General features: G+C 43.5%; 38 protein-coding genes (2 of these 38 running past the window's edge). 17 read left to right on the forward strand and 21 right to left on the reverse strand.

Translation table 11 applies throughout. The annotated features are described in order from the left end of the window. A protein-coding gene (locus GGD38_RS33630; protein WP_375302494.1) for a hypothetical protein crosses the window boundary here: on the forward strand, nt 1-645 show its 3' portion. Its footprint begins 231 nt before the window's first position; only the last 645 of its 876 coding nucleotides appear in the window; its start codon lies off the left edge, out of view; its stop codon occupies nt 643-645. Nucleotides 646-724: 79 nt separating this feature from the next. Here GGD38_RS33630 and GGD38_RS33635 read toward each other — a convergent pair whose 3' ends face one another. The 10 genes from GGD38_RS33635 to GGD38_RS33680 all read right to left on the reverse strand — a co-directional run bounded on the left by GGD38_RS33635 (nt 725) and on the right by GGD38_RS33680 (nt 16,666). Further along, nucleotides 725-3,124, reverse strand: coding sequence for an ABC transporter permease (locus tag GGD38_RS33635; RefSeq protein ID WP_375302495.1), 2,400 nt, complete (start codon nt 3,122-3,124; stop codon nt 725-727). A gap of 138 nt (nt 3,125-3,262) precedes the next feature. Continuing rightward, nucleotides 3,263-4,783, reverse strand: coding sequence for a M56 family metallopeptidase (locus GGD38_RS33640; RefSeq protein ID WP_375302496.1), 1,521 nt, complete (start codon nt 4,781-4,783; stop codon nt 3,263-3,265). A 5-nt stretch (nt 4,784-4,788) separates the two neighbouring features. Next, nucleotides 4,789-5,160 (reverse strand): BlaI/MecI/CopY family transcriptional regulator, encoded by a 372-nt coding sequence (locus tag GGD38_RS33645; RefSeq protein WP_375302497.1) that lies wholly within the window; start codon nt 5,158-5,160, stop codon nt 4,789-4,791. A 136-nt stretch (nt 5,161-5,296) separates the two neighbouring features. After that, complete coding sequence (locus tag GGD38_RS33650) at nt 5,297-5,617, reverse strand: hypothetical protein (RefSeq protein WP_375302498.1); 321 nt, start codon at nt 5,615-5,617, stop codon at nt 5,297-5,299. Between the two features lie 89 nt (nt 5,618-5,706). Continuing rightward, the gene (locus GGD38_RS33655) at nt 5,707-7,734 is read right to left on the reverse strand and encodes a glycoside hydrolase family 65 protein (protein ID WP_375302499.1); all 2,028 of its coding nucleotides are present in this window, start codon (nt 7,732-7,734) and stop codon (nt 5,707-5,709) included. A gap of 45 nt (nt 7,735-7,779) precedes the next feature. Beyond that, entirely contained in the window at nt 7,780-9,303 is a 1,524-nt protein-coding gene (locus tag GGD38_RS33660) for a glycoside hydrolase family 32 protein (RefSeq protein ID WP_375302500.1), read from the reverse strand. Nucleotides 9,304-9,494: 191 nt separating this feature from the next. Beyond that, complete coding sequence (locus GGD38_RS33665) at nt 9,495-11,201, reverse strand: RagB/SusD family nutrient uptake outer membrane protein (protein WP_375302501.1); 1,707 nt, start codon at nt 11,199-11,201, stop codon at nt 9,495-9,497. A 22-nt stretch (nt 11,202-11,223) separates the two neighbouring features. Then, complete coding sequence (locus tag GGD38_RS33670) at nt 11,224-14,361, reverse strand: SusC/RagA family TonB-linked outer membrane protein (RefSeq protein ID WP_375302502.1); 3,138 nt, start codon at nt 14,359-14,361, stop codon at nt 11,224-11,226. Between the two features lie 37 nt (nt 14,362-14,398). After that, a complete protein-coding gene (locus GGD38_RS33675) occupies nt 14,399-15,304 on the reverse strand; it encodes a carbohydrate kinase (RefSeq protein ID WP_375302503.1) in 906 nt (301 codons plus the stop codon). Nucleotides 15,305-15,334: 30 nt separating this feature from the next. Further along, nucleotides 15,335-16,666, reverse strand: a complete 1,332-nt coding sequence (locus tag GGD38_RS33680) for a sugar porter family MFS transporter (protein WP_375302504.1) — start codon at nt 16,664-16,666, stop codon at nt 15,335-15,337. 290 nt (nt 16,667-16,956) lie between these two features. Here GGD38_RS33680 and GGD38_RS33685 point away from each other — a divergent pair, with 290 nt between their 5' ends. Next, entirely contained in the window at nt 16,957-19,740 is a 2,784-nt protein-coding gene (locus GGD38_RS33685; protein WP_375302505.1) for a substrate-binding domain-containing protein, read from the forward strand. A gap of 13 nt (nt 19,741-19,753) precedes the next feature. On the opposite strand, the gene GGD38_RS33690 is transcribed toward GGD38_RS33685, so the two are convergent. Then, entirely contained in the window at nt 19,754-19,909 is a 156-nt protein-coding gene (locus GGD38_RS33690; RefSeq protein WP_375302506.1) for a lmo0937 family membrane protein, read from the reverse strand. Nucleotides 19,910-20,232: 323 nt separating this feature from the next. On the opposite strand from GGD38_RS33690, the gene GGD38_RS33695 reads away from it, so the two are divergent. From GGD38_RS33695 to GGD38_RS33735, 9 genes are all read left to right on the forward strand, one after another. Continuing rightward, complete coding sequence (locus GGD38_RS33695; protein WP_375302507.1) at nt 20,233-20,532, forward strand: hypothetical protein; 300 nt, start codon at nt 20,233-20,235, stop codon at nt 20,530-20,532. 197 nt (nt 20,533-20,729) lie between these two features. After that, on the forward strand, nt 20,730-22,043 hold the full coding sequence (locus GGD38_RS33700) for a hypothetical protein (protein ID WP_375302508.1): 1,314 nt from the start codon (nt 20,730-20,732) through the stop codon (nt 22,041-22,043). Nucleotides 22,044-22,091: 48 nt separating this feature from the next. Beyond that, nucleotides 22,092-22,685 (forward strand): RNA polymerase sigma factor, encoded by a 594-nt coding sequence (locus GGD38_RS33705; RefSeq protein WP_375302509.1) that lies wholly within the window; start codon nt 22,092-22,094, stop codon nt 22,683-22,685. Nucleotides 22,686-22,792: 107 nt separating this feature from the next. After that, on the forward strand, nt 22,793-24,022 hold the full coding sequence (locus tag GGD38_RS33710) for a FecR family protein (protein WP_375302510.1): 1,230 nt from the start codon (nt 22,793-22,795) through the stop codon (nt 24,020-24,022). Nucleotides 24,023-24,178: 156 nt separating this feature from the next. Beyond that, nucleotides 24,179-27,829 (forward strand): SusC/RagA family TonB-linked outer membrane protein, encoded by a 3,651-nt coding sequence (locus GGD38_RS33715; RefSeq protein WP_375302511.1) that lies wholly within the window; start codon nt 24,179-24,181, stop codon nt 27,827-27,829. Between the two features lie 13 nt (nt 27,830-27,842). Continuing rightward, a complete protein-coding gene (locus tag GGD38_RS33720; protein WP_375302512.1) occupies nt 27,843-29,213 on the forward strand; it encodes a RagB/SusD family nutrient uptake outer membrane protein in 1,371 nt (456 codons plus the stop codon). 87 nt (nt 29,214-29,300) lie between these two features. Beyond that, entirely contained in the window at nt 29,301-31,829 is a 2,529-nt protein-coding gene (locus GGD38_RS33725) for a zinc-dependent metalloprotease (RefSeq protein ID WP_375302513.1), read from the forward strand. Between the two features lie 70 nt (nt 31,830-31,899). Continuing rightward, nucleotides 31,900-32,757, forward strand: a complete 858-nt coding sequence (locus tag GGD38_RS33730; protein WP_375302514.1) for a helix-turn-helix domain-containing protein — start codon at nt 31,900-31,902, stop codon at nt 32,755-32,757. Between the two features lie 78 nt (nt 32,758-32,835). After that, entirely contained in the window at nt 32,836-34,017 is a 1,182-nt protein-coding gene (locus GGD38_RS33735) for an FAD-dependent oxidoreductase (RefSeq protein WP_375302515.1), read from the forward strand. Here the strand turns inward: GGD38_RS33735 and GGD38_RS33740 are convergent. Next, entirely contained in the window at nt 33,992-35,134 is a 1,143-nt protein-coding gene (locus GGD38_RS33740; RefSeq protein WP_375302516.1) for a tetratricopeptide repeat protein, read from the reverse strand. The genes GGD38_RS33735 and GGD38_RS33740 overlap by 26 nt on opposite strands. A gap of 335 nt (nt 35,135-35,469) precedes the next feature. Between GGD38_RS33740 and GGD38_RS33745 the strand changes: the two genes are divergently transcribed. Further along, the gene (locus tag GGD38_RS33745) at nt 35,470-35,745 is read left to right on the forward strand and encodes a hypothetical protein (protein WP_375302517.1); all 276 of its coding nucleotides are present in this window, start codon (nt 35,470-35,472) and stop codon (nt 35,743-35,745) included. Nucleotides 35,746-36,109: 364 nt separating this feature from the next. Here the strand turns inward: GGD38_RS33745 and GGD38_RS33750 are convergent, their stop codons facing one another. The 9 genes from GGD38_RS33750 to GGD38_RS33790 all read right to left on the reverse strand — a co-directional run bounded on the left by GGD38_RS33750 (nt 36,110) and on the right by GGD38_RS33790 (nt 52,481). After that, entirely contained in the window at nt 36,110-37,246 is a 1,137-nt protein-coding gene (locus GGD38_RS33750; RefSeq protein ID WP_375302518.1) for a ScyD/ScyE family protein, read from the reverse strand. A gap of 134 nt (nt 37,247-37,380) precedes the next feature. Further along, the gene (locus GGD38_RS33755; protein WP_375302519.1) at nt 37,381-40,515 is read right to left on the reverse strand and encodes an amidohydrolase family protein; all 3,135 of its coding nucleotides are present in this window, start codon (nt 40,513-40,515) and stop codon (nt 37,381-37,383) included. Further along, nucleotides 40,512-40,913, reverse strand: coding sequence for a hypothetical protein (locus tag GGD38_RS33760; RefSeq protein ID WP_375302520.1), 402 nt, complete (start codon nt 40,911-40,913; stop codon nt 40,512-40,514). The genes GGD38_RS33755 and GGD38_RS33760 overlap by 4 nt, the downstream gene beginning before the upstream one ends. Nucleotides 40,914-40,927: 14 nt before the next feature. Beyond that, the gene (locus GGD38_RS33765) at nt 40,928-41,470 is read right to left on the reverse strand and encodes an ABC transporter substrate-binding protein (protein ID WP_375302521.1); all 543 of its coding nucleotides are present in this window, start codon (nt 41,468-41,470) and stop codon (nt 40,928-40,930) included. Between the two features lie 33 nt (nt 41,471-41,503). Continuing rightward, the gene (locus GGD38_RS33770; RefSeq protein ID WP_375302522.1) at nt 41,504-44,668 is read right to left on the reverse strand and encodes an efflux RND transporter permease subunit; all 3,165 of its coding nucleotides are present in this window, start codon (nt 44,666-44,668) and stop codon (nt 41,504-41,506) included. 34 nt (nt 44,669-44,702) lie between these two features. Continuing rightward, nucleotides 44,703-45,842 carry an efflux RND transporter periplasmic adaptor subunit gene (locus tag GGD38_RS33775; protein WP_375302523.1) on the reverse strand — a complete coding sequence of 380 codons (1,140 nt, stop codon included), beginning with the start codon at nt 45,840-45,842 and terminating at the stop codon, nt 44,703-44,705. Nucleotides 45,843-45,963: 121 nt separating this feature from the next. Further along, nucleotides 45,964-47,307, reverse strand: coding sequence for a TolC family protein (locus GGD38_RS33780; RefSeq protein WP_375302524.1), 1,344 nt, complete (start codon nt 47,305-47,307; stop codon nt 45,964-45,966). Between the two features lie 257 nt (nt 47,308-47,564). Next, the gene (locus tag GGD38_RS33785) at nt 47,565-49,931 is read right to left on the reverse strand and encodes an ABC transporter permease (RefSeq protein WP_375302525.1); all 2,367 of its coding nucleotides are present in this window, start codon (nt 49,929-49,931) and stop codon (nt 47,565-47,567) included. Nucleotides 49,932-50,075: 144 nt separating this feature from the next. Further along, complete coding sequence (locus GGD38_RS33790) at nt 50,076-52,481, reverse strand: ABC transporter permease (protein WP_375302526.1); 2,406 nt, start codon at nt 52,479-52,481, stop codon at nt 50,076-50,078. A gap of 147 nt (nt 52,482-52,628) precedes the next feature. Between GGD38_RS33790 and GGD38_RS33795 the strand changes: the two genes are divergently transcribed. From GGD38_RS33795 to GGD38_RS33815, 5 genes are all read left to right on the forward strand, one after another. Then, a complete protein-coding gene (locus tag GGD38_RS33795; RefSeq protein ID WP_375302527.1) occupies nt 52,629-54,122 on the forward strand; it encodes a sensor histidine kinase in 1,494 nt (497 codons plus the stop codon). Between the two features lie 171 nt (nt 54,123-54,293). Beyond that, complete coding sequence (locus GGD38_RS33800; protein WP_375302528.1) at nt 54,294-54,980, forward strand: LytR/AlgR family response regulator transcription factor; 687 nt, start codon at nt 54,294-54,296, stop codon at nt 54,978-54,980. 95 nt (nt 54,981-55,075) lie between these two features. Continuing rightward, entirely contained in the window at nt 55,076-55,927 is an 852-nt protein-coding gene (locus GGD38_RS33805) for an SDR family NAD(P)-dependent oxidoreductase (RefSeq protein ID WP_375302529.1), read from the forward strand. A gap of 170 nt (nt 55,928-56,097) precedes the next feature. Then, nucleotides 56,098-57,030 (forward strand): helix-turn-helix domain-containing protein, encoded by a 933-nt coding sequence (locus tag GGD38_RS33810; protein WP_375302530.1) that lies wholly within the window; start codon nt 56,098-56,100, stop codon nt 57,028-57,030. 10 nt (nt 57,031-57,040) lie between these two features. After that, nucleotides 57,041-57,671, forward strand: the 5' portion of a protein-coding gene (locus tag GGD38_RS33815) for an alpha/beta fold hydrolase (RefSeq protein WP_375302531.1). Its footprint extends 227 nt past the window's final position; only the first 631 of its 858 coding nucleotides appear in the window; the start codon lies at nt 57,041-57,043; the stop codon falls past the right edge of the window.

Below are 57,671 nucleotides of genomic sequence, written 5' to 3' on the forward strand. Positions count from 1 at the left end.
CAAAACCTGTTGGGCTGGTATTGGTACCAGGTTTTATTGCCTACAGGTTCCTCTGCTGATTTTGATTATGCAGCAGTAAATATCACCGGTAGCCTGGCTTCTTTGCTCGATTTCCCCATGTCTACCAAAGACGTGTATAAGAAAGTATTTCCTGAAATGACCGATAAAATGATCAGCGATGTACAGGCGCAATTTGATGAATGCCGCCATATTGTACGGCGCGAAATTTACACACCCGTACAAGGCGCTCATACAGACGAAGCGCCCAATGCCCCGCCCAGCAAATACATGGAAGTAGATCTAATGCACCCTGCCGCTGGTAAAACAGAAGATTACATAAAAATGGAGAAAGAAACAATTTTACCGCTTCATAAAGAAAGAATGAACATGGGCATACTGAAAGGCTGGGGTTTATACGAAAAAATATTGCCGGTTGATACCAAAATGGAATATGAATATGTAACCGTAAATTTCTACGACGACCTTAACAAATTAGGCAATGGCTATGTTGAATCGGTTAAAAAAGTATTCCCTCAAAAAGATATTAATGCTATATCTAACGAAATTGAAACCAACCGAACTATGAAGCAAAGCAGCATATGGAAGCTGGCGGGTTATGTGGATGCATCGAATACGAAAAAATAATCATCATCTGAAAAACAAAATCAAGCCCGGAAGAAGAATCTTCCAGGCTTTTTTATTGACAATTAAACAAACTGAAAAATTATTCGCTTCTTAAGCTCCTTACCGGGTTAGCCACAGCCGCTTTTATGGCATGCGAACTAATGGTAAGTAATGCAAATGCAACTGCCGTTAAACCCGCACCAACAAATGCCCAGGCATTTACATTTATCCGGTAGCTGAACGACATCAGCCATTTATTCATTAGAAACCACGCTACTGGCGAGGCAATCGAAATAGAAATGATCACCAGTTTTAGAAAATCGCCCGTTAATAATCTCGTGATCCCGGGCACACTTGCGCCCAATACTTTCCGAATGCCTATTTCTTTTTTCCTTTGTTCTGCTATAAATGCAGCTAAGCCAAACAACCCCAAACAGGCTATAAATATGGCCAACATCGAAAACACGGTAACCGTTTTTGCCGTATGCTGCTCAGAGGTATATAAATTCTGTACATGACTATCCAAAAACTCATAGTCAAAACTTGAATACGGCATATCGGCCTTAAACACATCCTGTACCTGTTGAAGAAAGCGGGTAAGCTCCTGAGCATTGTACCTGATCAATAAGGTTCGCTTCGGCTCTGGTGCTTTATTCATTGCATAATAAACATAGCCACCTACTTCATTTTTGAGCGACTGATAATTAAAATCTTTAACCACACCGGTAACAATGGCTTTATCAAGCATTTCGGTACCAATGTATTTTCCAACGGCATCCTGCGGCGATCTATATCCCAGATATTTAAGTACCGCTTCATTGATCAAGGCATAACAATTGGTATCGCTGGCAGCAAGGGCTGGCGGCAATGAACTACCCGCCAGTAACTTTAGCTTCAGGGTATTTACTATTGCCCCATCTGTACTGCAGGTTTTTACCGGCATGCCCTCCTTATCTGTTGACAATCTTCTTATACTTCTGCCGCTTTCAATATCGCCCGGAATGGATTGAACAGCCGATATACTTTCAACACCGGCTATCCTATACAGATCATTCGTAAGCGTAGCAACCTGCTTTTCATTTTTTGCTGCTTTTATACTAACAGCCACAACCCCCTTAGGATTATACCCTAAGTTTTTATTCCTGATATAGTTGATCTGCTGAAGAATAACAATAACAGAAATAATGAGGATAATGGAAGATGCAAACTGAAATATCACCAACGACCGGCGAATAAAATCGGCTATGGAATGTTTTATCTTAAGCTTGTTCATTAAAACAAGCGGCGAAATGCGCGCCATGGAAAAAGCCGGGTAACTGCCTGCAAGAATGGTTACAACAAGCCATGTAGCCAGTAAGCTTACTATAATAGGTGTGGCAAACAATGCCGAAGTATTGACTATAATACCGGTAACGTTTTGGAAAACCGGTAAAGCTGCAAAGGCCAGTACATAGCCAATAACAATGGCAATAAATGTAAGTAAACCGGTTTCAGTGTAAAGTAGTACCAGCAAACGCCCCTTATCGGCACCCAAAACTTTATTAACGCCTATTTCCTTTGCACGCTTTTGTGAACGCGCAGTAGCCAGGTTCATATAATTAATACAGGCAATGATCAATACCAGCAACGATAAAAACAGTAATGCTTTTACGGTGGTGATGTTGCCCATTCTGCCGGAATAACCTGCACGTATATCTGCGGAATAAAGGTGAATATCAGAAAGTGGTTGAAATATGAACCTATCGAAATATTTATCTTCCTTTTTTACGTTTTTATCAATCAGCGCTGTGGCCTGGGCCTGTACCTGCATTATATTAGCACCCGGCTGAAGCTGACAATAGGTTTCATAGCTGGCATTACTCCAATAAACATATTTACCGGCCCATGAATCCATAATGTTATAGATCATGTCGCAATCAATGGTGCTGTTAGCCGGCAGATCGGCATACACACCCGAAACATACAGCGTGTCGCGGTTATTTACATAGATGATCTTTCCGAATGCCGGTCCTTTACCGTACAATCTTTCCTTTGCCGACTGTGAAAGAACTATTGACTTAGGTTGCTCAAATGCCGATTGTGCGCTGCCCTCTGTGAATTTGATATCAAATAGATTGAACACCGTTGAGTCGGCCATGTACAACCCTTGTTCGGTGAAATTTTTATCGTCGGTTTTCAGTGAGACCCTGGCGCCAAAATCATGTTTAATAAGCCTGGTCATGGACTTTACCTGCGGAATGCTTTGAACAATAGCCGGACCTACCGAGTTGGGTAACTGTGCCCATACCTGGTAATTGTATTGCTCAGTGGTTTGCATGTTAACACGGTAAATATGTTTTGAGTTTTTATACATGCGATCAAAACTCAGCTCGTACGAAATGCAGGCAAACAGGGTTATACATACGCACATTCCAATACCAAGCCCGGCAATATTTAGTGAAGTGAATAGCTTATTGGCGGCCATATTACGCCAGGCTATTTTCAGATAATTTTTTATCATTACTTCATTAGTTATTGGTTACGGGCTAACTGGCAAGGACCGTTCCTTTTCATAAATAACTGCCACTCATTTCGTTATTAATAAGTCAAATTCACCTGTTGTTCGTTTTCGATACATTCAATGTTCATTTTTGGGTAGCTACTCAATGGTAAACACCATCGACATCGGTGATTTCCGCGCTTTTCCATCAGGAAGGGCAGCCGTAATATCATCGACTATAAGCCGTTGGTCTTTTTTCAGGGATTGTATCAGTTTAACCTGGTCAGTAGAAAACTTATCTGTATTACTTACAGCCGATGCTCCCTGCTCATTGTTATTGGTAATTACACTAAGATCAAATGACAACACTTTTATGGGCACCTCAATATCGGCATTTTCAACTGTGATAATAACACCACCCGCCTGCAACAAAGCTTCTTTTGATATACGTCCGCCTTTTATAAGATTGCTGCTTTCCCGCGCCGGCGCCAAAGCAACAACAGGGTCTGGCAGGAACTTTGCTTTCAGCTCCCTTTCACGAACTGTTTTTCCATCTGCCTTTACGGTCACCAGCACTTTTCCGGGTCTGGCTGCTTTAATGATATACTCGCCGTTCTCGCCTTCAATAGTGCCATTGTCTATAGCTACTTTTATTGCACTGGCAGGATAACCTGATACAGAAATATTCACCGGATTTTCAATTCCAATGTATACCACATTGGCTTTTGTAAGCGCAACAGCTGTTACAACCCTGGAGGCATCGGAAGCCGTTTGCCCGTTTACACAGGCTACGCCCAACAACATAAGTGCGGTAACAGGCATCAGTATTAGTAAACGATATTTGCTCACAGGAGCTGCTTTTTGTGCTGACATCATAAGAAAGCGTTTTTTGATTAATGAATGTGTAAAGGTTGAGGTAACAGAAAATAAGCGCGATTCTGTTATATGGTCCAGCAACGATTGCTGGTATTGTACTTTATCGATGCCCGACGCCAACACGCCTTCATCGGCCAGGTATTCATGTACCAATTGTACCGCATTACGCATTAGCCAAACAAACGGATTGAACCAAAGAAGTGCACACATCAACTGCACCAGCAACAGATCTGCCGAATGATACTGGGTGGCATGTACTTTTTCATGCGCCAGCACTTTGTCAAGTTCGTCGGCAGTCAAATACTTTTTATTGAGGAATATCAATCCAAAAAAAGAAAACGAAGCTTTATACCTGTCATTCCATACCAGTTGCAAATTGTTCCACTTTTCTTTTGTTGCCTTTCGATAACATCGGGCAAGGGAATACCCCTCACGCACAATTCGCAATAAAAAAAAGGCGGTTATTGCCAGGTATATATAAAATAATGTGGTCACCATACTCCACCCCTCCCCTGTTTGGGAATTCGCGGGCACCGTCACCTGATGGCCTCTTGTAATTCCTTTTGCATCATCATTTACCGGGCCGTTTAAATTATCTGTAACCGCCGGGGTTGATTGGGTAAGAAGTGATGTGTGAATAGCGAATGGACTAAGCGGCGCCAGCAACGAAACCACCATGGCAATTATAAAATATAACCGGACCGTTTTCACCCGCGTCTTTTTCTCCAACAACGCTTTATAGAATAGCCAGGCAACGCTAACACAGCCGGCTATCTGTAATATATATACCAGGAATGATTGCATGATCACTACTTTTGTTTTTTGATCTCCTGTTCAATCAGTTTCTTTAGTTCTTCCAGTTCACTTATGGGCACGCTTTTTTCCTTTACAAAAAAAGACACCAGTTGATGGAACGAACCATTAAAAAGCCCTTTGTAAGCATCCTTCATTACGTGCTTTGCGTACGCTTTTTTGGTAACAACCGGGTAATACACATAGATGTTCCCATACTTGCGGTGGGCTACATACCCTTTTTTCTCCAACACTTTTATCACGGTGGCTACTGTAGTATAGGCCGGTTTGGGGTTAGGCAGGTTCTCCACAACATCTGCTACAGCGCCTTCATTGATCTCCCATAACACCCGCAATATTTCTTCCTGAGCTTTGGTTATTTCCTCCATCGGTTACTATATTTTAATGTAATCTACTACATTTATAGTAGATCATAAAAATTATTTTACGGCTTTTGAATAAAAAAACCGGGCTGTTCAAAACAGCCCGGCAATATATAATGATACAATTATGTATTCCACCCAATCATCTATCCACCCTAACACTCAATGGGACCGTAGCCCCGCTACCGCCTATATATTTAACATTCACATCTAAAGGCGAGCTGCTTGTAATTGGAAGCGCTGACCCCCAAACATTGGAACCATTTACTTCTTTAATATTAACATCCATTGTTTGCGCTTTTACAATTTTTACATTTATTGAGCCATCCGCATTAACAGGAACAGAAACAAAGCGCGGATTTGATTCGCGGGCATGGGCAGCAGGCAATACGCCGGTTACGGCAAGGGTAATAAGAACAAGACAAACAGCTATCACTGTTAGTACAGCGTGTAAATATTTCATTCGATAAAAGTTTAGGCATTAAATGATAAACAAAAGGTAAAAATAATATCGAACATCTTCAATACCGCAAGTAGATAATAATGTTAAAATTATCGCACCATATATGTTTTTCTCTCCGGCCCCACTCCTGTAATGGTAAGGCTCTTCCAATTTGCCGGCAGGGTTGATTTTACCTGTATAATTCCCCTGGGTGTTATTTCCAATCCGCCAAACCCCATCATCACACTTTGTAATATGCCGCCTGCACCTGTAGCAAAATATGGATTGGTTCCACCCTTTGATTCTGCAATGACCCTGAATGGCGGATTGAGGTTGGGCAGGTAAGCATCTTTAAACCAATGAAAGGCCTTCTCCTTATTACCCAATCTTGCATACAACAAAGTAAAGATGGCCTGGGTCATAGCGGGTGTTCCCTCATCGGGCACCCGCGATTCGTAATACTCAAGATCTTTTTTTACCTGTGCAGCATCTGTTATTTGCTTTAACGGGTAAGCCAGCAAATTCACATCCGCCTGTTTTATGCCTTCTCCTTTGTAGGCTGCATGCTCTTTTGTTACACCATCCTCCATTTTTAATATGGGGATATTACCGGCTACATGCATCCAATCGGCATTAGGTGCTATACCCAGTATCTTCGCCGCTTCTGTAGCTAGTTGAAGATTTACTTTGGCCGCTGCATTGGTGAATGCATTATTATCTACATTCTCGGCCCACTCATCGGCAGCAACAACATTTTTAATATCATATTTCCCCGGGCCATTTCTTTCAACACGACTGGCCCAAAAATCGGCCGTTGCAGAAAGTATGGGCCAGCCTTTTTCGCGCAACCAGGTTTTATCCTGCGTTACACAATAGTAATTCCATGCGGCTATGGCTACACAGGCGGTGATGTGATGTTCAAAAGGCCCGCTCAATGCCCAAACAGGTGTTTCTTCAACACCCGTTTCAGCGCTTTCCCACGGAAACATAGCCCCCTTATATCCTTTGCTGAATGCATTTCGTTTTGCAGCCTCCAGGCGTTGAAACCTGTATTCTACCATACTCTTTGCCATCTCAGGATGCAATACCAATACAGCCGGGTACATCCACAATTCCGTATCCCAAAACACATGTCCGTTATAACCAAGTCCGCTTAGGCCCATTGGTGAAGGTGATAAGGCTGTTCCTTCGCGGGTAAATGAATACAGATGATACAACATGCTGTGGATATCCTGCTGACTTTGTGCATCACCATCAATTTGTATATCGCTTTTCCATAACTCATTCCAGACATTATTGTGAAAATTGATCAGTCGCTCCCTGCCTTCCAGCTTCGCGAAAATGGTGGCCCTTTCTGCTTCATTCAAAGGATCATCGTGATGCGCAGAGGTAATTGATGAACCGGCTATAGTAAAACGATAGGTTTCACCGGCTTTTATCTGCTTGCTGAACTTCATCAGGTGCATGTTATTGTCCCACATTTCGTGAATCACCCTTGGCTCCTGTCCGTGCGGCTCGCTGAATAAAAACGTATTACTGGCACACATCAGCAACTTTCCGGTAGGACTTTTAGCTGAAGATGTCAATAAACTGATAACTACATGCGGTCTGTCAATTTCATTATAGTAGTTCTGTACATCCTTCAACGCATCGGGTGCTTCCATAACACTGGCGCCGGTGATGTTTATATCTTTTTTCGCCGTAATGCTAATGTCCATCAATACCGTATATGGTAAATGGCGTAAAGAATAGTAGGTATAGGAAACAGCTGCTTTACCGGTATAATCAAATTGGGTGGTAAAGCTGGCCCTTTGCATGTCCAGCTCCTGTTGCATATTGGTAACTTCTTTACTACCGATGCGTTTACCATCAACGTCAAGGGACATATTGAGCAGGTTAAAACTTTTCAAAAAGTTGCTCACCCTGCCTCGTCCATACAGATCATATGCGCCTGCCAATACTACATCCTTTACTTTAAAAGGTTCGGGCGAAGAAACAATGCCTATCATGCCATTGGCCACAGTGATACCATAATAGTTAGCGGGATCGACGGTTGAAGCTTTTATTTTCCAGGGATCCTGGGCTAATACAGCATACTGAACAAAACCCAATAACAACAGGCATGACAGGCATTTCATATTTTGTGGGATTGGATCATAAATTAATACATTTTTTTGATTAATCTATTTCCAGATACTTTTAAAGCTTATATATTCCAGCTTTTTAATGACAGCGTTATCCGTTGACTGTAGACGTATTTTGCTATAAGGTTTATTGGGAAAGAAAATTTCCGTCATTACCGTTGATCCGTCATCGGCAAATAATTCCACAGAACTTACATCTATCACTAATGAAAGATCCATTTTTCCCTTGTCACTAAAACGTGGAGCAATATGCCGCGAAGCAAAATCTTTTTGAAAGTCAGATCTACCCGATCTGCTGCGATCAATAAAATACTGATTCTGCTTTTTATCATAACCTATCACTACCTCCTCACCGGCATCGTTAGCTATTGCCAATGAAAGATCTTTTACCTCAACCAGCGCCAGGTTAAGCCTGCAGGGGAACGTGATCTTTCCCGTTTTTGAAGCAAGATCAACAGGCCTGGTCACATTGACATTTTGCACAACAATGGGCTTTGACTGAATGGCCGAAAGTTCCGGCACCGGCTGTGAGGCTATAATAATTTTATCTCCGGCATGCTTTAGTTTCAGGTCCCTTGGTATGGTCATGGCATTGCGCCATGTTTTTGTGGGAACCACGTTTGCATATTGCCAGTTGCTCATCCACCCTAAAAATATTTTCCGGTTGCCTGTATTTGCCCAGGTGATCCCTGCATACTCATCAGGGCCGTAGTCTAACCATCGCGTATCGGCATGCGAAGCAGTAAAGGTTTTACCATCAAAATTGCCCAGGAAATATTGTGTTGCAGATCCGCCATTGGGGCCGCCCGGGTTCAGGTTTACGATGAGCACCCACACTTTTTTACCGTTATCATCGAGCGTAAACAGATCGGGGCACTCCCACACACCGCCATGCGCACCGGCCTCCTTTCCAAACTCACTTTCCTTAACCCAACCCTTAAGGTCTTTTGATGAATAAAAAGTTATATGATCGAGCGTAGCCAGGGTCATGATCCATTTCTTTCCATCTTCATACCAACTCACTTTTGGATCGCGAAAGTCGCGGATCCCCGGATTTTTTAAAACAGGATTACCGGCATACTTCGTCCATGTTTTTCCCTCATCCAAACTATAAGCGATACTTTGATTTTGAAACACATCGCTGCCATTCTTCTCCCCTTTTGGGTCATGATGGGTAAATATGGCTACCATGGGCACTTTACCATCTTTGCCAAAACCAGATGTGTTGTTAACATCCACCACAGCACTACCCGAAAAAATATACCCCAAACTATCGGGATATAATGCTATGGGCTCGTGTTGCCAATGGACCAGGTCCCTGCTGGTGGCATGGGCCCAGTGCATGGGCCCCCACACTGTACTATCGGGATAATGCTGGTAAAACAAGTGATACACGCCGTTATGATACACCATACCATTGGGATCGTTCATCCATTTTTCTTTGGGCGAAAAATGAACCTGCGGACGATACATTTCTCTATACAATGGTTGCGCGTTTGATGTTTGCACCAAAACAGCTGAGATAAAGATGGCTGTTACAAAAAACGATCTTTTTTTATTCATATAGCAAGCTTTATTCCTCTTTTAGACCTAACGCAAGACCTGTAAGGTCCGCCATTTGAGTTAGCCTTAACAGTTGGTATACGCGGTCCTGACAGGTCTGCTATTTTAATATAAGACCTGTCAGGTCCAAGACATCATACCAAATGTGCAAGACCCGATGATGGACCTTACAGGTCTGTACTTTATTCCCTTTAATACCCGGGATTTTGTTTATACAGACCTTTGGTGAACGTAATTTCTGATTGTGGAATGGGTAAATATTCATCTCGTCCTGCTGTAAATACAGCGGTTGCTAAAAATGTTCTCCGGCTTTTTTCAACGCTTATATAGTCATTTAAAACCTGGGCGGCAATTCCCCATCTTACCAGATCAAAGAACCGTTGCCCTTCGGTTGCAAATTCAAGACGTCGCTCCCACTGCAATGCAGTACGTGCATACCCCTGCGTAAAACCTACAGCAGAATAAGGTTGAATATTATAATTTGAAGCAAACGTTCCATCCACCTTTTTCAGTTTGCCGGTACTGGCAGCGGCACGGGTCCTTATTTGATTGATCAACGGCAGGGCCTTATCTGGCTGCCCCAACTCGATGTAGGCTTCTGCCTGTATCAGCAACACTTCATCGTACCGCAGAATATCGTAATTTTTTGCAACACCCATGAATGGGCCGTTTTTGAAATAAGACGAACTGGTTGCCGCCTGTTGATTACGCATGGTATGAAAATTACCATATACACCGGCATCGCGTACCCAGCTATTGCTGAAAAGCTTTGTATTATCATACTTATAAACATGCCCGTCAATACCAACCGTATGATCAATACGTACATCAACAGTTGCCGTATTTAAATTAGCGATGCTGTTATTAAAGGTAGTAAAGTTAGGCAAACCACTTGCATTGGTTGTATAAGCATTTACCAGGTTCTGACTGGCCGCATGAAAACCGCAGCATCCATATTGCGGCGCGCCATGTGGATAGTTCAGTCCATCTTCATAATTCAACCTTCCGGCTGTTGTACCGTCATTGATCGTGAATTGAATGGCAAATACCGATTCTGGTCCGTTCTCAGTCTCAGGCAAAAAATTATTGGCAATATCGGCGCTTAATGAATATTTGCCCGATGAAATAACCGACTGGCACAGATCAACCACTTCCTGTAATCTTGCAGCATTGATATTAATTACCTTATGGGCGGTGTTTTGCTCGTACGCCTGAAACAGCCTTAGTTTTGCCAGGTAAGCCTGTGCTGAAAATTTATTTGGTCTGCCGATCTCTGTTTGGGTTGCAGGTAAGTTATCAACTGCAAACTGAAAATCACTGGCAATCTTATTCCACGATTCTTCCCATGAAAGATCGTTTGATACTTTTAAAATATCATCGGCCGTGGCGCTTTCATCAAAGATGGGAATATTGCCGTATAAGAGTTTCATGGTAAAATAGCTATGCGCTCTTAAAAACTTCAGCTCGGCCAGTCTTGATTTTTTTTGCGGAAATTCGGCATCCGTAAGGTTATTAACTGCACGCAGCGCCACATTAGCCCTGGAAACAGATTTGAATAAATTCTTCCAGGTACGCGAAACAAACGACTCCATCGTTGGTGTTACCAGGTTATAATGTTCCATCGCATCTACTTCGCCTACATCACCTGTACCGCCCCCGCCTTTATAGGCATCATCAGATCGTACACTTCCATAAGCCCACATACTATAAATAGGGCCAATCATATCGCCATTACCTATGGCAGCGTAGGCTGCTGTAACCAATCCCTCAACAGCGGTTGGCGATTTCAGATCGGCAGACGACAATACGCCGGTTGGCACATAATCTAATTGCTTTTTGCAGGAACCGAAAAACAATAAGGCCAGGGCTATACAGGCCGGTATATATTTGTTGTTCATTTTTAAGTTGATTTGTGGTTAATTAAAAAGATGCGTTTACACCGAATGTAAATGTTTTAGGCACTGGTATAGGATCAAGATCTATCCTTTCAGGATCGGGGCTCTGGTAACTTTTGCTTTTAAACCAGAACAGGTTCTCAGCCATTGCATATAAACGTAACGATGTAAAAATGGCTTTGGCCTTTAGGTTATAGCCCAGTTGAATATTCCGCATTTTGAAATACGAGGTGCTAACCATGAAATAATCAGAAGTGCGGCCTTCGTTATTATTATCCTTAAGCGTTAAAGCGGGAATACTTGTATTTGTATGTTGCGGTGTCCATGCATCAAATACACCGGGGCCTACATTCTCGCGACTCTTCATCAGGTTATTGAATACTGTATATACGTCGTACCCTTTTCGGCCTGCTATACCCGAACCAAATAACGACAGATCAAATTGTTTATACGTAAGGTCGATCCTGATGCCATATTCCAGTTTAGGGAGGGTAGTACCTATCCAGGTCCTGTCGAGATCATTGATAACGCCATCGTTGTTAATGTCTACATACCGGATCCTTCCGGGGCCGGCTCCTATTTGTGTGGGCGCCTTGGTTACTTCTTCCTGCGATTGAAAAATGCCATTTGTTTTATAACCGAAAAGATCAAACTGTGAGTGACCGATAATGGTGCTTACCAGGTTGCCGGCATAAGCAGGTCGTACGCTTTCGGGCAACTCTGTGATCTTATCTCTGAAGTGAGCGAAATTCAGTTTTACATCATATCGAAGATCTCCTCTTCTTTCGCCCTGATAACCTATCACCATTTCCCAGCCCCTGTTTGCTTTCGATGCACCATTCACTGCCCTGGTTTGCCCTTCGCCCAACGCCGATGCTACGGGTGGCGTAATTAAAATGCCGGTTGTTTTGCGTGAAAAGTAATCGAACGATCCGTAAATTTTATTTTGAAGGAAGGCAAAGTCAATGCCCGCATTTACTTCATCGGTTGTTTCCCATTTCAGATCAGGGTTTTCGGCCTGTGTTTGTACAAAACCTGAAAGTAGTGTACCTGTATTGGCGCCCGATAAAGAATAGGCAGTGCCTATGTTCATATACTGCTCCCAAAAGCCGGGTGTTAATTGATTTTGTGACGTACCATATCTTGGTTCAAAGAGTAAGTAACGCGCCAGGTCGCCAATTTGCTGGTTACCTACCCTGCCTATACCGGCCCGTAGTTTTAATTCAGTAAATAGTTTCTGTTTGCTCATGAACGCTTCCCTATCTATTCGCCAGCCGGCCGATGCAGCGGGGAAAATACCATACCGGTTATTGGCGCCAAAACGGGATGATCCATCACGCCGAAGTGTAACGGCAGCTAAATATTTATCAGAGAAATTGTAATCGATGCGCCCGAATAATGAGTACAACCGGTTGCCGGTTGAACCGCCCGACATATAGCTGTTCCCCGTTCCTGAGCTCAGGGTAAAGTAGTCTTCATTTTGAATAGCAAAACCTTCTTTTTTGTTATTCTGATAATTAAGATCAGTTTTTATATATTCAGTACCTGCCAGGAATTTTAAACTGTGTCGATCGTTCACATTCCAGTTGTAGCGAATAGTATTTGAAAAGGTGTAGCTCAAATACCTGTTCTGATCTAATGTAAGGCTATTGGTAGTTCTGTTAAAAGCGCCTTCTGTAAAAGTAGGCAAAATGGTTTTGTTCAAATAGGTTGCATAGTCGGCGCCCAGTGTTGATCTGAAATACAGGTTTTTGATGGGCTGTACTTCTGCAAACACACTACCGAATGTAGAGAGTCTGTTGGCATTATCCCACCGCGACAAATATTGCATGTGCAATGGGTTATTTCTGTCGGAGTAACCACCGCCCGATGCGCCTGCAAAGGTTACACCGTCATTTTGATATACCGGGATGGTAGGCGCTAACGTTACCGCAAGGCCGGTTGTAGTGGCGCCACCAATATCGCGCGAGGTTAATGTTTCATTTGAGTTGGCCACCCGTATGTTTGCCCCAAACACTGCCTTGCCATCAAACGCCTTTGTTATGGCGTTTATACTACCACTCATGCGCTCGTAACCGGTATAACGCAACATACCCGTGTTCTTTAAATAACCCACGTTAATTTCAAGCGATGAATTTTTGTTACCGGCAGAAGCTGTTAAACTGTTATTGGTTACAATACCGGTTTTATACATTACATCCTGCCAGTCGGTATTGCCTGCCGGTGTATTAGGATCACCGCCTACAAAGGGTTTAACGGTTACATTATTTAAAACGGGATTATTATAGTCGTTATTCCAGTCAAACGCATAGATCTCACCATAGGCTGCAACGGGGTCTTGCTTATCGTTAACCGAAGCCTGCCATAAAGCCCGGCCTCTGTCTACCGAGTTCAGCATATTGAACCTTACGGATTTTTCTGACTGTGCTGAAATGCTACTATTAAACTGAAGGTTTACTTTGCCGTTTGTATTACCGCCATTTTTTGTGGTAACAATGATAACGCCGTTGGAGGCGCGTGCGCCATATACCGAAGCAGCGGAAGCGTCTTTTAACACCTGTACCGAAGCAATAACCGCCGGATCGAGGTTTTGAAATACTTCGGGCCTGGTAGTAGGTATGCCATCTATAATATATAACGGATCATTTACGCCCAATGTGTTCGATCCCCTTATAAGGATCCGGGAATTACTTCCATTGGGCGAGCCCCCGTTCTTTTCAATATACAAACCAGCCACGCGCCCTTGTAATGCCTGCATGGTATTACCCGAACTGTTGTTCTTTACAGGTGTTAGGTCAACAACAGCTACCGCACCTGTTAAATCTTTTTTACGTTGCGAGGTATAACCGGTAACCACTATCACATCCTGTTCAACGGAGCTTACTTCCATCTCAACAGCATAGTGCAGCGTGCCGCTGGTAACCTTAAGTGCTATGGGTTTTCTTCCCACAAACGATAATGTGAGCTCATCGCCCGGCGCCGCTTCAATGGAAAACTTCCCCATTTCGTCAGTAAGTACCGTTTTGTTTTTTGATTGAACAGAAACACCTTGCAATGGTGTTTTATCTGATTTTGCTGTAACTACACCGGTCACTGTTTTTTGCTGTGCAGTAGAAATTACTGCCAGCAATAGCATTGGAAGCATGAAGATCAACCGTCTCATAATGGCAATTAATTTAAAGCTTGAAAAATTAGGATCGTTATATAAAAGCAGCGTTTTGTGAAGCAGCGAGGTTTTGTATATCGGCTATTTCGTAAGCGGGCCAGCCACCGGTTTTAGAAGCTACCAATGCACCCAGTGCACTGGCAAATGCCAGCGACGCTGCGGGCCCGTCGTTATTTAATTGTTTGAAAATAAAAGCAGCCAGAAATGCATCACCGCTCCCAATAGTATCGGCTACCTCAACCACGTAACCGTTATGTTTATAGCGTTCTCCGGCTATATCAACTATGGCGCCATCGCCACCCATGGTAACAATGATAGAAGGAATTTTGAACCGGTCCTGTATAACATTAATGCGGTCATTAATATCTTTATAACTGGCAAACCAACCGGTGATCAGTTCCAGTTCTGCAATATTCATCTTAACCATATCAGCATGGCGCAACAGGTCTTCTACCAGGCGCCTATCAAAATGTGGCGGGCGCAGGTTGATGTCAAGTACTTTTTGTTGTGCGGTTTCCAATAAGGTAAACAGTGTATTTCTGCTAACGGCATTGCGGTTCACCAGGCTGCCAAAGATGAAATGACTGGCCTCTTTTACCAGGTCAAGCGTAGCATCGTCTAACGCAATAAAGTCCCAGGCGGCCGGCGCCACAATATCATATTGCATTTCGCCATGCGCGTTAGCAACAGCATTCACAATACCGGTAGGAATATCGTAGTCGAGTTGAATATGATCGGTGCTGATACCATTTTCATTCAACAGATCAATTAGTTTTTTACCGCGGTCATCGATACCCACACGGGTTACAATTCCGGGGTTTAACCCCAGTTTGCGAAGATGATAGGCTACATTCATAGGAGCGCCGCCAGGCACCGCTCCTGCAGGAAGTATATCCCATAAGATCTCACCAAAACAAACAACTTTTTTTGTATCGGGCATAGCAATCGTTTTTGATGTTATTCAGTCTGTTTAATGCAGCACAAGCGTATGTTCTATCTGCTCCAGCGATCTGCCTTTTGTTTCCGGCATTACCTTCCACACAAAAATCAGCTGGATGCACATCATGATACAGAAGAAAAGAAAAGTATTACCACCACCGGCTTTTTCAGCGAGATACGGAAAGGAAAATGCAATTGCGGCCGCCATTACCCAATGGGTAGTGCTTCCCAGTGTTTGGCCTTTAGCCCTTACCTGGTTGGGAAATATTTCTGAAATAAAAACCCATATAACGGCGCCCTGCGAAAAAGCAAAAAAGGCGATATATATAAATAAGAACACCGGTACCATAAAGCCGTTAAAACTTTCGGCATAAAATGACCAGGAAACCATGGCCAGGGTAAAGATCAATCCCAGCGACCCGATCAGCATCAATGTTCTTCGGCCAATGCGATCGATAAAGTTCATGGCCAATAACGTAAACGTAAAGTTGATGAGCCCCAACCCTGCTGTTGATAATAAAGAGGAGCTTTCGCCCAGGCCCGTCATTTCAAAAATGCGGGGTGAATAATAAATAATGGCATTGATGCCCGACACCTGGTTGAACACCGCAAACAATATAGCCAGCATAACGGGTGTTCTATATCGTTTAGAGAACAAAGGATCTTTTTGCAGAACAGCTTTTTCTTCTTTATCTGTCGCCTCTATTTCGGTAATTATTTTATCGGCCGTTGCAGGATTGATGATGGCAAATATTTTACGGGCCTCTTCCACTTTGTTCTTTTTCATGATGAGCCATCTTGGGCTTTCGGGTACAAACCGCAACAGGATACAAAAAACAGCGGAAGGAACCGCCTGTATGCCCAGCATCAACCGCCAGGCGTTTTCACCTGTTTGGCCAATTAAATAATTAGAAAAGTAAGACACTACTATGCCAAACACAATATTGAACTGGAACAAAGCCACCAGTTTTCCCCTTCTTTCGGCCGGTGATATTTCTGAAATATAAATAGGTGCGGTAACAGATGACGCGCCAACGCCCAGGCCGCCTAAAAAGCGAAAGGCTAAAAACATATACCAGCTGCCGGCCATGGCTGTACCAATAGAAGATACCAGGTATATAAAAGCAATTAAATACAATGTTTTTTTACGACCCAGTTTGTCAGAGGGTACAGATCCCAGCAGAGCACCGATGATAGTTCCTATTAAAGCAATGGATACGGTGAAACCATGTTGAACGGTATTGAGGGCCCAGTATTTTTGTATGGACTGTTCAGCGCCGGAAATAACCGCTGTATCAAATCCAAAGAGAAAGCCGCCGAGGGCAATAACAACCGACCAAAGAAACACTTTCCTTTTATGCATATGGCAATAATTTCTGCCACAAATATGGCGGTCGCCAGCCCCTTTTGCCTTCCATTATCGTTTCAAAAAGGTTTGAATTTGTATCAGCGCATTCAAAACATCAATTAAATGACTTTCAAACATTTACAAAACCATCATTGGCCGTTGGCCCATGGCTTTTTCAAAATTTGTACCTGCTTTTTCTAAAAAAATATCATTGGATGGCCTCAAAAAATAAGGGCTGAACGAATTTGAAAAAAAGGCAACCATTATTAGAAAGGAAATCCTTCAAAATATGCCAAATTGCAGGTATGCTTTGTCAAATGATTGCTTATGCCCGCGGGGTGAAAAAAAATGCATGGGTGTTTTTGGTGCTGAGTTTGTCCATGGTGTTATTTGCATGCACCGGCCACAAACAGGTAAAACAATATCGCATCGGTTTTTCTCAATGCACTTTTGGCGATGCCTGGCGGCAAAGCATGCAAAAAGAAGTAAAGCGGGAACTTTCCTTTCATCCGGAAATTGAATTGATCGTAAAAGACGCCAACCTAAGCGCGGCCAAACAAGTAGACCAAATTCAGGAGTTGATTGACCAGCAGGTTGACCTGCTGATAGCCATCCCTGCCGAAGCGGAACCCATTGCCCCCATTATTGAAAAGGCCTATGCCAAAGGCATTCCGGTGATATTGGTAGACAGAAGTACCCTCGCAAAAAACTATACGGCTTTTATTGGCGCCAACAATTATAAAATAGGCTCCGACGCCGGCGCCTATGCCAACGCCCTTTTAAAAGGCAAAGGCAATGTGCTCGAAATAGCCGGTCCCGATAAAGGTTCCTCCGCCGATATTGGCCGCCATACCGGCTTTTCTGATGTTGTAAAGAAATACCCGGGCATACAGGTATCGCCAAGGTTTAGTGCCGACCTGGACAAGTATCCGCTTGAATGGGAAAAACAGTTTACCGAAAAGCTGCAGTCGCTCCATAATATGGATCTGATCTTTGCGCAAAACGATCGCCTGGGTTTTGCTGCTTATAAAGTATGTAAGCAGCTGGGGCTCGATCATCAAATAAAGATCATCGGCATCGACGGATTGCCCGGTAAAGATGGCGGTATTGACCTGGTTGAAAGAGGAATTTTAAAAGCAACCATCCTATATCCTACCGGCGGTAAAGAAGCCATACAAACGGCCGTCAATATTTTAAACAAAAAGACTTACCAGAAAGAAACGGAATTAACAACTACCGTCATTGACTCCACCAACGTAAGGATCATGCGCCTGCAAAATGAAAAGCTACTGGCGCAACAGGATGACATAGATGCCCGGCAAAAAAAGATAGAAGAACAAATTGCCATTACCGAAAACCAGGCCAATATTATACTAACCATTTCCACTACGCTGGCCCTGGCCTTGATCTTTGGCGGTATACTATATTATTATCTGCTTGAAAATAAAAAGATCAATAAAAAACTGGCTTTGCAAAAAGAAGAAATTGCCGCACAGCGCAACCAGTTGATAGAATTAATGGCTGAGGTGAAGGAAGCCAATGATGCCAGGCTCAACTTCTTCACCAATATTTCGCACGAACTACGAACGCCATTAACGTTGATCATGGGTCCGCTGGAAGATGCCATGTCATCGCCCAAACTTCATTTTACCATCAAGAACAACCTCGACTTCATTCAACGGAATTCCATGCGGCTGTTACGGCTTATCAACCAGCTGATGGACTTTCGCAAACTGGAAGAAGGAAAAATGAAACTACAGGCTTCTGAAAATAACATTGCCGGGTTTGTATCAGACATTGCTATTTCTTTTAAAGGCATCGCTCAAAAGAAATCGATCACATATAAGGTCATCAGCAAAACGCAGGACCTTCAGATCTGGTTCGACGTAAACATGCTTGATAAAGTGTTGTTCAACCTATTATCGAATGCTTTCAAGTTCACGGCAGAGAACGGCGTCATTACAGTGACCATTGACAAACTGCCCAATGAGAACATGGTATCCATCAAAGTAGAAGATACCGGCATTGGAATGGACACTACCCATGCTTTTGAATTGTTTTACCAGGGACAAAGCAGTTTCAGAGGTAGTGGATTGGGCTTGTCATTATCAAAGGAACTGATAGACCTTCACCATGGAACTATTACTGTTAACAGTGAGACCAACAAAGGCACTTCTTTTGAAATAAAACTTCCCATTGGGAAATCGCATTTGCGCCCCGACGAAATACAGGCGGAAAAAGCATCGCTTAATAACATTTATGAAGATGAAAAGATCTACACCACCAATGTGGAGCCTGTTGAATTAATAAAAGAAACCGAAGGTGTTCAGCAAAAAGACAGATCAATTTTGATAATAGAAGACAATGACGATCTGCGCGCCTTTCTAAAGAAAAGATTAGGCGAAAGCTATGAAATACATGAAGCGGCCAATGGTGAAAAAGGCATAACCGGGGCATTTGATATTGTTCCCGATCTTATTATCTCCGATATACTGTTACCGGGGCAGGATGGCCTGCAAATAACAGAAACATTGAAACAGGATATAAGAACGTCACACATTCCCATCATCTTATTGACGGCGAAGGGCAGCATCTCGGAACAAATTGCCGGCATTAAATCACAGGCAGATGCTTTTATTGTAAAGCCATTTAACTTGGAATATCTCGAAGTAACAATCAACAACCTGTTGAAGAACCGTGCCGTACTGCGCGAACATTATACCAGTGAATTGCCAACCGAATCAAAATCGAATTCTGCCAATAAAATAGACCGCAAGTTTATCAATGAGTTCACTGCACTGGTTGAAAGCAATTTATCGAATGAAGATTTTGCGGTGGATGATATTTGTAAAAAGATCGGTATTTCGCGGGTGCAGCTGTACCGCAAGGTAAAAGCCCTTATAGGTTATAACGTAAACGATTATATACTACATGTACGGTTACAAAAGGCCAGGTTCCTGTTGGCTAAAGAGAACCTTACCATTTCGGAAGTGTCGTACAGAGTGGGTTTTTCATCGCAGGGATACTTCTCTACCGTGTTCAAATCAAAGTTTGGGGTAACGCCATCGGAATTTAAGGAGAAGAAATAGACCCGAATGCATCCTATACGGATTTTTTACCCTGGAGGATATTTACTAGCACAGCAATAATTGCAAGTACAAGCAGCAGGTGAATAGCACCACTGGCATGATATCCAAGAAATCCAACTAACCATCCAACAACCAGGATGACAGCAACGATATATAATAGATTTCTCATAATTTTTTTTTAAGATCATTTAAAATATGTATTCTTTCAAATAAAGACTTACCAACATGAAGGTGAGCTAATTTTTGTTTATAAGTGTTACGTGATTATACAAATGAATTACATCATACGCACCTTTTATAAGGTGTTCACCGGGTTTTACGGATGTGAGGGTGATCTTAAAGTTTTAACCGACTGCTTTTTGTAGATGTGTGAATGTTATAACTTAATTATTTAACTGTATAACAGTTACCAAGGTTAAAAGACTCAGTTTTGCATTATGTTGTAATGAATAAAACTAATCATACAAAAGAAAATTGCAGCACAACAAAATCATGAAAAAGTTATTGGGAATTTCAATCCTTACTCTGTTGATAGGTATTACTTCAGTCAATGCACAGGACACAACTAAGAAGGTAACAACAACAGTCAAAGAAGGGGCTACGAAAGTGGGTAATAAAACGGCTGAACTGGCATCAAAAGGCAAGAATGGTATTACCGACAAAATTTACAAGGATAAAGAAGGCCCGAATGGTGAAACCATTTATATCAATAAGCATTCAAAATATTATTGGATCGATAAAAAAGGGCATAAGGTGCCTATAAGCAAGAACAAATTACAAAACAAGCTATAAAACGGGAAGACAGCCAAATACAAAGGGTTTCAAATCGGAATGTTCACCAGCCGCTTTAAATCCATTAAGTAAAAGTTCGAAAATTGTATCTTGGGGTCACAGGGGCGCAATCGAAAGTTGCGCCTCTTTTCGTTAAATGCCGTACTATTATATACTTTTGAACACTGGTAGTCTTAATCGAGTTACCCAACCCTATTATGAAAAAACATTTCTTCCTTTTTATAGTCCTGCTATTAATAAAGAATTTACTACCCGCTCAAAACCTCAAAGCGTATGTTACTGAACCTATAGGCGCAACAAGGTTTTCATGGCCTTGCACCGGCGCCAGCAAGTGGTTTCCAACCTCTGGTTGCCCTTTTAAAAAAAGGAAAGTTAAAACAGAGTATCCGCCTTATATTATAGGTGGCAGCTGGCGAACTTATATTCTCACCGATGGCACCGGATCATCTGTAGCCTCACATCCTAATAGTATGTTATCGGCCAGCGAACTCAATTTTAAAAGTAATGGCGGCGCTCCAGCCATCATTTCAACACCGTCGGGCTGCCAGGGCAATGAGCCATGGCGGTTGGAGTATTTCTGCGCCTATTCGGCCCAATATATAAATCACCCTGCAGCCGGTACAGTTTCGCTGGGTTTTGTAGAAGGAGAAAACTATGAACTGCCGGGCGAGGGCGACCCCGTTTCCGGTTGTGGTTATAATGAGGGAGATATTAACAGAACTTTTTTATGCCTGGCATGGACGCCCAACAACAAGGCTACCAATTGGGGGCAGCAGTATTTTACTGATCTGGGCCCCATTATATGGCCGGCCACCGGCTATTTACTCCCCAACGGCCAGGGGGCCAGCTATGGCTGTGGCAACAACACTTCTATACAGGCCGGAGACGCATACCTGTATGTATTTTATAAAGACCAAAGTTACCACCACGTTGGTTTACAAATGGGCGACGGACGGCTTCCGGGCATTAAAGTGGCCAGGGCGCCTGTTACAGATGCACTGAACCCAAATGCCTATCAAACTTTTTATGAAGATTCCAATGGCATTCACTGGAACCAGTCATTGCCTGCCGGTATTACCAAAAGCAATATTCAAAGCTATTATACAACGCCTGGCCCCAAGGGAACCCCGGTACTTGAAAGCAACCGTGACTATACGCGGTTTGCTGTAGCCAAAGTAGCCGGAACTAATTATTATATGGGATTAGGAAGTTACCCCGACCCAGACCCGGCAAAAAGATGGAAGGATGATGAGGGCAACTGGTATAGCCCAATGGTAACTACATTGAAATATTCTTACGATCTGCTGCATTGGACCGGCGATCAGGAAATATACCGCGCGCCAAACTTTAAACAGAACCAGTTTTCTTATCCTATATTCTTAAGTGCCGATGGCTGGACGAATACTACCATTGACGAAAACAACTTTTACATTATTGGTACCATGCCTGAACATAGTGGTGTAAGGAATGAAGTATACAACATGCGGGTGCATATTCCGGCCACTCATTGATTGATTACAACCTGCTTTTATTAATTTTATGGCCTTAGAAAGGCATTGATGCAACAATCAATCAACGGTAATGAATTAATAATGCGGGTAGTGCAGGGCGATGACATCGCCTTTGCACAATTGTTCAGGCAATACAAGAACAAGCTCTACTCTTTTATTTTCCACCTTAGTGGCAGTGCCACCATTGCTGAAGATGTTTTGCAGGATGTGTTTTTAAAGGTGTGGCGCGACCGCGACCAGCTCACCGGCATCGACAATTTTAACGCCTACCTGTACCGCATGGCGCAAAACACGGCTATAAATGTGTTGCGCCGTCAAAGCCGCGAAGCCCTGCTGTTGAACGAAGTGCAACGGCTGGCGCCGGAAGGGGTCCATGGCGATGAATTGCTAGCCGCCAAGGAAGTGCGAACCGCCTTGCAACAGGCCATAAACAACCTGCCGCCCCAGCAACGTAAAGTGTACCAGTTGGGTAAGGAACAGGGGCTTACCTATGAGCAAATTTCCAGCTCACTCGGCATTACCACTTCCACCGTTCGTAATCATATGGTGCAGGCCCTGAAAGCTATTCGTGAATATATCGCCCTCCACTTCCCTACCCTTCTTATTTACCTGGTCCCTATGTTAGCCATGATGATGGCGTAAAAAATATTTTCCGAACCACTAGACTTCTCTTTCCCGCGGTTTGTCACACATATACACCATCACAATTTCATAACCTTTTTGTAACCTTTCCGAAACAAGTTTAAGCCATGTCTCAACAAAGACTACAAGATCTACTTGATAAACTATTAGCCAACGATTGCACCGCCGCCGAGAAACAGGAATTATTTCAACTCATTGAAACAGTTGAAGATGATCCACAATTACAGGCTGTGCTGCAAAGCGCATGGATGCGCTATGACCAACCCAGTCATATTGTTGCAGAAGACAGTTCGGCTGCCATACTGAAAAATATACTGAACGAAAACCAGGCGGTACCGCTGCGCAGAAAAAGAAAGCTATGGCCGTATATGGCCGCCGCAGCTTCGGTAGTAGTGCTGATTGGTTTGGGAATTTACCGTCTTATGCTGCCCACAGCAAAGTTACCGTTTGAACCCAATGTTGCCGCAATTAGCAATGATGTGAAAGCGCCCGATAAAAGCAAAGCAACCTTAACCCTGGCCGGCGGACAAAAGATCTTACTTGACCAGGTACAAAACGGAACGCTGGCAACAGAAAACGGTATGCGTGTGGTAAAAGAGAAAGATGGGCAATTAGTATATCAATCGGCAATCGGCAATCAGCAATCGGCAATAGCCACCTATAATACATTGAATAATCCGAGGGGCAGCCGCGTGGTTACGCTTACCCTGCCCGATGGTACCAGGGTTTGGTTGAATGCAGGTACCTCACTTACTTATCCTACTGCATTCGCTGCCAATGAAAGAAAAGTAGCGTTAACCGGTGAAGCTTATTTTGAAGTGGCGAAGGATACAAAAAAGCCCTTTATTGTTAATACCCCCAAAGGGGCTAGTGTTGAGGTATTAGGCACTCACTTTAATATTAACGCGTATGATGACGAACCGAATGCCAGAGTGACTTTGTTGGAAGGCAGCGTGAAGGTGGTGAAACGTGAAACGGCAGACGTGAAACGTGAAAGGCCTAATGAAATTTCAGCAATCCTGAAGCCAGGCGAACAGGCTGTATTGTCGCGAGCCCACTCACCACTCACCATTGACCATTCACCAGGCATTGAGCAGGTAATAGCATGGAAAGACGGATTGTTCGATTACAAACGCAGCAATATAACAGAAGTATTACGCGACGCGGCCCGCTGGTACGATATTGAAATTGTATATGCAGGCAATCGTCCGAACGACACTTTTACAGGTGGCATTGACCGTACAGCCACCTTAACAGAAATGTTGACGATCTTACAAATGACAGGATTACGCTTTAAACTGGAGGGCAGAAAATTAACCGTGCTAAACGGCAAATAACAAACGGAGACAAATGATCCGAAAAAAAACCGCCCCGAATTGGCGTTCGGAGCGGTGAGTAAGTCGAGGTCATTTTTTATAAAAAGTCGGGCAGACTTATTTATTGTAAACCGTCTGAACGGAGTTCATCCGGGATGACCTAAACCAACCAAAACTATGCAGTTACAGGCGAACGGCAAAATATTGCCGTATCCATCACTAAAAACGCTGTTGATGATGAAGTTTACAGCTTTATTGCTTCTGGCCACCTGCTTACAGTTACAGGCCAACACGTATGCGCAAAGCATTACGTTGAAAGTGAAGAACAGTCCCCTGGAATTTGTGTTGGGGCAGTTAAAAAAACAAAGCGGCTACCAGTTCTTTTACAAAGATGCGGCGCTGCGCGATGCCAAACCAGTAACACTGGAAGTAAGCAATCGCCCGTTTGCAGAAGTGCTGGACCTGTGTTTAAAAGACCAGCCTTTAAAATGGAGCATTGTGAAAAGAACGGTGGTGATACAGGAGAAAGAAAAAGACCGCTCCATTATTCGCACAGACACCGTGCCACAGGCCGCCGGCGCACCGCAAACCGTTAGCGGTACTTTGCTTGAGAACACCGGTAAACCCATTCGCGGCGCAGCAGTATCACTTACCACCCCAAATAAGAATGATACCCGGTACTCCTACACCAACGAGCAGGGCGAATTTTCCTTTCCGGGCGTAACACCCGGCTCCTACCTTATCATCATTACACACGTTACCTATAACCGCGTTGACAGAAGAGTAAAAGTAACCGACGCCCCTGTTACCGTGAATCTGAGCATGGCACCATTTACCGAAGAGCAAAAGGAAGTGGAAGTAGTGGTGAACAACGGATACCAGTCAAAGAACAAAACCTCAACCACTGGCAGCTATAATTCAATGTCCGCAAAAGACATTGAAGCCAGTCCTTCCACCAATATTATGGAACGCCTCGAAGGTAAAGTACCCGGTGTATTGTTCGATGTTCGTAACAACCGCATACAGGTAAGGGGAACCAATGGTTTGAACAATATTGGGCTGGTTGCCCCGCTTATTGTTATTGATGGTTTTCCCGCCATTGATCAAAACCTTACTACCATACCCAGTGCATCGGTAGACAGAGGAAACCCGCTAACCAGCAAAATTGTAAACGCAACTGGTAATGCTATCCTCAGCACCCTTAACCCCAACGATATTGAAAGCATCACGTTTTTGAAAGATGCAGCCGCCGCTGCCATCTGGGGTTCTATGGCAGCCAACGGTGTTATAGTTATTGACACCAAAAAAGGTAAAAGGGGTTTACCTTCAGTAAACCTGAACACCACGCTGAGCGTATCAAACCCTGCCAATTTCAAATATCTTAAAACCATGACAGGCGCTGAATACATTGATCTTGAAAAAGAAATGTATGACCTGAACATGTATGCCGACCCTTCCACCAACTGGAGATATTCAGAAGTAAGTGAAGCCATCAATACCATGTTCCGCGCAAAACGCGGCGAGATCACTAATGCACAACGCGATTCCATTCTGGATGTGCTCGGCAGCCGTAATAACCAGGGCCAGATAAAAGACTACCTGTTGCAACGCGCCGTTACGCAGCAATACAATCTGAGCCTTTCGGGCGGTGGCGATAACAGTACCTATTACCTGGCGGGCAACTATACCCGTAGCATACCCGTATTTAAGAATAACGTCAATCAGAACTACTATATAACATCCAATACCACCAACGATTTCTTTAAAAGACGCTTAACTATTGGTACAAATCTTAACTATACCTATGCGCAAAGCCAGGTAAATACAGCCGCCACCAGTGCCATGAGCATTGGCAATACAGGCTTGCGCCCCTACGATATGCTGGTTGATGAAAATGGCGTTCCCATTCAAAGGAGTATCGACTTCACCCGCAAGGTAACAGATAGCTTTACCCGCCTCGGCTACCTGCCGTGGACCTATAACCCCATTGACGAATTGCGATACAACAATTTCAATGATGCCAAAACCACCATTCGTATGCGGTTATCGGCCAAAGGCGTTATCACCAGCTGGTTAAGTATGGAAGTATCGGGCCAGTTGCAACGCAGCAACGACCAGCAGGATAATTTACAGAACAGGGACAGCTACCTTACCCGCCAGGCCTTAAATATGGCCACTACCTATAATACTACTACCAAAAAAGTAGTGAACGGTATTCCTGTAGGCGGTATTTATAAAATGTCAAATGTACGAGGAGAAGACTATGGTTTGCGTGGCCAGTTCAATATCCTCAAAACGTTTAAAGAACATCGCGTAAATGCGATCGTTGGTTCTGAGATAAGACAGAATAAAGTAACCGGAACGCAACAAACGTTTTATGGGTACGATGAAGATCTTGGCTCATCGGTAGTGGTTAACCCGCTGGTAGCTTACACTACCTTAAGCGGCGGTAACGCTACCATTGGCTCACAGGATAACTCTATTTACAGAAGCATCAGAAGATACCTGTCGTATTACGGCATGGTAGATTATGGATGGAAGAACAAATACTTTGTATCGGGTAGCTTACGTTATGACGATGCCAATTTAGTGGGTGTTGAAAGAAGGAACCGCGCCCAGCCATTATGGTCGGTAGGTGGTCGTTGGAACGTTACCGGCGAATCGTTCATGCAGCATAGTTATCCATTGAACCGGTTGAGCCTGCGCGCCACCTATGGTGTTGGTGGCAATGCGCCAAACGGCGGTCAAAATTATACTACGGTAAACATTGGCTCAACAGATATCTATTCCCTGCTGCCTTATGCTTCAATCGGTTCTCCTGCCAATCCGCTGCTGGGTTGGGAAACTACTAAAACTACCAACTTTGGTTTAGATGCGGGCTTCTTTAACGAACGCATCAGCCTTACAGTAGACGTTTACAAAAAGGTAACCGATAACATCCTGTATAACATGCCTGTTAACGCAACCTATGGCTCCAGCACTTTAATGGTGAATGCTGCAACCGTAAAAGGCCATGGAGTGGAAGTAGCCCTTACTGCTGTTCCGGTAAAAACACAGGACTGGCGCTGGACCACCAATTTCAACTTTGCCTTTAATACCAATAAAGTAACCGATAACCGTTTTCCCAACAATACCGGTAACATTGCAGCCGGCCAGATCTACAACAACTACCCTAACGACAATGTATGGGCATATGCCTGGGCTGGCCTCGACAGTGTAGGACAAACTCAGCTATACGATTCAACCGGTAAAGCGCTGAACTCTTTAGCAGGTAATACCAGCAAAAAACAAATGAAGTATATGGGGCGTGCAACCCCTCCCTATTTTGGCGGGTTCACCAATACCCTTCAGTATAAAAACTTCACACTTACAGCCCGTATCACCTTTTATATGGGTTACGTATTCAGAAGGTATGATATTACCACTGGTTACCCCACCAGCAGTGGTGGTGTAAGCGGTATGGTAAACAACAGCCAGGTACTGGCAGGCAGATGGCGCAAGGCGGGTGATGAAGCGTTCGCCAAAGTGCCCGGGTTAGCTAAAATAAACTTCAATAGTCTCGACTGGTACAAATATGCCGACATGAATGTGCTCGATGCCGGCAATATTCGTTTTCAGCAATTAACCCTCGGCTATTCATTACCGCAAACAGTGATGAGCAAAATAAAAGCGTTCCGGTCAATCACGGCCAATGCTACGGTTGGCAACCTGGGTATCCTGTGGCGCGCCAATAAAGAAGGGCTTGACCCCGATTATGCAAACAACAGCAACTATACCAACCTGCCGCCCAGTGTGAATTATACTTTCAACCTTAACTTCTCATTTTAACAACCGGTAATTAATGAAACAATTATTATATACCATATCAGCGCTGGCAGTATTAGCTACTACTGCCTGCCGCAAGTATGTTGAAATATCGCCCGTAAACGTTCGGGAATTAAAATATACCAAAGATTACCAGGGGCTGCTGTACAACAGCTTCCTGTTAATGGAAAAAACCTACCTGTATCCTTTATACGCCAGCGATGAAGTATGGACCGCCGATAATACCGTATGGCAAACCAACCTCAACATCAATGCAGGTTATGCCTATTGCTGGTTACCCAAATTATGGACAGAAACGCAGGAAGACCAGGACTGGGCCAACCAGTATACGATCATTTACAATACCAATATTGTAGTGAACGAGGTTATGAGCAGCGAAGGCGGCACCGATGCCGATAAGATAAAAGCGTATTCCGAAGCCCTGGTACATCGCGCTCATGCGTACTATACCCTGGTGAATATTTACGCCAAACAATACGATGCCACCACCGCCGATACCGACCCCGGAGTACCCGTTGTGCTGCAGACCAACTTTTCGGCCAATCTTAAACGGGCAAGTGTAGCTGGTGTATATGACCAGATAGTAAGCGACCTCCAAACTGCACTGCCTAACCTGGCAGCTACGCCCGATGTGGTAACCAACCCATCAAAAGCAGCCGTATATGCCATGCTATCGAAAGTATACCTGCATAAACGCGACTTTATAAAAGCCGGTCTGTATGCCGACAGTACGCTGCAGCTTAAAAACACACTGGTTGATCTGAATGCCTATGCAGCATCACCTGCCAGTTATCCCGGCAAGACGAACGACCCGGAGAATATATTCTCTAAAACCGTTACCAACTCTCCTACCACTATACCATTCAGCAATGACCTCATGAACCTGTTCGACCCCGTTAATGATCTGCGTTATACGCTGTTCACCAAAGCGGGCGCCGATATACTGGCCTCAAACTTTACCAACCGTGGTTATTATAAACATCGCCTGGTAAACCAGGGCATTTATGTTGGTCCCAATGTGCCGGAGATGATGCTGATTAAAGCAGAAAGCGAAGCCCGCGCCGGTAACACAGCGGCCGCAGTAACTATCTTGAACAACCTGCGTAAAAAGCGGTTGACCACCACCGGTTATACCGACCTTACTGCTGCAGATGCACAAACAGCATTGCAACTGGTGATCACCGAAAGAAGAAAAGAGTTGATGGGCACCGGCGCACGATGGTTCGATCAGCGCCGTTTGCAAAAAGACAATGGATTTATCACAACCGTTAGCCGCCCGTTCAAAGGCGTTACTTATACACTTGCACCCGGCAGTAATATGTATACGTTTGCCATTGCAGATAAATATATTCTTCTAAACCCCGAAATAGAACAGAACCCCCGATAAGGAAAGGAAAGTATAGCCTCCCCCACCCTCTCTCCCCCGCCTGGGGGAGGGAGGGCCTTATAACAAGTTTTTTAATTAAACAATACTATGTTTATTACCAAACGTAAGATGAGTTTTATTGCCATTTGCAGTTTATTGATGGCAATGAATGTACAGGCACAGCGTAAACATCAGGCAGACACAGCAAAGGTAAAACAAGCAGACACTACCCGTAAACTTCCTGTTGTACCCGCACCCATTAAACCTTACAAGGATGTGATCACGGCCGATATGAAGTCGAGCCGGGGTTTTATAACCGTACACCAAAAAGACGACAAGTTCTTCTTTGAAGTACCTAACAACATCCTTGGCCGCGACATTCTTATCGTAAGCCGCGTATCAAAAGCCAGCGCCGAAATGCGCAATGGCAGCAGCGGTTATGCCGGCGACCAGATTGGTGAAACCGTATTCCGTTTTGAAAAAGGCCCTAATAAAAAACTGTTCCTGCGCCGCATTTTTTACATGGAGTATGAAAAGGATAGCACCCAACCCATGTTTGCCAGCGTACAAAAGAACAACGTACTGGCTATCTCTGCCGCCTTCCCGGTGGCGGCTTATAAACCAGATTCATCGGCTACGGTAGTAGATGTAACAGAATTCCTGAATAGTGATAACGACGTACTCTATTTCCAGAAAAAACAATTGAAAGACCGCGCCGGCATGGGCGCGCAGCAGAACGACCGCAGTTATATCGACTACATTCATTCCTATGCAACCAACCTGGAAATACATGCAGTAAAAACATACACCGCTGGCATGAATCCTACTGCGAGCAATTATACCGTTGAGCTGAACTCCTCACTGGTATTGTTACCCGTAACACCCATGCAACCCCGTTTGCTCGACAAACGCGTTGGTTATTTTGCCGTAGGTCATCGCGACTTTGAAACCAACACACAGGGCGTTGAAGACAAAATATTTGCCATACGCTGGAGGCTGGAGCCCAAACCTGAAGATGTAGAGAAATACAAACGCGGCGAACTGGTAGAACCAGCCAAACCAATTGTATTTTACATTGACCCCGTAACACCTAAAAAATGGGTACCTTATTTAATGCAAGGGGTGAACGACTGGCAGAAAGCATTTGAAAAAGCCGGTTTTAAAAATGCCATCTATGCACGCGAAGCGCCCACTAAAGAAGAAGACAGCACCTGGAGCATTGATGATGCTACGCACAGCGCCATCATCTACCGCCCTTCAGTGATCGCCAACGCCATGGGCCCCAGCGTAGCAGACCCCCGCAGTGGTGAGATCATTGAAAGTCACATCTTCTGGTACCACAATGTAATGGCACTGCTCAGCAGCTGGTATATGGCCCAGTGTGGCGCTGTAGACCCCAACGCCCTGCACCTGCAACTGAGCGATAGCTTAATGGGTACGCTTATTCGCTTTGTATCGAGCCATGAAGTTGGTCATACCCTGGGTTTGCGTCACAACTTTGGCTCAAGCTCAACCGTACCGGTTGAAAAACTGCGCGATAAAGCCTGGGTAGAAGCACATGGCCACACCCCTTCTATTATGGACTATGCCCGTTTTAACTATGTGGCCCAACCAGAAGATCATATCTCAGAAAAAGGTTTATTCCCCCGTATCAATGATTACGACAATTGGGCTATTCAGTGGGGGTATACCTGGCGCCCTGAATTTAAAAATGAGTTCGACGAGCAGAAAGCGTTGGCCAAAGTGGTAAGCGATAGCCTGGCTAAAAACAACCGCCTGTGGTTTGGCAGCGAAGTTAGTTATACCGACTACCGTTGCCAGAACGAAGACCTGAGCGATGATGTGGTAAAAGCAGGTGAATATGGTATTAAGAACCTGAAAAGGCTAATGCCCAATATCCTTAAATGGGCTACCGTACCTAACGAGGATTTTGAAAAGCCTTTCGATATGTACAAGACCCTGTTTGGCCAGTTTAACCTGTACCTGGGCCATGCCACTAATATTGTAGGCAGTATTGAAAGAACCGATAAAGTAGGCGCACAACCCGGCGCAGTATACGAAAGCACCAGCTACGAAAAGCAAAAAAGTGCCGTACAGTTCCTTACCCGTAACGTGTTCACAACGCCTATGTGGTTAAAGAACGACGACATGCTTAACAAAACTGCCACCAACTTTCCTACAGAGGTAAATCAATTGCAAAGCAGCATCCTTACAGCCCTTCTTTCAAGGAACAGAATGGGCCGTATGTTGTGGATGGAACAAAACAATGAGGCTGGTAAAAAAGCATATACGCTAAGCGATATGTTGCAGGACCTGAACAAAGCCATCTTCACCGAAGTATATGCAGGTAAAAGCGTAGACGTTTACCGCCGTGGTTTGCAAAAAGCTTATGTAAGCCGTTTATTGCAACAGGTATTTACGCAAATAAACGATGGCGACATTTCTACTATGATCGTGCCTTTTGGTTACAACTATGTAAACTCTGATGCATATGCCTTGTTACGCGATAACCTGAAACAGATACTGGCATTGGTAAAACAGGCTAAAGCCGGTGCGGTTGACAAATATACCCGCCTGCATCTGCAGGACCTGGAGACCAGGATCACCATAAAATTTAACGAAGAAAGTAAAGGATAAACCCGTTTGAATTTATTCCTATGAAAACAGGGGCCGGTCAAAAATGACCGGCCCTTATCTTTGCGGTACAATGCCCCAAAAAAACAAACATATTCCTGTCATCACTCTGCCTGCGGGAATAGGTGAAGGAATAATCATTGCCAGAAGTTCAGTTGATGGTTCACCCAATTTCAAAGAAGTGGAGCGCTCCCATCGCGATGGCGGGCATTCCTTTATATTGCAGGAAAAAGGCGCCACCCGTATTGAAATTGACTTTCAAGAATATAAAATACAAGCGCCGGCCATCATGTACATGCATCCTAACCAGGTGCATCGGGTCATTGGGTTTAAAAAAGCTACCATCAGCAGTTGGATCATCACCAATGAAAATCTTCATCCGGAATTGTTGCAATTACTGGAAGACCTTACACCTGTTGTTCCATTATCATTAAATAAAGAAACACAAACTCTTCTTTCAACAACGGCTTCCCTATGCATACAACTTTCTGAAAGAAAGCAGGAGAAACTGTATCACCAAATTCTAAAAGAGAGCTGTAATACCTTAGTTGCATTGGTGGCTTCCCAGTATTTGGCCAAATCTAAACCAACGCAAAACCACTCCCGGTTCGAAGTGATCACAAAAGCGTTCAGGTCTTTACTGGAACATAACTTTATAACAATTAAAAGTCCGATGGACTATGCCAAACAACTGAATATATCAACCCCTTACCTGAATGAATGTGTTAAAAACACCACGGGCTTTTCTGTTTCCTATCACATACAACAGCGCATTGTGCTGGAGGCAAAGCGGCTGCTTCATCATTCTGATAGATCGGTGAAAGAAATTGCAGGTGATTTGGGGTATGAGGACCACTCTTACTTTGTACGGCTTTTTGCCAAAATTGCAGGCATTACACCATTAGCCTTTCGCACAAAAAACCACGATTAGTCCTACACTTACTGCCTATAGATATTGTTTACACTTTTGAGAGTCTGTTCCTTTGCATCAGGTAAAAATGATATAAAGATGAAGGACTTATTAGAGAACAAAAAGATAGCTATTATTGGTGGTGGACCTGGCGGGTTAACACTGGCCAGGCTTTTACTACTCAAAGGGGCACATGTAAAAGTTTATGAACGCGACTTTAGCCAGGAAGCGCGTGTACAGGGCGCCATAGTTGACCTGCACTTTGAATCTGGATTGAAAGTAATAAAAGCAGCAGGTTTGATGAATGCGTTTAAAGCGAACTATATGCCCGGGGCGGATAACTTCCGTTTGCTTGATAAAGACGCGCGTATCATTTTTGACGAATCAGACCAATCCTCAGGTAATTTTGATGACGAGCGCTTTAGACCGGAGATAGACAGAGGGGCGCTTCGAAATCTGCTATTAAATTCACTTGAGCCCCATACGGTGGTTTGGGATAGCCAGTTTGCGAGTATGGAACAGGTAAACAATACCTGGATAATCAGTTTTATAAACGGCACCACCGCTGTTGCTGATCTTGTAATTGGGGCCGACGGTTACCGGTCAAAGGTCCGCCCTTATGTAACAGACATCAAAGAACGCTATTCGGGCGCCATCATTATACAAGGCGAAATTGACGATCCTGAGAAAGCCTGCCCGGATATGTATACATTGGTAAACAAAGCGAATCTTATTGCCATGGGTTTGGGAAAAACCATTGCGGCGCAACCAAGAGGTGATGGCGGTCTTACCTTTTATGCTACGTCGCTATATCCTGAAAACTGGATCAAAAACAGCGGTATTGATTTTAGTAACAGCCGGCAAGTGTATGATTATTTAGTTGAATTCTTTAACGATTGGAATCCTGTATTTCACTCACTCTTCAAAGCCTGCAACCGTTTTGTTCCACGGCCATTGAACTATTTCCCTATAGATCAACACTGGGAAGCAAAAGCAAATGTCACGCTCCTTGGCGATGCCGCTCACTTAATGCCACCATCGGGCGAAGGGGTTAATACAGCCATGTTAGACGCATTGGACCTTAGTGAATGCCTTACCAGTGATGAACATACTGACCTACAAGCTGCCATAGCAGCTTATGAACAACGTATGCGGGCAAGAGCTGCTGTATTGGGTAAGGAAGCGCTCGATGGAATAAAAAATTTTTCTTCACCCAGCGAAGAATCGATTAAGAAGCTGATGGAGATGTTTGGGGCTAATTCCTCCCATACTTCCTCCTGATATACTCATATGCCTTCTTTTCATCGGTTGACGCTGGCTTTGCAAGAAGAATGTATTTAGTATAATACTTCTTAGCGGCTTCAACATTCTTTAAATTCCCATCCAGTATCCGGCCGCAATCATAAAGCATCAATGGGTTTTTAAACAAATAATAGGCGGTATCATAATGGGCGATCGCCTTTTTATATTGTTTCATTTCTTCATAATTGTCGCCAAGCGCATGATAATAATATTCTGCCGTGTTTGAAATAGCCAGTCCCAGACAGGTTTTTAGCAGCTCATTACTTTTATCAAACTCACGCAACTTGGCATACGATTTTGCCTCGTAATAAAATATACTTTCGCCTGCCATACCCTTTTCACCTAAAATATCACAAACCCTGATACAATCGCTGTAAAGTTTCAAATTATAGTACGACAAAACAATCTGCGTAAACGTGGTAGATGACCCTACACCTAAACGTATTAATATTTCACCGGGTATTATCACATTTTGATAAGCCCCCACCTCGTAAGATGATCTTATTCGCAACCTTAAAAAATTGATATTTAAAGAATCCCTCACAAGTCCCGCATCAATTATACTATCTGCCCGCTCATAATTTTTTTGATCAATTAAAAGATCAGCCAGGGCACCGCCATTTTTACTATCAGAAGGCTGCAACCGGAATGCCTGTTCATAATATACAAAGGCAGAATCTTTTTGATTAATGCGCTTGAGCAGGTCGCCCATCTTTCTATAATAAATTGCTTTTTGCGGATTGCTATTGATCAACCGGTGCGTGTATATGCAGGCCTTATCGGGATCACTATTGTTATAAAAATTGGAAAAGTATTGGTTTGCCGATATATTATTGGAATCAATATCAAGCATTTTTTGATAATACTTGTTAGCGTTGGTCATATCATCATCCATATAATATGCATATCCTAAATACCCAAGTGTTTGCAGGTTCAAACTGTCTGTCTTTTGAGTGGCAAGCAAATAGGTGATCGCATCTTCATACTGCATATTCTGAAAAAACTCCATCACTACATTTCTATCGGCCGGCGCCTGGGCATTTACTTTATCAATTTGAGACAAGAGGACAATCAGCAGAAATGATATTTTTTTCATATTAAAGGTGTTATGGCTGGTATCAACGCTAGATGCAGACGCATTGAATTTCCATAACCCTAACTCAGTTTTTGGTGCCACAATTCATTTTCGGGGTTCCTCAGCGTAAGTTTCAGCGTCTCCAAACTCATTTACGGGGTTCACCAATCAATATTTGGTTCCCAGTATTTGAGCGTACCAATCAGGGTTTTGACATGTTTTTTCAAATTGATGCCTCCTCCAATCAATATTATACCTTCACCAGGCTGGTTTTAGCCTTCACTAAGCAAATTAAAGCCTCTACCAATTAAGTTTAAGGCTTAACCAATCAGGTAATAGCTTCATCCAATCAGGTAATGGCTTCATCCAACCAGGTAATGGCTTCATCCAACCAGGTAATGGCTTCATCCAATCAGGTAATGGCTTCATCCAATCAGGTAAGGGCTTCATCCAATCAGGTAATGGCCTCATCCAATCAGGTAATGGCCTCATCCAATCAGGTAATGGCTTCATCCAATCAGGTAATGGCTTCATCCAATCAGGTAATGGCTTCATCCAATCAGGTAATGGCTTCATCCAATCGGGTAATAGCTTCATCCCAATCAGGTAATAGCTTCAACCCAATCAGGTAATAGCTTCATCCCAATCAGGTAACAGCTTCATCCAATCGGGTAATAACTATGACCAAACTTGTTTAATGAAAAACTGAGTTGGTTTAGTCAAATCCTCGATTAGAAATGTCAAATACCGGGTTGGCTAAGGCTATTACCTGAATTGGTGAGGTCAAAAACTAACTTGTGAAGTCAAATACTGAGTTGGATAAGTCAAATAATGAGTTGGGGGAGGCTATTACTGAGTTGGGGAGGTCAAAAACTAACTTGTGAAGTCAAATACTTAGTTGGGTATGTCAAATAATGAGTTGGTAAAAGATATTTGAAATGATAAAGGCGTTCAATGCGAACGCCTTTATAAAAATGTATAATTACCTCTCATATATTATTTCCACATACTTTTTCTCTCACAATCGATCTTAATTTTAAGTATCTCACCACCACCCACTGCAGGTGAACCGAAACCCCAGTTAGAAACATATAAATTACCATCTGGACCATATTCAATTGCGGTAGGCAGATTCAAACCGGTAACCAAAGTGCGTCGTTCACCCGAAGCGTCGATCCTGATTATATCGCCCGTGCCGGGTGTAGGGAAGAGATTGCCGGTAGTATTTTCAAGCACATACATTCCACCCCATTTGTCAAAAGCAATACCTACTATGGTGCTAAAGCCGGTATCAACAACACTAATGTTACCAGAAGGCGTAACCTTATACACATTGGACTTTCCCGTAATTGGAAAAACATCAAGATTGCCGATATAGAAATTTCCTCTATGGTAAGCAATCGCTGTTGGTACGTTGTGTCCTTCGCTCGCTGAAATATCGATGAAGCGATTGATATTGCCATCCCCATTTACTTTCACTATCTCACCGTGATTGGGTTCAACGGCATAAAGGTTGTCACCTACGGCTACCATTCCGTACCAGGTGCCATCCGGTTCAAAATCATCTTCCTCCGGGGCAGCTACAGGATGACTCATTTGCCAGCTGCTGAGATCAGCAACCATTTTCCAGGTTTTATCGCTTTTAACTTTTATGACGCCATTGGGTATACCAGTCACTCCATGCGAACAGCCTGCACCTGCAAGCACTGCGTATAAGGTTTTTCCAACGAAGGCCACATCGCCAACACCACTTATCAGTGAGCCTAATGTAACAGCCGTCTGACTCGATGGTAAGTTATCGGCCACCGTGGTAACAGTTCCTGCCCAGTCTACTTTCAAGATCCGCGCACCCGTATTGCTGCCTGTATACGGCCCTACATCCGGAATTACCTGGGTGCATTGTCCGGCCGTTGAGTTGGTACCGCCAATACCACCTTCGGCCACATACAGGTTTCCATCAGGACCAAAGGTCAATCCCCGGGGATTGTTTAATCCTGTAGCGAATACAGAAACTGTTGCCACCATGTCATCCTGGTCGCAATTACAGATCTTATCAATATCCTTACGGCATGATAGAAAAGAAAGAACAACAATAAGGACATAACCTGATTGTAAAAATCCTCTTTTTGCCATAAACGCCTCCTTTATTTTAAGTGAAGAAAAGCAGCGTTATTAGCTTTCGGGAAGGATAATTAAAATATTTTCGGGGGGAAACGAAGTGGTTGTAATATCTCGCACAAAAATACAGCCAATTGTTGAAAAAATATTTACCGCCAACTCGCCGGCCGTTCCTTCTTTTCAGGCCACACGGTATTCAATGTTTCACTTTCATACAACACACCTGCTTTCATCACATATTTAATGGAGGTTGTATTGTGAATATCAACTAAAGGATCTTTATGGAGAATGATGAGGTCTGCAATTTTGCCCACTTCAATTGAACCCAGGTCTTTTTGCATTCCCAACGCTTCTGCCGCGGTAATGGTGGCCGTTTGCAATGCTTCCAAATTCGTTAACCCACCCATCTGCAACGCCCACACCTCCCAATGCGCACCAACGCCCGGGTCTTCACCATGACTGCCCATAATTATTTTACCACCGGCATGTTTGATCCTGGCATTTATTCTCGACTGATATAAAAAACCGGAGTCGAGGCTGGTTGCATTTATATGGCTTACAAGTTGTTTTTTAAAGCCTCCCGACATAAAGCCTGAGCTCCTGTTCAAATAATCCTGTCCATATAATTTTCTAAAATACTTTTTGCCTTCTTCCCTACCATAGCAAACCTGCAACGTTGGCGTAAGATATGATCCCGATTTAGCAACCATATTAATTACATCATCATACACTTCACCCCAAATAGGATTATGTTCAACACCGGTACTGCCGTCTTTGATCATACCAAGGGCATACATCGGATCCTTTTCCACCTCATTGGTCATATTCACTTTGGCCTTGCGGCAGGCCATCAGCAGCAACTGCCTTTCTAACCTCGACTTATTTGAATATTGCTTAATAACGGTTGCGCCCATGGCAGCGCGTTTTTCTACTACAACCTCTCCTTCGAAAGCACTTGTTATGCGACTATAACGCCACGCTTTTTGTCCTACAGTGAACAACCGGGGCCCCATCATTTGCCCTGTTTCTACCAGTTCACCATAACCAAATGTATCAAAGCTGCCCGATGGATCACGAATTGTAGTAACACCATAAGAAAGCGTTAAAAGACGCTGCCACGATTGTTGCAGGAATACATCTGGTGGCACCGCCTCAAACATATGATTGTGCGTATCAATAAAGCCGGGTATAATTGTTTGGCCGCTGAGGTCAAACACCTCCGCTTCGGCCGGAATTGTAATATTTGAAGATGCCCCTACGCGAATAATTCTTCCGTCTTTGATCAACAACGTACCGGCTGAGATCACTTTATTTCCCTGCATGGTGATGATCTTTACATTTTTTAATGCGATCATTCCTTTACCGTACGCACGCGGTGCATTCAAATCGATCGTTATTAGCTGGTCTGGAGCTATGTTTACATCGATGATCTTTGTATCGGGCAATTCTTTTAAAACAGCATTCGGTTTCAGCGTTTTTGCCGCATTTATTATTTTATCAGCATCAATACTACAGTAACGATCAACTGCTACCCAGTTCACCGTTTTTCCGTTCGTATCCCAAACCGGGTCAGTGGCGCCGCGTGCAAACCTGATAACAGGAAAAGGATTTACATAATCGAAAATTACCCGCGGCGTATCAACACCGGCATTGTTCATTGCACTCAAATACAGGTCCTGGTTAAACGAAAAAACCACATATCTTTCATCCGGCGACAAAACAACCTGTTGAAGGGGCCAGAATTTCTCTTCTACATTTCTTGACCTTACTATATCAGTTGTTTTGTTGTTCTCCGGATCATAGGAAACAAGCTCCGGCCAGATCTTTTCCTCCCCTCTTGCCTCCTTTGGCGTATATACAATATGTTTACCGTCACTTGAAAAAGCGGGGTTATTCCAAAGCGGAACGGTATCTGCTATTACCTGTACCTTTTTGTCCGCGATAGATACAACCACCATCTGTCCATCACCAGGATGATCACGGAACGCCAGTCTGTTCCTTCCTTTTGCCACAACTATCCTTTTTCCATCGGGCGACCAGGCAGGATGCATATACAGTGCCGCAACCGAAGTAAGTTGTTCGGGGATCATATCCTGAACAGATATACGCCATAAATGCCCGCCTTCCTTATCGTCCCAGGTTACATACGTTATCCATTTCCCGTCGGGCGACCAGGCAGGCCAGAACTGATTGACCGCCTGATCTATCAATGGCTTCGGTATTCCGTTTGGCAGGTCCATTGTATAAATTTTACTCAAAGCGGAAAATATCAAACGTTTACCATCAGGACTTTTCTGAACCGAACGGATGTATTTTATTTTTAGCGAATCCAACGAAACGGGGAAAGTATTGTAGTTAAGCGGCCCCATTTCTATATTTGCCGAAGCTGTAAAAGGAATAACCTGGTCTCGCCCGGTTTTGATCTCTATACGGTGGATCTTTCCGCCATAACCAATAAATAAATACCGCGAATCCTTTGTAATGGAATAATGCTGTTCGCGCCATAACCAGGTTGGAACAAAAGGGTTCTTTATTGCTAGAAGTAATTTTTCTTTACCACTGGCCACATCAACTGTCATCAAGCTATCGTATAAGCCTGACTGCTTTCTTACCATAAATGTGAACCATTGCAGATCGGGAGAAATTCGGGCGTTGGTATATTGTGTATATGGCCGGTGTAAATTCATTAATGTGGTATTGGCCCCCGAGAATCGATCACACCGGATGACTGCAGAAACATCTCCAGGCATCTCCCCTATATAATACATATATCTACTATCGGCGGAGAACCCGAGTACATATTTTATATCATCTGACAGCAATGAACTGTCACCTGAAAGCGTGTACATTGCCGGCTGCACGGCCACCTGTTTACCGTTGGGCAGCCAAATGGGGTTCATAACCCAGTTCTGCGGTTCATTTTCCCCGAATACTTTATGAAACGTACCCGAAAGGTCCCGAACATGGGTGCGTATAAATCCTGACTCATCGCTTACATATGCTATTAACTTTCCATCGGGCGACCAAACCGGGCAATTGACCATCGCCAGCCCGTGTGTAAGTTGTTTTGCAGTTCCTCCTGTAACGGGCAAACTGTATAGCTGTCCCCAAAAGCTTACCAGCAGCGTCTTTCCATCAGGCGACACATCAACATCTGTGTAGCTTGATTCATTTGTATGAAAGCTAACTGTTCTAATTGGTGTTATTGGTAATTGCGCCGTTGCAACAAAAGTGAAATTCAAAAGGAAAACGGTTAAACACAGTAGTGTTACTGTATATTTCATTCAATTAGTCTTTTATAAGATAAAGATTCTAAAGAAGGACATCCAAAATCCTGCGGGTTCACTATTTCTATAATATTAAACGAATCGCCGCCAATAACACCATCAGATGTTATTGAGTTAAATTCAAACCTTATCCATGTTCTATCGCCATCATCCCCCGCATTCCACTTACCATTCAACTGTTTTTTATCGATTACGAATAGAAATGTATTATCCTCATTCAATGTTAGTTTAGAACCCACTAATAAAGGCGAAGCGGATGCCGTATCCTTATTTTTATATTCATAAACCTCATAATTACCTGTTACCGCTTTTTCATACTTATTTTTACAGCTCAAAACAAGCGCAGTTAAAATAACAGGTACAAGCTGTTTTAGTAAATTATTCAGTCTAAACATATATTTCCAAAAAACTATTGCTCCTTCCGCATTTCGTTTATTACATTGCTAAGGCCGCCTGCTTTTAATAATGGCCTTATCTTGTCATCACGAAGATTGGCCAGCACCGGGCGGTCGCCGGCAAAAGTGAAGTCTGTTACTTTCCAGCCCTTTTTGGTCTTTATCAGGGAATACTTCAATTTAACTTCCTGCTTTTTTAAGGGATTATCAATTTTGAATGTAGACAACAAGCCCGCTGCATCCTTATTTATTTCAGGAGCACCATAATCAATAGAAACGGCTTGTTTAAAATTATCATGGAGTTTTGAGAAGATATATTTCGAAACATATGAGCTTAAGAGGCTGGCAAATTCAGCCTGCTGCTGGTTTGTTGACGGTCCGGTATAATCTTCCAACAAAAAGGCCGACATACTGGCGATATCAATTTGCTTCAATGCCTCTGCATCATGGCCGTTCTTTATACTTTGTACCATGGTCTTTACTGTTACCAGAATGTCTTTGGGCGGTTGTATAGCCTGTAAAAATACCAGGAGCAGGAAATATTTGGCAAGGACCATCGGTTTACAATTTTATACCTAAATATAGAATAACTATTCAGATAACTTAGCCTCCTTCTTCCGCAACTCATCCAGTTTTCGTTTACCGTATGAAAAACGGGTAATAATGACAAATAATACCGGTACTATAAAGATCGATAATACGGTAGCCGATAGCATACCGCCAAAAACCGTCCAACCAATGGTTTTACGTGCATTAGCCCCTGCCCCACTGGCAAAAACCAATGGCAGTACACCCAGTATAAATGCCAGCGACGTCATAAGGATGGGCCGTAAACGCAGCTTAACCGCTTCCAGTGTAGAGGCAAGCAGCTCCTGGCCGCGATCTACACGTTCTTTGGCAAATTCCACTATCAGAATGGCATTCTTCGCTGCCAAACCAATGAGGGTGATCAGTCCTACCTGGGCATATACGTTATTAGAAAGTGTTTTTATAAATGTAAGGGTAAGTATGGCCCCGAAGGCGCCAATAGGTACCGCCAGCAATACCGAAAAAGGCACCGACCAGCTTTCATACAACGCCGCAAGAAACAGAAACACAAACGCCACAGACAATGCGAAGATGTACACTGTTTTTGAACCGGCATTCACTTCTTCCCGGCTTAAGCCCGAAAATTCGTATCCATAACCGGTAGGTAAAACTTTATCGGCAACCTCCTGTAAAGCAGTAAGCGCTTCACCACTACTATAACCTTCTTTTGATCCGCCGTTTATTTCGGCACTCCTGAACAGGTTATAGTGCTGCACCAACGGTGCACTTTCGGTTGTAGTGTAGGTAGTAACAGCACTTAGCGGTATCATATTCCCGGCCGTATTGCGCACATAATATCTTTGCAGCTCACTTATATCGCCACGAAAACTTGTATCGGCCTGGGCAACCACCCTAAAGTTCCTTCCATAAATATTGAAATCATTTACATAACGGCTACCCAGGTACGTTTGCATGGTGCCAAAAACATCGGCTATCGAAACGCCCAGCTTTTTGCATTGCTCACGGTCTACATCAACCTTGTAACCGGGTGTTCGCGCTGTAAAGAATGAAAATGCCCGGTTTATCTCCGGCCGTTTATTGGCTTCCATTACAAAATTCTGCACCACCCGCTCAAAAGCTTTAAGATCATCGGTGCTTTCGCGTTGCTGTAGCTCAAAGGTAAAACCGGCGGTTTGTCCTAACCCCGGTATGGGCGGCGGTGGAATAACAACAATATTCGCATCTTTGATGGCAGATAATTTCTTTTGTATTTCTGCAATAACGCCGTTTATCTGCAGGCGTGCATCTTTTCTTTCGTCCCAGGGTTTTAATTGTGTAAATACCGTACCTGCGTTCGATTTGGTTGAAAAGGTAACCACATTCAATCCACCCAATGCTGCATAGTGCGCCACAGCCGGCATGCTCTTTAATGTATTTTGAATGGTGTTCAATACTTCAATACTGCGGGTGGTGGAAGATGCTTCGGGCAGTTCGTAAGTAATGTATACCCGGCCTTCATCTTCTGTTGGAATAAAACCGGTTGGTTTACCTTTAAACAGCAGGAAGGTGCCTATTAAAAGACACAGCAGAAAGATAACCACATAGCGTGCACCGCCAATAAACCGTTTCACCCCACGGCCATATGATGCTGTTGTACGCGCAAACCATTCATTAAATTTAAAGAAGAGCCGGTTAAGCCCCCTTGCATCTTTATTAATATGGCTTGGTTTTAACAGCAGTGTACATAATGCCGGTGTAAGCGACAACGCAACAAAGGCCGAGATCAATACCGAAATGGCAATGGTTATGGCAAATTGCTGGTACAGCCGGCCTACAATGCCCGGTATAAAACCCACAGGAATAAATACCGAAGCAAGAATAAGCGCTATGGCAACAACAGGTCCCGATATATCGCCCATGGCATGTTTGGTTGCTTCGTGGGCCGACATCTTTTGCGTATCCATATAATGCTGTACCGCTTCCACTACCACAATGGCATCGTCAACCACAATACCAATTGCCAGCACAAACCCAAACAGGGTAAGCGTATTGATAGTAAAACCGAGGGGAATAAAAAATATAAAAGTACCAATGATACTAACCGGAATAGCCAGTACCGGGATCAACGTAGCCCGCCAGTTTTGTAAAAACAGGAATACCACCAGCACCACCAGCGCCAATGCCTCCAGCAGGGTTTCAACCACTTCATGAATAGAAACTTTTACAACTGAAACTGCTTCAAATGGAATAACATAATCCACATCTGAAGGAAAAGATTTCTTTAACCTCGCCATTACATCATACACACCCTGTGCGGTTTCCAGCGCATTACTACCGGGCGCCTGGTAAACAAGCAGGTACGAGGCCCTAAGACCATCTACATAAGAATTGTTTGAATAATTGAATTTACCCAGCTCTACCCGGGCAACATCCCGCAGGTAAACAATAGAACCGTTTTGTGGGTTTGAACGTACAATAATACTTTTAAACTGCTCGGCCGAATTTAGCCGGCTGTTAGTGAACACGGTATATTCAAAGGCCTGCACCGAACGTTGCGGTGGTGCGCCTACCGAACCGGCAGCCACCTGCAGGTTCTGCTCCTGCAGGGCGGCAACTACTTCATTGGCGGTAATACCTAATTGCGCCAGCTTATCGGCCTGCAGCCAAACGCGCATACTAAAATCATCTGCACGGGTAAATACGTCACCAACGCCTTTAACGCGCAGTAAAGCGTCTTTTACATATATATTGGTAAAATTATCGAGGAAAGAAACTGCGTGTGTTCCTTTTGGTGAAAACATAGCCACCAGCATTAAGATACTGGGGTTACGTTTACGAACTGTAAGTCCAAGCCTTTTAACATCATCGGGCAATGCGGGCGTGGCCACGCTTACCCTGTTTTGTACATCGAGCGCAGCAATATCAACGTTAGTACCTACTTCAAAAGTTACGTTCATAGTGGTGCGGCCGTCACTGGTACTGTTGCTTTGCAAAAAAGCCATACCCGGCGTACCATTTATTTGCGTTTCCACCGCAGTAGTTGTGGTTTGTTCAACCGTTTGGGCATCGGCGCCGGTGAAAGCCCCGGTCACCTGCACCACCGGCGGTGTAATGTTTGGATATTGCGCTACTGGTAAATCACTCATCGCCAGCAAACCTGTCATTACGATCACAATAGAAATCACGATAGCTGTTACCGGTCGTTTAATAAATGTATTAGCGATCATATTGTAGCTTCTTGAAAGTGTTCAATACTCTATATTATTTCGCTGCGGTAGGTGGCGTTGGTGTTGCCTGGCCAATCTGCACCGGCGACCCTTCCTTTAACTTTTGCAGGCCATCGGTAATGATCTGTTCGCCTTCGTTCAGTCCATCATTCACCACAATATGGCTGCCTATTTTAGCACCCAGGTTTACCTTTTTTTGATGGGCCGCCTTGCCATCGGTAGTGTATACAAAGTATTCACCCATTTGCTCTACAACGGCTTTTTGTGGTATCAGTAATTTTTCGGTATTCGCATTGTTCAACACCTGTACATTGGCAGTCATGCCGGCTTTGAGGTTGTTTTGTTTATTGGAGAAAACCAGCCGGGCTTTTATAGTACCTGTTTGCGGGTCAACAGCCCGGTCAATTAAATAGATCTGGCCGGGGAAAGGATATGTTTCCTGGCCTGGCAGTATAAGCCTGAATGTAGAATCTTTTGCATTGGCATTTTTCTTTTGCAGTTGCGTAAACCGGTAAAGGTCTTTTTGATCTATGGCCAGGTCAACAGCCATGGGGTCATCGGAAGAAATGGTATTAAGTAATGTTTGCCCTGCCGAAACTGCGGTACCCAGTTTGGCTTGTGAAATACCAATAGTACCATCGAAGGGGGCATATATAGTGGTGTAACGTAAACCGGTTTGAACACTTTCCACATTGGCTTTGGCAGCGGTTACCTGTTTTTTTGCAGCTTCAAGAGCGGCATCGGCATAATCAACCTGTTGTTTGGCAATGGCGTCGTGCTTTTCCAATTCATGATAACGGTCGGCGTCTTTTTGCGCTTTCATTAAATTGGTTTCCTGAACCTGTAAACTGGCCTGTGCCTGCTGGTAATTAGCCATATACTGCTGCCTGTCTATAGCATATAATTTCTGGCCTTTTTTTACCCGGCTGCCATCTTTAAAAAATATACCGGTAAGATATCCATTCACCTGTGGCCGCAGGTCAACCTGGTTCAGCGCTGTTACCGTTGCCGGATACTGATCGTAATAGGCAGCCTTGCCTTTGGCTACCGTATATACATTTACAGCAACAGGTGGTGGCGCAGCGGGTTGGGTACTGGCTTTATCATCTTTACACGCCGGCAAAAACAAAGCGGCACTGATAATAATTATTGCCCATGAAAGCTGAGAATTCATAATGTGCTAATTTGATAATTTGCTAATGTGATAATGCTTTATATTTCAGTACTCCGCTATAATTCGGCAGTTCTGCTTACTCAGCAGTTCTGCATTTTTAATTAGCTAATTAGCCCATTAGCTAATTAGTTTTCAGGGTCCCGAGTGCTTTTTCAATATCTATTTTACTTGATAGTACCTGGTATAATGAATTGTAATAATTCAGTTGGGTAGTGTGCAAATCGGTTTCAGCAATAATAACTTCCAGATAAGTTTTAACACCCGATTTGTATTGCAATTGCAGGGTGTTATATACATCACTGGCCATCTCAAGATTTTCCTTCTGCGCATAAAAATCACTGAGGTTACTTTTATAAGTGGCCATTGCCTGGCTGTACTGGGTGTTGATGTTATTTTTAAGATCGGCCAGCTCCAAGTCACTTCGCTTTAATTGCAGGTTCGCCTGCCTTATATTCCACGTTCGTTTGCCGCCCTGAAAAAGCGGCCATGCAAATTGCAGGCCTATATATGAATTGGGGAATGAATGATCATACAATTTGCCAAACTCATCATTCTGATAAACGATATTATAATAACCAAATGCCGAAAGGGTGGGAATATAACTCCACTGGTTGTATTTCACATTGGCCTGCAGCAGTCTTTGCCGGGTTTGCAGTTGCTGAAATTCTATCCGGCTATCGTATTGTATTTTTTGTAACGTGTCAAATGCGATCTCACCTTCCATATGGGTAGTATCGAATGATAACAGCAATGGCTGTTCAACCGGATATCCCATTTGCTGCTTCAGGTAGGCATACCGTGCAGCCAGCAATTCCTGGGCCGCCTTGTGATCGGCCTTTGCATTGTTCAAAGAAATAGTAGCCCTTTTATAATCGATCTTATCTGCCACCCCACTCTGGTATTGATAATAAGCATCTTTCAAACTTCTGTCGAGGCGGGTAATGGTTTCTCCCAACACTTTTATTTGTTGCTGGGTAAGCAGCACATCGTAAAATGCTTTTGAAATAGCGGCAGCAACATCTATTTTGGTAGCGGCTGTAGTTTGACGGGCCTGCAGGCGAACATCGCGTGCCGTTCGGCTTGCCAGCAATACATCGCGATTAAAAATGGTTTGTGTTAATATAAGCTGGGGCGTCGATAAGTTGTGGACCCCGGTTTGTACTTCACGTTTGGGTGCGTTTGGATCGGTAAAGTCGGGGAAAATAGAAACCGGCATTTTAAGGTAATGCTGAAAGTTGGCCGTTATATTTAGTTGCGGGTACCAGTCGGCCAGTTTGTTCTTAATAGTAGTTTCGGTGATCTCCTCATCGATCATCGAAGCCCGAATTACAGGCTGATGTTCTAACCCATACCGGATACAATTGGACAGGGTCGCTTCCTTCAGCGAGCTATCGGTAACAGCCTGCGGGTACAATAACAAAGGGTACAGTATCAGCAACAGCAGTAGAGTAAAAACACCTTTCATAGATTGAATAATAAAAGATGATCAAATAACGGCTAAAGTTTGGGCAGGAATAAAAACGGCGGGCAGGAGTAAAATCGGTCGGTAAAATTATTGGTTATTGACAAACGGGCAGGACAAAAGTTGTCATTCAGTCATTAACAACAGATTAAAATTACTAAAGTAAATTAATAAATCCTTACATATTTACCCTGCAGAAGGGCACTGGTGGGAATATAGGTCAGTTTTACCTATAAAAATGAATGGAGCACACGTCCTTATCACTCCGTTCTTAAACTCTTTACCGGGTTGGCGATGGCTGCTTTTATTGATTGAAAACTTATTGTTACCAAAGCTATGCTTATCGCAAGTAAACCCGCAATAAGAAATGTTGCCCAGCTAATAGCTACCCGGTAATTATATCCCTGTAACCAGTTATGCATGGCAAACCAGGCAAGCGGTGAAGCGATCACGATGGCTACTATAACCAGCTTTACAAAATCGCCCCCCAATAATGAAGTAATATTTATAACGGAAGCACCCAGTACCTTACGCACCCCAATTTCTTTTAAGCGATTTTCAGCCATATAAGTTGAAAGACCAAACAAACCAAGACAGGAAATAAAGATCGTTAGCACCGAAAAGAGCGAAGCGAGTGTTCCGGTCAATTGTTCATCGGCAAATTTGTGAGCATATTCGTCGTCTGCAAAAGCATATTCTATCGGATACACCGGATCATACTTTTTTAAAACCTGTTCCATCTTCGCCAGGTTATCTGCTACAGGGTTGCTGCTGTTTAATTTAACCAGCATGGTGCTTACCCACTCTTTTGGGCCCCGGATGATCAATGGTTTAACAGGTTCATATGGCGACTCCTGCACAAAATCTTTGATAACCCCAACCACATGCCAGCTAACGGGATCATCGTAAATGATCTGCCCAACAGGATCTTTAAAACCCATTAACTTCAGCGCCGATTCATTGATAATACAGGCAGTGGAGTCTGTAGGATATTTTTTCACATCTATGTCGCGCCCTGCTATTAATTGCAAACCTGCAGTTTTTACAAGATCACCGTCTTCGGTAAAGCGGTTAATTTGTATTACCGCATTGGGGTCTTTACCCGCCCAGTTTAACCCAATGCCAGAGCTCCAGTTTTGCGACAGCGGCGACTGAACGGCGGATATGGAGGAAGCCACGCCGGTGTTTAAGAGTTCATTCCTGATGAGGTTATAATTCCTTTTCATTTCATCGTTCAGATAAACGTGAAGGAGCTGGTGCCGGTTGTACCCGGCACTCCTGTTTTGCGCAAACTTTACCTGTTGTGCAACTACAATGGTGCAAATAATAAGTACAACCGAAAAAGTGAATTGTATCACCACCAATACTTTTCTTGGCGTTACCAATGCATTTACTTTTTTGAAGGTGCCTTTTAAAACTGTTACAGGTTTAAAAGCCGATAAAAAGAAGGCCGGATAACTACCGGCAAGGATACCCGTAAATAAGACAAATGCAATACCTGCCAGCCAGAAATAAATATTTGCATAATCAAGGACCAGTTCTTTTTGTACAAGACGATTAAATGCAGGCAGTGCGAGTTGTACAATAACCAATGCAATTATGCCGGCAATAAATGCCATAAGCACAGATTCGGTAAAAAATTGCATGATCAATGACCGTTTTCCTGCGCCTATTACTTTTCGCACCCCTACTTCCTTAGCTCTTTTTTCGCTTCTTGCTGTAGAAAGGTTCATGAAATTGATACAGGCTATAACCAAAATAAATACGGCAATAATGCTGAATGTTTTTACCCTTTCTATTCGACCACCAATAGCCTTGCCGTTCTCAAAATTAGAATACAACCACAATTTACTTAGGGGGTATACAAACTCTTCGGTTTTTTGAGCGCCATTGGTATGCGCGGGAATGATCGTTTTTAATTTACCGTTAAGCTGTTCAGCCTTGCTGTTAGGTTTCAGTAAAACAAAAGTTGAGATCGAAATATTGGTCCAGTCTTTATCAATATTGCCCTGCTGCGTTTGCAGGTCGTACCCAAGAAGATATTCTATATAATCAAACTGCGTATTATTGGGCAGGTCTTTTAAGATGCCCGACACGGTAAAGCTTTCTGTATTGCCCATCTGTACGATCTTACCAACCGGGTTGGCATCACCAAATAATTTTTTGGCAAGTTTTCGGGTAAGAATGATCGAGTATGGGTCATTGAAAACGGTTTTACTGTTCCCCGCCAGTAATGGAAAGCTAAACATGGTAAGAAAGCCGGGATCAACAACAGCGCCTGTTGATAATAATTTCTTATCGTTATTCACCACCAGTAAGTTCCTGGTGTACCGTACCCGGGTAACTTCTTCTATTTCGGGATAATCTGTTTTAAGGGCAGGCGCCATGATCTCTGGCGTATAAGTGAGCGATCGTATAGTTCCGTTTATTTTATCATTTGACCATACCTGGTATAAACGATCAACTTTTGTGTGAAACCGGTCATGGCTCATTTCGTTTTGCACCCAAAGTAAAATGAGTATGGCGCTGGCCATACCAATGGCAAGCCCGCTTATATTAATAATTGAAAATGCTTTATTCCGGCGAAGGTTCCGGAAAGCGATCTTAAAATTATTATTTTTAAACATAAGACAGTATGGATCAATGGATATGCCAATCCTAAAATGCGTTAAGATACTGACGTTTGCATACTTCCAGGCATACAAACTGTTCGAAAACGAACACTACAGTGTACGGATCTGCTATTTTATTCTTCTTTAATACAAACCCGGCTAGCTTCTTAAGCTCTTCACGGGATTTACTACTGCCGCTTTTATAAATTGAGAACTTATCGTAAGCATGGCAATTATTAAAGCCCCCAGTAAGGCAACAATAAATACCCACCACGAAATGTTTTGACGGTAGGCAAAACCCTGTAACCATTTTTCCATAAACAGCCAGGCCATTGGTGCGGCCACAATAAATGCAACAAACACCAGTTTAAGAAAATTCATGGAGAGTAAGGCAACAAGATTGGGCACATTGGCGCCCAACACTTTTCTGATGCCTATTTCCCTGGTACGCTGTTCGGCAGTAAAAGCCGCAAGCCCAAACAAGCCTAAACAGGCAATAAAGATGGCAAGGGTTGTAAACAATAATGATATCCTGCCCGTGCGTTGTTCAGCGTGGTAAAGATTGTCGAAATCTTCATCCATAAAGGAGTAATCAAACTCCTGGTTATTTGATAAAGATTTCCATTTCTTTTCAATTATGCCCATCAGCACCGGCAATTTTTCATTACCCACTTTTATGGCCAGCACATCGGGCCGGTCGCCCTGCTTTTTTCGCTCAAATGCGGTTGTCATAGTGAGCACAACAGGTGTTACATTATCCCTAAGGGAATTGAAATTAAAATCTTTTACAACCCCTATAATATGATATTGTTTTTGATTGTTCCCATAGGCAATTGTTTTATCAATAGGATCGGTGAAACCCATTGACCGGGCGGCGGTTTCGTTGATAATAATAGCCGACGAATCGGATGAAAGCGCCGGGTTAAAATCACGTCCTTTATCAAGTGCCATATTCATGGTGCGCAAATAATCTTCATCAACCGGCCAAAACTCCGTTTGATGCATATTGTTATTGGCTGTAACATAATTAGCCCATCTTCTGTGACCCGTTGGCACAAATGAGCTTAACGTGGCGCCCGACACGCCCGGTAAACGCAACACCTCCTGTTTAAAAATATTTGCCTGCTTATTCAGTGCATTCATATGCTTTACCAACAGCACCTGCTTTCGGTTGAAGCCAAGGCTTTTGTGCTGCATATAATTCAGTTGGTTGTATATGATCAGTGTGCTAATGATAAGTAAAATGGAAATGGAGAACTGGAATACTACCAGTAAACTACGCAGCCCGTTACCTTTATGTGCGGCCGGGGTTTCGCCTTTGAGCACTTTAACCGGTTTAAAGGCCGAAAGAAAAAATGCGGGGTACGATCCGGCCAGCAATCCAATTATAAGCGTAATACCTGCTATGGATGGTAACAGCCATGCAAAAGTGTTTAAGGTAATGCCAAGGCTTTTGCCCGATATTCGGTTGAACAAAGGCAGCAACGCCCATGCCAGCAGTACCGCCGCCAGGGTGGCAAAAAAGCTAATGAGCATCGATTCTGAAATAAATTGCAAAATGAGCCCTTTGCGGGGTGAGCCTAAAACTTTCCTTATGCCTACTTCTTTTGCCCGGGTAGACGAGTGCGCGGTTGAAAGGTTCATGAAATTTATACAGGCCAGTAATAAAATGAACAGGGCCACACCCGAATAAATGTAGATGTATTGTATATTGCCGTTAGCCCCCAGTTCGTTCAACCGGTTCGACTGCAAATGAATATCATACAAGGGGGTGAGATTTAGTTTTATATAGTCACCCTTTTTTTCCAGGTCGTCAATGAAGTCGATATGTTTCTTTAGAAAAGCCGGAAATTTGGCCTCAAGCCTCTTATGATCTGCATTCGGCTTTAATAAAAGGTAAGTAGAGAATGGGAAAAAAGCAGTGAAGTTCTCATTGGTACTGATGCGCAAACCCACCATTGATTGCAAAAAATCAACATCAAAATGAGATTGGGCCGGCAGGTTTTCAATAATACCTGTTACCTTATAGTTAGTAACGGCATTACCGTCTTCTGCTTTTTCAATGGTTTTACCTACCGCATGTGTTGTATTGAAATACTTTAATGCCATCCGCTCCGTAATAACAACCGAATTAGGTTCTGTAAGGGCAGATCTGGCATCGCCTTCGAGCATGTTTAGGGTAAAAACATCAAAGACCGACGGATCGCAATAGAACACTTTTTTCTCCAACACCAACTCATCGCCTTTTTTGAATCGTACATCTTCATCGGGCAGCAGCCTTACAGTATTTGCGATCTCCGGAAAATTGAGCCGCATAGCTTCAGCAACTTTGGGCGCCGCCGTAGCGCTGGAGGATGCGCTTCCATTGAATTTTGTATCGGTATTTACCCGGTATATATTTTTTCCATTAATATTATACCGGTCGTAACTGGTTTCATCTATCACGTAAAAAATGATCAGCAGGCACACGGCCACGCCAATGGTTAGGCCTGAAATATTGAGAAAGCTAATGCCTTTATTCTTTTTAAGGCTTCTGTAGGCTGTTTTAAAGTAATTTCCGATCATGGCAGGCGATTAGTTAAATGTTGTTAGATGCGGTTGACCTAATTTTCCATAAACTACTTAAAATTCGTCACATAAATACCCTTTTTCATCACACCCGTTTTACCGCTTCCCAAACCCGTGTTATTATTGCATAAACAATAATTACCCATGCCCATTAGGTGGAAACAATACGAACTCTTTTTTGCGATTGCCATTTTTTTACTGCTGCTTGCCAGTAATACCCCTTTTACAGGCACCAAAGTGCAGATACTGTTATTTGAGCGACATGAAATTGAGTACTCGTTCTTCTTCCATACCCTGATCCCTTTTCTACTCACTCATGTGCTGCCCCTGGCATTGCTGATAGCTATAAACATCTGGCTGCTTCCCCAATACCTGTATACAAAAAAGCAATTTATTGCCCTGCCGGTGGCAGCCGTCATTTGTTGGCTGGTGTTATGTTTGGCATTTACCATCGCTTTTTTTTATAAAGGATTTTATTTAACGGCGACCCTCCCTTCAGAGCTCATATGGCAAAGGCTCGGTCAGCGGGCGCTGGGTAAAGCTAGTTTAATGGTAGTAGTTTACCTGTTGTACTGCTGTGTACGTGAAATAGCTATACAATGGACCAACCAGGAGCATCCCAGGCGTTCATTTCGCATTATGTTGTGTAACAAAGCGGCTGCAACCGCTTTTATCTATTTCGGCATACTCTACTCAGCATATATTTTCCAGGTGTTTAATGATAGAATAGGCATTCTATATTTGTTTATACTGCTGCCGGTTATTATTATCATCTTTATCAATGTATATGGCCTGTTTCCGTACCGCGAAAAAATGCGATTATCCTTAGGGCGGTTCTGGTACATTTTACTCACCCCGCCGATCATCTTAACCGTTATTTCCGTTATAACTTTTATCATCTTAAGCAAACCGCGGCATTTTGAGCCATTTGCCCTGCTTACGTTTTTTGTAACATCGCTGGCCATACCTTTATCGTGGCTGGTATATCTTCAACAAAAAGATAAGCTGGGCGTACTGCTACAACTGCAAAAAGACCTGGGCAATACAACGGCCGACCTGGCATTCCTGCGTTCACAGATCAATCCGCATTTCCTTTTCAATACACTGAACACTTTATACGGAACAGCGCTGCAGGAAAATGCCAGCCGAACGGCAGAAGGTGTACAGCGGTTGGGCGATATGATGCGTTTTATGCTACACGAAAACAATCGCCGCCAAATACCCTTAAAGCGGGAGCTCGAATACCTGAACAATTACATTGCATTACAACAGCTGCGGATTGTTACGTCAAAAGATATTTCTATTGAAACGGATATTTACAGCTGTTCATACAACCACCTGATTGCTCCCATGCTATTGGTGCCCTTTATTGAAAATGCTTATAAACATGGCATAAGATTGACCGCACCATCCTTTATAAAAATAAATTTCTATTGCGATAATAAAGGCATTTACCTCGATGTAGTGAATAGCCTGCACCCGAAAAGAATACAGGAGGGAATGCCCCAGCACTCAGGTGTTGGCCTGCAAAATGTAAAAGAACGTTTACAACTAACCTACCCCGATAAATACACTTTACAAATACAGGAAGACGATACGGCTTTCACCGTACACCTGCATATTCAGTTAACCGATTAACATGTAACAAACGCTTTAAAGTATAGTCATGAAAAACATTATTCTACTCTGCCTTTCCCTGGCGGCCCTGGCATCCTTTGCCCAAACCTGTAAAATTTCAGGTACAACAAATGACCGGCTAGCCGTGGAAAAATTTACGCTCAGCTCGACAAAGTTTTATAGTTTTAATACATGCTTAAGACCATTGCCCTCGATGATGAGCCCGTGGCTCTGCAGATCATACAACAACATTGCCGCACCATTCCATTTGTACAACTGGAAGCTGTTTTCACTAACCCCAACGAAGCAGTTTCCTGGTTACGGGAAGGCAATACCGACCTGCTTTTTCTTGACATACAAATGCCTGATATTTCAGGACTGGAATTGTTACAGGGTTTGCACCAACGGCCTTTGACCATCTTTACCACTGCTTATAGCGAGCATGCTGTGCAAGGTTTTGAATTGGATGCCATCGACTACCTGTTGAAGCCTTTTTCGGCCGAACGGTTTTTGAAAGCATGCCAAAAGGCCAAAGGATTATTTGATCTGCGAAATGCCGCCTCATCAGCTGAAAAATTCATTTTTATTAAAACAGGTCCCGAGCAGGTAAGGGTAGCCATGGAAGACATCCTTTTTGTACAGAGCGCGGGCAACTATGTTTCGTTTATGTTGAAAGATGGTAAACTGCTATCCAGGTTAACGATGGCCGAAACAGAAGCATTGCTGCCTGCGCCAGATTTTATTCGTATTCACCGTTCTTATATTGTATCGCGACGGCATATTAACAGGTTTGAAAAAAGCAAAGTGTATTGCAATGAGATCACCCTGCCTGTAGCGTCGGCCTATGCGCCCCTGCTCGACAGCCTTACACAGCGCTGAGCTCCTCATTTTGGCTACAACTATCCTGAGTTTGACTACAATAGCCTTTACGCAAGGGAAGACCTTTGAATTACCAAAATTTAAAACAAAAGAATATGGTACATCAAAAGGATACTTCAGTTACAAGAGTTCCCAAAACCTGGTTCATTACAGGTTCTTCGCGCGGATTTGGCCGGGTTTGGACAGAAGCCGCACTTAAACGTGGCGATAAAGTGGCGGCTACCGCCCGCAAGCTGGCAAGCATAGCCGATCTTAAAGAGCAATATGGCGAAAATGTGCTTACCCTCGAACTTGACGTAACAAAACCCCAACAGGTAAAGGCGGCCCTTGAGCAGGCGCATACTCATTTCGGAAAACTCGATATTATTCTAAACAATGCGGGTTATTCACTTGTTGGCACAATTGAGGAAGCCAATGCCGATGAGGTACGGGCCCTTTATGAAACAAATATTTTTGGTCCCATTGCGGTAATACAGGCGGCCCTGCCCCTGTTGCGCAAACAAGGTGGTGGTCATATTATAGGTGTTTCAAGCAATCTTGGCCATGTAACCTACCCGGTGATAGGTTATTATTGCTCCTCAAAATGGGCATTTGAATCAATACACGAAAGCCTGGCTGCAGAAGTGAAAGCCATGGGCATTAAAGTAACCATCATTGAACCAGGCGCTTATGCAACAGAGTTTGGCAGCCCTGAGTCATTGAAGTTTTCACAAGGTCTCGACATTTATACTGATTTTAAAGCTCAGTTTGTAAGCGGTTTAAGAAACCTTGAAAGAGGTAACCCCAATGCAACCCCCGAGGCGCTTTTCAAAGTGGTTGACGCAGAACAACCGCCATTACGGTTCTTCCTTGGCAGCCATAACCTGCCCAGTGTTCGTGAAGCCTATAGAGAACGATTGGCAACCTGGGAGGCATGGAATGAGGTGTCTGTTGCTGCGCAAGGGTAATTGAATGGGTAAGACCTGTAAGGTTCGCCATCGGGTGTTGCACAGGCAGTTGGCAGATGCGATCCTGACAGGTCTTTTCGGTTAAAGCGCGACCTGTCAGGTCCAACTAAACTTAATAAATACGCAAGCTCATATGATGGACCTTACAGGTCATCCTACAAATTTTCATTATGAAAAAAGAAGAGATCACTCATTATAAATTCGACTCTATATCAGACGCACACAGGTTCTTTAGCTTACCCAAGCCACAGCACCCGTTAATAAGCATTATAAACCATGTAAACAACCCGGTGGTTGCACATCAGGCGCCGCCCTACTCCCATGTGCTGGGCTTTTACAAAATGTCGTATAAAGCAAAATCCAGCAGCAAATTAAGGTATGGTCAAAGTTATTATGATTTCGACGAAGGCGGTTTGCTATTCGCTTCGCCCAACCAGGTAATTGGTAACAACGACGATGCCGGTAACAGCGCAGTCCAATGTTCCCGTTACACTCTGCTGATGCATCCTGATTTTTTGTGGAACCACCCGTTGGCGAAAAAGATAAAACAGTATGGCTTTTTCTCCTATACAGCTAATGAAACACTGTATCTTTCTGAAGAAGAAGAAGCTACCATCATTTCTATTTTTCAAATGATAGAGCATGAACTAAGCAGCCGGATAGATGATTTTAGCCAGGATATAGTTATTGCGCAAATTGAGCTGCTGTTAAACTTCGCCAATCGTTTTTACAAACGCCAGTTCATTACCCGCAAAGCGGTGAACAGCGATATACTACAACAACTGGATGATCTGTTAAACAATTATTTTAACAGTGATACTTCCTTACAACAGGGACTGCCCACCGTACAATTTCTTGCAGAGCATGTAAACCTTTCACCAAGTTATTTAAGCGATATGCTACGATCGCAAACGGGGCAAAATGCACAACAGTATATACATATAAAACTTATTGAAAAAGCGAAAGAAATATTGTCAACCACCAATTTATCGGTAAGCGAAGTGGCTTACACCCTGGGCTTCGAACATCCGCAATCGTTCAGCAAACTATTCAAATCAAAAACAAATCTTTCGCCCCTGGAATTCAGAAGATCATTTAATTAAACAGCACCATATGAGCCGGCAAATTCTTAACAAAACGATCAATATTGACGGTATCGATATTTTTTATCGGGAAGCAGGAAAGAGCAACAACCCTTCCATCCTGCTTTTGCACGGCTTCCCTACCTCATCGGTTATGTTCAGGAATTTGATGATTGCTTTATCGCACAAATTTCATTTGGTAGCTCCCGACTATCCCGGCTTTGGCTTCAGTGCTTTTCCCAACAAAGAAAACTTTGAATATACCTTCGGCAATATCTCAACTTACATAAACAAGTTTACAGACGCCATTAACCTGCGATCATTCACCATTTATCTTCACGATTACGGCGCACCTATTGGTCTGCAGCTTTGTGTAAAACACCCTGAGAAAATAGCAGGAATAATTGTACAAAATGGCAATGCCTATGATGAAGGCATTGGCCCGCAATGGGATGAAATAAAAGATTACTGGCAAAACCCTACCCCCGAAAAGAAGGCAAAAGTATATGCATTCTTAAGTGAAGAAGGAACAAAGAGTCAATATTATGCCGGCGTGCCCGAAAAATTATTATCTACAGTAAGTCCGGAAACATGGATGCTCGACTGGGCCCTTATGAAACGACCTGGTAATCTCGACATGCAGTATGAACTGAATTGCGATT

This window comes from Niastella sp. OAS944 (assembly GCA_024809215.1).
Taxonomy (GTDB): Bacteria; Bacteroidota; Bacteroidia; order Chitinophagales; family Chitinophagaceae; genus Niastella.

Bases quoted from the DNA above. Each gene is read 5' to 3' on its own strand.
- GGD38_RS33635 (WP_375302495.1), bottom strand. From the start codon at position 3,124: ATGATAAAAAATTATCTGAAAATAGCCTGGCGTAATATGGCCGCCAAT.
- GGD38_RS33640 (WP_375302496.1), bottom strand. From the start codon at position 4,783: ATGCAATCATTCCTGGTATATATATTACAGATAGCCGGCTGTGTTAGC.
- GGD38_RS33645 (WP_375302497.1), bottom strand. From the start codon at position 5,160: ATGGAGGAAATAACCAAAGCTCAGGAAGAAATATTGCGGGTGTTATGG.
- GGD38_RS33650 (WP_375302498.1), bottom strand. From the start codon at position 5,617: ATGAAATATTTACACGCTGTACTAACAGTGATAGCTGTTTGTCTTGTT.
- GGD38_RS33655 (WP_375302499.1), bottom strand. From the start codon at position 7,734: ATGAAATGCCTGTCATGCCTGTTGTTATTGGGTTTTGTTCAGTATGCT.
- GGD38_RS33660 (WP_375302500.1), bottom strand. From the start codon at position 9,303: ATGAATAAAAAAAGATCGTTTTTTGTAACAGCCATCTTTATCTCAGCT.
- GGD38_RS33665 (WP_375302501.1), bottom strand. From the start codon at position 11,201: ATGAACAACAAATATATACCGGCCTGTATAGCCCTGGCCTTATTGTTT.
- GGD38_RS33670 (WP_375302502.1), bottom strand. From the start codon at position 14,361: ATGAGACGGTTGATCTTCATGCTTCCAATGCTATTGCTGGCAGTAATT.
- GGD38_RS33675 (WP_375302503.1), bottom strand. From the start codon at position 15,304: ATGCCCGATACAAAAAAAGTTGTTTGTTTTGGTGAGATCTTATGGGAT.
- GGD38_RS33680 (WP_375302504.1), bottom strand. From the start codon at position 16,666: ATGCATAAAAGGAAAGTGTTTCTTTGGTCGGTTGTTATTGCCCTCGGC.
- GGD38_RS33685 (WP_375302505.1), top strand. From the start codon at position 16,957: ATGCTTTGTCAAATGATTGCTTATGCCCGCGGGGTGAAAAAAAATGCA.
- GGD38_RS33690 (WP_375302506.1), bottom strand. From the start codon at position 19,909: ATGAGAAATCTATTATATATCGTTGCTGTCATCCTGGTTGTTGGATGG.
- GGD38_RS33695 (WP_375302507.1), top strand. From the start codon at position 20,233: ATGAAAAAGTTATTGGGAATTTCAATCCTTACTCTGTTGATAGGTATT.
- GGD38_RS33700 (WP_375302508.1), top strand. From the start codon at position 20,730: ATGAAAAAACATTTCTTCCTTTTTATAGTCCTGCTATTAATAAAGAAT.
- GGD38_RS33705 (WP_375302509.1), top strand. From the start codon at position 22,092: ATGCAACAATCAATCAACGGTAATGAATTAATAATGCGGGTAGTGCAG.
- GGD38_RS33710 (WP_375302510.1), top strand. From the start codon at position 22,793: ATGTCTCAACAAAGACTACAAGATCTACTTGATAAACTATTAGCCAAC.
- GGD38_RS33715 (WP_375302511.1), top strand. From the start codon at position 24,179: ATGCAGTTACAGGCGAACGGCAAAATATTGCCGTATCCATCACTAAAA.
- GGD38_RS33720 (WP_375302512.1), top strand. From the start codon at position 27,843: ATGAAACAATTATTATATACCATATCAGCGCTGGCAGTATTAGCTACT.
- GGD38_RS33725 (WP_375302513.1), top strand. From the start codon at position 29,301: ATGTTTATTACCAAACGTAAGATGAGTTTTATTGCCATTTGCAGTTTA.
- GGD38_RS33730 (WP_375302514.1), top strand. From the start codon at position 31,900: ATGCCCCAAAAAAACAAACATATTCCTGTCATCACTCTGCCTGCGGGA.
- GGD38_RS33735 (WP_375302515.1), top strand. From the start codon at position 32,836: ATGAAGGACTTATTAGAGAACAAAAAGATAGCTATTATTGGTGGTGGA.
- GGD38_RS33740 (WP_375302516.1), bottom strand. From the start codon at position 35,134: ATGAAAAAAATATCATTTCTGCTGATTGTCCTCTTGTCTCAAATTGAT.
- GGD38_RS33745 (WP_375302517.1), top strand. From the start codon at position 35,470: ATGGCTTCATCCAACCAGGTAATGGCTTCATCCAACCAGGTAATGGCT.
- GGD38_RS33750 (WP_375302518.1), bottom strand. From the start codon at position 37,246: ATGGCAAAAAGAGGATTTTTACAATCAGGTTATGTCCTTATTGTTGTT.
- GGD38_RS33755 (WP_375302519.1), bottom strand. From the start codon at position 40,515: ATGAAATATACAGTAACACTACTGTGTTTAACCGTTTTCCTTTTGAAT.
- GGD38_RS33760 (WP_375302520.1), bottom strand. From the start codon at position 40,913: ATGTTTAGACTGAATAATTTACTAAAACAGCTTGTACCTGTTATTTTA.
- GGD38_RS33765 (WP_375302521.1), bottom strand. From the start codon at position 41,470: ATGGTCCTTGCCAAATATTTCCTGCTCCTGGTATTTTTACAGGCTATA.
- GGD38_RS33770 (WP_375302522.1), bottom strand. From the start codon at position 44,668: ATGATCGCTAATACATTTATTAAACGACCGGTAACAGCTATCGTGATT.
- GGD38_RS33775 (WP_375302523.1), bottom strand. From the start codon at position 45,842: ATGAATTCTCAGCTTTCATGGGCAATAATTATTATCAGTGCCGCTTTG.
- GGD38_RS33780 (WP_375302524.1), bottom strand. From the start codon at position 47,307: ATGAAAGGTGTTTTTACTCTACTGCTGTTGCTGATACTGTACCCTTTG.
- GGD38_RS33785 (WP_375302525.1), bottom strand. From the start codon at position 49,931: ATGTTTAAAAATAATAATTTTAAGATCGCTTTCCGGAACCTTCGCCGG.
- GGD38_RS33790 (WP_375302526.1), bottom strand. From the start codon at position 52,481: ATGATCGGAAATTACTTTAAAACAGCCTACAGAAGCCTTAAAAAGAAT.
- GGD38_RS33795 (WP_375302527.1), top strand. From the start codon at position 52,629: ATGCCCATTAGGTGGAAACAATACGAACTCTTTTTTGCGATTGCCATT.
- GGD38_RS33800 (WP_375302528.1), top strand. From the start codon at position 54,294: ATGCTTAAGACCATTGCCCTCGATGATGAGCCCGTGGCTCTGCAGATC.
- GGD38_RS33805 (WP_375302529.1), top strand. From the start codon at position 55,076: ATGGTACATCAAAAGGATACTTCAGTTACAAGAGTTCCCAAAACCTGG.
- GGD38_RS33810 (WP_375302530.1), top strand. From the start codon at position 56,098: ATGAAAAAAGAAGAGATCACTCATTATAAATTCGACTCTATATCAGAC.